We start from the raw sequence: 53,620 nt of genomic DNA, 5'->3' as shown, positions 1-53,620 counted from the left end.
AACACCACTTCCTGCAGGCCATGGACGGCCCGCTGGCGCGCCGCAACACCGAGCTGGCCACCGCGCTGTGCCTGGCCGACCCGCGCTGGCGGCTGTCGGTGCAGACGCACAAGGTGCTCGGGATTCGATGACCCCCCCTGCGCCGCTTCGCGGCTTCCCCCCTGAGGGGGGACGCACCCTGTGGCCTGGCAAAGCCAGTTCCACGGGTGCCCTGGGCGGAGCCCGCGCTCCGGCTGCGGCATGTGAATTGAGTTGAGAGATGGATTGAGATGAGATACGAACTGAGTCAGAGCTTTTATTTCGAGGCCGCCCACACCTTGCGCCGCAAGATCGATGTGGAGCCCAGCCTGCGCATCCACGGCCACACCTACATCGCCGAGGTCACGCTGGCGGGGCAGCCCGATCCGGACAGCGGCATGCTGGTCGATCTGGCCCACCTGCGTGGCCACATCGAAACCCTGCGCCTGGCGCTGGACCACCGTTTCCTCGACGAGGTGGCCGAGATCGGCCCGGCCACGCTGGAGAACCTCTGCGCCTTCATCTGGCGCGCGATGGAGGCGCACTACGCGCAGCTGCTGGACTGCGTGGAGGTGCGCCGCCAGGCCAGCGGCGACGCCTGCCGGCTGCGCCGATAGGCGCTGTCCCTCCCCGGCGGAGGCGCCGGGTGCCAGCGAGCCGGCGTCGGGGCCGGCTTGATGTGCCTCAAGCCGGTTTTTGAGTGTTTTCGGGCCTTCGGGGTGTGCGATTTCTTGTCGCACATCAAACTACCTATAGCGTGTCGTGGGTATCGTGCACACCATAGGTAGTGTTTCAACCCCGAATGAGGAGAACCCGATGGAGAACGCCATGGTGGTCAGCTTGCCGCGCGAGGTGGTCAAGCGAGGTGGTCAGCGCGAGCCGTTCAACGCAGACAAGATTGGCGCGGCACTGGCCCGCGCCGGGGCCGCGAGCGGCGAGTTCGACGACCTGGAGGCCGCGCTGCTGTGCGCGCAGGTCGTCAAGGTGCTGATCCACCGGTTCCGCGGTGAGGCGCCGCACATCGAGCAGGTGCAGGACGTGGTCGAGCAGACGCTGATCGCGGCCAACCATTTCAAGACGGCGCGCGCCTACATCGTCTACCGCGAACAGCACGCCCGCCTGCGCACCGACCGCCAGACCCTGGTGGACGTGGAATCCTCGATCAACGAGTACCTCACGCGCGCCGACTGGCGCGTGAACGCCAACGCCAACCAGGGCTATTCGCTGGGCGGGTTGATCCTGAACGTGGCCGGCAAGGTCACGGCCAACTACTGGCTCTCGCACGTGTACACGCCCGAGATCGGACAGGCGCACCGCGAGGGCGACATCCACATCCACGACCTCGACATGCTCAGCGGCTACTGCGCGGGCTGGTCGCTGCGGACCCTGCTCAACGAAGGCCTCAACGGCGTGCCGGGCAAGGTGGAGTCGGGGCCGCCGAAACACATGTCCTCGGCGGTGGGGCAGATCGTGAACTTCCTGGGCACGCTGCAGAACGAGTGGGCCGGCGCGCAGGCCTTTTCGTCGTTCGACACCTATATGGCGCCCTACGTGCGCCAGGACGGCATGGACTATGCCGCCGTGCGCCAGTGCATCCAGGAGCTGATCTACAACCTCAACGTGCCTTCGCGCTGGGGCACGCAGACGCCCTTCACCAACCTCACCTTCGACTGGGTCTGCCCCGAAGACCTGCGCGAGCAGGTGCCGGTGATCGCCGGCGTGGAAATGCCGTTCTGCTACGGCGATCTGCAGGCCGAGATGGACCTGATCAACCGCGCCTACATCGAGGTGATGACCGAGGGCGACGCCAAGGGGCGCGTGTTCACCTTCCCCATTCCCACCTACAACATCACGCCCGACTTCCCCTGGGAGAGCGAGAACGCGCGGCGCCTGTTCGACATGACGGCCAAGTACGGTCTGCCGTACTTCCAGAACTTCGTGAACTCGGAGCTGCAGCCGAACATGGTGCGCTCCATGTGCTGCCGCCTGCAGCTCGATCTGCGCGAGCTGCTCAAGCGCGGCAACGGCCTGTTCGGCAGTGCCGAGCAGACCGGCAGCCTGGGCGTGGTCACCGTCAACTGCGCGCGCCTGGGGCATCTGCACGCGGGCGACGAAGCCGGCCTGCTGGCCGCGCTGGACCGCCTGCTGGAGCTGGGAAAACAGAGCCTGGAGACCAAGCGCAAGCTGATCCAGCGGCTGATGGACCAGGGCCTGTTCCCCTACACCAAACGCTACCTGGGCACGCTGCGCAACCACTTCAGCACCCTGGGCGTGAACGGCATCAACGAGATGGTGCGCAACTTCACCCGCGACGCGCACGACATCGGCACCGACGAAGGCCACGCCTTCGCGCTGCGCTTCCTCGACCACGTGCGCGAGCGCATCGTCGCGTTCCAGGAGGAGACCGGGCACCTGTACAACCTGGAGGCCACGCCCGCGGAGGGCACCACCTACCGCTTCGCCCGCGAAGACCGCAAACGCTGGCCCGCGATCCTGCAGGCCGGCACGCCCGAGCAGCCCTACTACACCAACTCGTCGCAGCTGCCGGTGGGCTTCACCGACGACCCGTTCGAGGCGCTGGAGCGCCAGGCCCCGCTGCAGCGCAAGTACACCGGCGGCACCGTGCTGCACCTGTACATGGGCGAGCGCCTGACCAGCGGCGAGGCCTGCCGCGCGCTGGTGCAGCGCGCGCTGACCAACTTCCGCCTGCCCTACATCACCGTTACCCCCACCTTCTCCATCTGCCCCACCCACGGCTATCTGGCCGGCGAACACCCGTTCTGCCCCGTCTGTGATGCCGAGAAGCTGGCCGCCAAACGCCAGTTGCAGGCCGCTTGAGGTGATGCACCCCCTGCGCCGCTGCCCTGTAGGAGGGACGGCACCTCGGGCCTCCGAGAGGCATTCGATTTTTCAACCAGGAGTCTTACCGCCATGAACCACACCACCGATGCCCGCAACGCTGCCACACCCGAACCCACCCTGCGTGACGACGAACGCCAGCCCTGCGAGGTCTGGACCCGCGTCATGGGCTACCACCGGCCCGTGAGCAGCTTCAACCGAGGGAAACAAGGGGAACACGCCGAGCGGCGCTTTTTTGTTGAACAGAAAAGATGAGACACCCCCTGCGCCGCTTCGCGTCTTCCCCCTCTCCTGCGGGAGGGGGACGCACCCTGTGGCCCGGCGAAGCCGGTTCCGCGGGTGCCCTGGGTGGCGCGGCTTCTCTCGTGACGGCGTGTTGAGATGCGCGCAACGCGACCGGCCGTGACGGCCGAGGGGCTGCGCATCGGCGGCCTGACGCGGCTCACCGGCATCGACTTTCCCGGCCGGCTGGCGGCCGTGGTGTTCTGCCAGGGCTGCTCCTGGCGCTGCGGCTATTGCCACAACCCGGCCCTGCTGGACGCGGCGGCCCCCGGCGTGCTGGCGTGGTCGGACGTGCGGGCGTTCCTGCGGCAGCGCCAGGGGCTGCTCGACGGCGTGGTGTTCTCGGGCGGCGAGCCCACGCTGCAGGCGGCGCTGGCCCCGGCCCTGGCCGAGGTGCGGGCGCTGGGCTTTGTCACCGGCCTGCATACCGGGGGCATGGTTCCGGAACGCCTGGCGCAGGCCCTGCCCTGGCTGGACTGGGTGGGCCTGGACATCAAGGCGCCGGCGCACCGTTACGACGCCATTACCCGCACGCCGGGCAGTGGCGCGCGGGCCGCGCAGAGTCTGCGCCTGCTGCTGGACCGGGGCGGCCTGGCCCTGGAATGCCGCACCACCTGGCACGCCGGGCTGTTCAGCCGGGACGATTTGTTCCGGTTGGCGGACGCGCTGGCGGCGCAACTGGTGCCGCACTGGGTGCTGCAGACCTGCAGCGAGCCGGGCGCGCCGCAGGACGGCCTGTCGGCCAGCGATCTGGCGGACCTGGGAGCGCGGTTTCAGCGCTTTGAATGTCGGTAGAGCTTCGCCCAGTCATGGCCGAAGCTTGATCTGCGTCAAGCAAATAAGAGTGATTCGTGTTTAGTATCCGGTTCGGACGGTGCAGCCTGCCCGTCCCCGAGACACCAAGGATCACTCATGAAATTCACCCCGTTCTTCGCCACGCTCGCGGCCGGTGCCGCCTTGTCCATGTCCTTCGCCGCGCACGCCAAGGAATTCCCGATCGGTACCCCGCACAAGCTCGCCAGCATGGAGATCGCCGCCGTGTACTTGGCGCCGGTCAAGATGGAGCCCGAGGGCATGATGCGCAAGGCCGAAGAGTCGGACATCCACTTGGAAGCCGACATCCACGCGCTCAAGGACCACCCGAACGGCTTCGAGGAAGGGGCCTGGATGCCGCACCTCAGCATCGACTTCGAGTTGGTCAAGCTGGGCACGACCGACAAGGTCAGCGGCCACTTCATGCCGATGGTGGCCTCCGACGGCCCGCACTACGGTGACAACGTCAAGCTGATGGGCCCCGGCAAATACAAGCTGACCCTGCGCATCAGCCCGCCCGGCGGCCACGCGGCGCATTTTGGTCGTCACACCGACAAGGAAACCGGCGTCGCCCCGTGGTTCAAACCCTTCGACGTGAGCTACGAGTTCACCTATGCGGGCACGGGCAAGAAAGGCGGGTACTGATGGCTCACCCCTGCCGCGCTGCGCGCGACCCCCTCAAGGGGGCGACACCAGCCGTCCGGCGGAGCCGGCCCGGCGGTGTCCTGGGCTGGGCTGCATCGCGCTCCGGGAATGGCCGTGGTGCCCGGTTGCTGGCGGCGCTGCTCATGGGGTCGGCCCTGGGGCTGGCTCATGCGAATGACATGCCGACCTACCGGCTCACGGCCCGGGAGGGGCGGTTCGAGCCGGCGGAACTGGTGGTGCCTCGGGGGCAGAAGTTCCGGCTGGAGATCACCAATGCCGGGCGCGATCCGGTGGAGTTCGAGAGCCTGGAGCTGCGCAAGGAAAAGGTGCTGGCGCCGGGCGTGACCTCTTCGCTGGTGTTCCGCCCGCTGGACGCGGGCCGCTACCGCTTCTTCGACGATTTTCACCAGACCACGGGGCAAGGTGCCATCGTGGCGAAGTGATGGATCACTGAGGTAAGAACGCATGGGCGAAGTCATTTTCATCACATGGCGCGAAAGCGTGGAAGCGCTGCTGGTGGTCGGCATCCTGCGCGCCTGGCTCAGCGAGCGCCCCGACCGGGCCTGGGGCCTGCGCTGGCTCTGGGCGGGCGTGGCGTTGGGCCTGGCCGCCGCGCTCGGGCTGGCGCTGCTCATGCTGGGCGCGGCCAGCGTGCTGGACGGCGAGTCCGGCGAATGGTTCCAGGCCGTGATGGTGCTGAGCGCGGCCGCGCTGATCCTGCAGATGGTGTGGTGGATGCGCCGCCATGGCCGCGCCCTGCGGCAGGACCTCGAACAGCAGGCCGCGGGCCAGCTCGCGCGCGCCAGCGGCTGGGGCATCGCGCTGCTGGCGGCGCTGGCCATCGCGCGCGAGGGCAGCGAAACCGTGATCTTTCTCTACGGCGTGGCCGGCCGGCACACCGGTGCTGGCCAGTTGGGCTTCGCCGCCTCGGCGCTGCTGGGCCTGGGGCTGGCGCTGGCGAGCTTCTGGCTGCTGCAGTCGGGTCGGCGCTGGCTGTCGTGGCGCAGCTTCTTCCGCATCAGCGAGGCCCTGTTGCTGTTGCTCGCCGCGTCCCTGTGGGTCAACGCGGTGGACCGGCTGATTTCGCTGGACGTGCTGCCCACGCTGGTGGACCCGCTCTGGAACAGCGCCGGCTGGCTGGACGACAGCGGTGCCGTGGGCGGCCTGCTCGCGGCGCTGACCGGCTACCGGGCGCAGCCCGCGCTGACCACGGTGCTGGCCTACGCCGGGTTCTGGCTCGGCGTGGCGGGCCTGTTGCGCGCCGGCCAGCCGGCGCGTGCGGTCCCCGTGCCGGTCGGTCGGTGAGCCCGCCCGTGCCAAACCCTTGCACAGCGGATGGTGTGGTTCGCGCCGCCGCGACCCCGGCGCTCGCAGCCCCCGTGCCCCTGCACTTCGTGGCGCGCCGCCCGGCGGGTGCGCTGCCGGCCCTGGGCGACGCCATGCGCCGCCATGGCCGCCTGATCCGCGGCGTGCAGTGGGCCATCGTGCTGGTCTACGCGGTGCTGGTGGTGCTGCCGGCGTTTCTGCCGCTGCCCGACGATGCCGCGCGCATCCTGGACCACCTGGGCCTGTTCGCGCAGTTCCTGTTCTGGGGCATCTGGTGGCCCTTCGTGCTGCTGAGCATGGTCTTGCTGGGCCGCGTCTGGTGCGGGGTGTTCTGCCCCGAGGGCGCGCTGAGCGAGGCGGTGAGCCGCCACGGGCGCGGGCGCGGCATCCCGCGCTGGATGCGCTGGGGCGGCTGGCCCGCCGTGGCCTTCGTGATCACCACCATCTACGGCCAGCTCGTGAGCGTGTACCAGTACCCCCAGGCCGCCTTGCTGGTACTGGGCGGCTCCACCGTGGCGGCCGTGCTGGTGGGCGCGTGGGTTGGGCGCGGCAAGCGGGTCTGGTGCCGCCACCTGTGCCCCGTGGGCGGCGTGTTCGGTCTGCTGGCGCGGCTCGCGCCCCTGCACTTCCAGGTGGACCGGGCGCGCTGGGAAGCGCGCACCGGCGGCATCACCCGCCTGCCCAACTGCGCGCCCCTGATCGACATCCGCCGCATGGAAAGCGCCTCGGCCTGCCACATGTGCGGCCGCTGCAGCGGCCAGCGCGACGCGGTGACGCTGATCGCGCGGGTGCCCGGTTCGGAGATCGTGCGCCACGGCGCGAACACGGCCAGCGGCTGGGACACGGCCCTGCTGCTGTTCGGGCTCATCGGCGTGGCGATGGGGGCCTTTCACTGGGGCGCCAGCCCGGGCTTTGTGGCACTGCGCGTGGCGCTGGCCGACTGGGCGGTGGAGCGGGGCTGGTGGTGGCTGCTGGCGGACAACGCGCCCTGGTGGCTGCTCACGCACTACCCGCAGAACCAGGACGTGTTCGTCTGGCTCGACGGCGTGCTGATCGTGGCCTACATCCTGGCCACCGGGCTGGCGGTGGGGGCCGCGCTGTACGGGCTGTGCCTGGCCGCCGCGCGCGCGCTGGGTCGCCCCGGTGCGCAGCACCACCTGGCCCTGGCCTACGTGCCGCTGGGGGGCTGCGGGGCGTTCCTGGGGCTGTCCATGACCACCGTGACCATGCTGCGCCACGAAGGGCTCGCCGTGCCCTGGGTGGACGGCACCCGCGCCCTGCTGCTCGCGGGCGCGGCCCTGTGGGGCCTGTGGCTGGCCTGGCACTCCAGCGCGGTCCACAGCCAGAGTCGGACGCGCCGCGCACTCGCGACCGGCCTCATCGCCATCGGTTCCGGCCTGGTGGTGGCCGGCTGGTCGGCGCTGTTCTTCTGGTGGTGAGCGCTCCGTGCATGAGCGCTTCCACCAAGCCGGAGCACGACCCGATACGCATGAAGAAGCCCAGCCCAGGGCACCGCCGGGCCGGCTTTGCCGGACGGCCAGTGCCGCCCCCCTGGGGGGGGGGTAGCGCGAAGCGCTGCGGGGGGGCTCCTACCTCACCAGTGTCGTCCAGGCCTGGGTGAGGCGGTGGGCCAGGTCTTCGGGGCGGTGCACCAGGGCGTAACCCTGGCGGCCGAACAGCATCGGCAGGTAGTCGTGGCCCGCGCTGTCGATGGTGACGCAGAACGGGGTCAGCCCGGCCGCGCGGGCTTCGTGGATCGCGTGGCGCGTGTCTTCCAGGCCGTAGCGGCCTTCGTACTGGTCGAGGTCGTTGGGCTTGCCGTCGGTCAGCAGCATCAGCAGCCGGCAGCGCTGCGGGCACTGGCGCAGGTGTTCGGTGGCGTGGCGGATCGCCGCGCCCATGCGGGTGTAGTAGCCCGGCCGGATCGCGCCCACGCGGGCGCGCGCGGCGTCGTTCCAGGCTTCGTTCAGCCCCTTGATGCACTGCATGCGCACGTGTTGCCGGCGCACCGAGCTGAAGCCCCACACGGCGAACGGATCGCCCACCGCGTGCAGGGCCTCGCCGAACACGTAGAGGGCGTCGCGGATCACGTCGATGACGCGCGCGTGGTCGTTCGCGTGCGCGTCGGTGGACTGCGAGAGATCGGCCAGCAGCCAGGTGGCCAGGCTGCGTTCGCCGCGGGTCTGCCGGGTGTAGACCGCGGGCGTGTCGCTGCGCCGGGCGCTGGCCCCGAGGCTGTCGGCCTGCAGGCGGATCCAGGCGTCCAGGTCGATGTCGTCGCCCTGCTCCTGGCCGCGCTGCAGGCGCGGCGCGTGGCGCAGCACCTCCATGCGCCGGCGCACCTGGCGCGCCGTGGCGCGCAGGCCGGCGCCGGGCACGAAGGGCGCGCCCTGGCGGGCCCGCAGGTCCTGCACCAGGCAGTGGTCGGGCACCAGCACGCCGCGCCGGTGGTCCCACTCGGGGAACTTGCGGCCCGGGCCGAGCGGGGTGTCGTCGGCGCTGCTGCTGGGCAGGTCCAGGTCGAACTTCACGCGCGCGGCCAGTGTCTGGCCCTGCTGCGCCACCGACAGGACCTCCATGTCGTTGGCGGCCTTGATCGCATTGCCGTCGTCTTCGTCGTCGCTGCTGCGGTTCACGCGCACCAGCTCGCTCCACGACATCAGCGCCTCGGCGCGGAACGGCAACACCATGGCGTGGCGTTCCTGCGTGTGGGGTGTGGCCTGGGCGCGCCGGCGCTGGGCATCGGCGGCGGCCGGTGCGCGGTTCGTGGGCGGCGGCGGGGCCGCCGGATCGGCGCCGGGCCAGGCGGCCGCGTGGGTCGCGCCGCTGGCCCAGAGCCAGACCGGGGCCACGTCGGCGGCCTGCCAGCCACCGTCGGCGGGCGCACCGCCGCGCAGCGCGTCGGCCACGGCCTGCTCGGCCAGGGCCGCGCGCCCGCGCAGGCCCGGCACGGGCGGGCGCTGCGCCAGGTGCAGATCGCGCAGGCGCTCGTAGCGCGGGTGAAAACCGGGGAAGGCGTCCAGCGCGCGCCGGGTGGCGCGTCGGTTGTCGGTCAGCCACTGGCCGCTGGGCACCCAGTGGGCCGTGAGCAGGGCCAGCCAGAGGTAGAGGTCGCGGTTGAGCGCGGGGTCGGCGAACACCGCCACGCTTGGCGGCAGGGCCAGCACCTCGGGCTCCATCACGGCGAGCGCCGCGCGTTCACCGCTGCCCGCGAGCCGGTGCAGCCAGTGGCGCGGGGCGGCGGTGCGCTGCAGGCCCGCCTCGGCCAGCCGCACGTGGGCCTGCCCGCCCGCGGCGCGAAACAGCAGGCCGATGGCCGTTTTCACGTCGGACAGCTGCACCGCGGCGGCCGCGTGTTCGGGCCGGGTCAGGCGCGTCAGGGCCACGTGCCACCAGCGTCCCACCATCTCTTCCATCAGGGCTGCTCCGGTGGGTAGGCGCGGCGTTGGCGCAGGGTCTCGCGCAGGGCGTCGGCGCCGATGCGCCACTGCAGCGTGGGGCTGCGGCCCTGGGCGGTCTGCGTGGTGTCGCAGGCGTCCAGGCATTGCCCGCACTGCACGCAGGAAAACATGCGCCGCTTGATGTTGCGCGGCTGCAGCCGCATGGGGCACACGCTGTCGCAGGCGTTGCCCAGCGGCGCATCAGGCGCGGCCAGGGCGGCGTGCGCCGATCCGCTGCGCTGTTCGCTCTGGCAGGTCCGGCAGTCGCGCGCGCGTTCGCGCTCGAACGAGACCACCAGCCCGCGCGGGTTGGCCATCCAGGCCAGGCTCTGGAACAGGCCCACCGCGCAGCCGAAGCGGCAGAACAGGTGCCGCGCGAACGCGAATTCGGCGCTGAAGAGGGCCGTGCCCACCAGCAGGAAACGCAGCTGGTTGGCGGTGAGCGTGCCGCTGAACAGGCCGTCCCAGATCAGTTGCGGCGGCAGCAGGTAGGTCAGCAGGGTGATGGCCCAGGCGAAGCCCGCGAGCAGGCAGCTCAGCGCGAACAGCGGCCACCAGCGCCGCTGCGGCGTGACGCCGGCCCGGTGCACCGGCGTGCGGTCCCACAGGCTGAGCTTGCCGCAGGCGCGGTGCAGCAGGCTGTTGAGCGACTCCACCAGCGAAAAATGCGGGCACAGCCAGCCGCAGTAGAGGCGGCCGTAGCGGTAGGCCAGCGCGAGAAAGCCGCCCACCAGCAGCACGGCGGGCAGCAGCGCGCGCCACAGCAGGTTCAGGCCGGCCTGGGTGGCGCTGATCTCGCCGGTGAGCAGGCCGTCGATGCCGAGCGACCAGCGCATGCCCAGCACCCAGAGCTGGGTCTCATAGAGGTCGAAGCGCAACAGGTTGAGGCTGGGCGCGAGCAGGAACAGGACGAAGAAGCCGATCTGGGTGCGCCGCCGCCAGACCTGCAGGGCCTGGGCGCGGCCCGCCGCGGCGCCGGGTGTGGCGCCCGCAGAGGTGGCGGTGGGGGCCAGCAGGTCCATGGGGCGGGGCGCTGCGGGGGGCGGCGTGTTCAGCCCGCGTCACCCAGCACCGCGCGCACCACCTCGAACAGGGCCTCGGCGGTGCCGGGGTCGTCGGTCAGGGCGTTGACGATGGCCACGCGGCAGGCCTGGGGCGGCGGCAGGCCACCGGCCATCAGGCGGGCCGCGCAGACCAGCAGCCGGGTGCTGGCGGTCTCTTCCAGGTCGTGTTCGGTCAGGCGGCGCAGCGCCTGCGCCAGCCGCACCAGCTGCGCGGCCTGGTCGGCGCCGATGCGGCCCTCGTTCATCACGATCTGGCGCTCGGTGTCGGCCGGCGGGTAGGCGAGGTCCAGCGCCACGAAGCGCTGGCGGGTGCTGGGCTTGAGGCCCTTGAGCAGGTTCTGGTAGCCGGGGTTGTAGGACATGACCAGCATGAAGCCGGGCGGCGCGATCAGCTGCTCGCCGGTGCGCTCGATCGGCAGGCAGCGCCGGTCGTCGGCCAGCGGGTGCAGCACCACGGTGGTGTCCTTGCGGGCCTCGACCACCTCGTCCAGGTAACAGATGGCGCCGGTGCGCACGGCGCGCGCCAGCGGTCCGTCGGACCACACGGTCTCGCCCTGACCGATCAGGAAGCGGCCCACCAGGTCGGCCGCGCCCAGGTCGTCGTGGCACGACACCGTGATCAGCGGGCGGCCCAGGCGGGCCGCCATGTGCTCGACGAAACGGGTCTTGCCGCAGCCGGTAGGGCCTTTGATCAGCAGGGGCAGCTGGGCGCGCCAGGCCTGGTCGAACACCTCGCACTCGCCGGCCTGTTCGGCGTAGTACGGCAGCGGGTTCGCCCGGGCGTGCAGTTCGGTGACGGTCATGGCGCGGCCCCGGTGCTCAGACGCTGCGCATGCGCAGGGCCGCGGCGCCCTCGGGCACCTCGCGGGGCACGCCGCCGACGAAGAAGCTGCTCAGGTAGGTCATCAGGCCGAGCAGGAAGCCCACGCCGCCGCCCACGCGGATCCAGTAGAAGAAGCGCAGCTGGTCCTGGGTGTCCATGAAGGACATCGCGCCCGAGGTCGGCATGCGTTGCAGCCAGATCTGCAGGATGCCCGCGCCGGTGAGCGCTAGCACCATCACGGCCATGCCGATGGTCATCATCCAGAAGCTCCACATCTCCACGTTCTGCGCCTTCTGGCTGTTGGCCACGCGGCCACGCAGGATGGGCATGGCGTAGCTGATGATGGCCAGCACCACCATCACGTAGGCGCCGTAGAAGGCCAGGTGGCCGTGAGCGGCCGTGACCTGGCTGCCGTGCGTGTAGTAGTTGACCGGGCTCAGCGTGTGGATGAAGCCCCACACACCGGCGCCCAGGAAGGCCACCACCGAGCAGCCCACGGCCCACAGCAGCGCAGCCTGGTTGGGGTGTTCGCGGCGGCGGCGCTGCACCATGTTGAAGGCGAACACCGTCATCATGAAGAAGGGGATCGGCTCCATGGCGGAGAAGATCGAGCCCACCCACAGCCAGTAGCCGGGCATGCCGATGTAGAAGAAGTGGTGGCCCGTGCCCAGGATGCCGGTGATCAGCGCCATGGCGATGATCACGTAGAGCCATTTGTCGATCACTTCGCGGTCCACGCCGGTGGTCTTGATCAGCACGAAGGCCAGCAGCGCGCCCATGATCAGCTCCCAGGTGCCTTCCACCCACAGGTGCACCACGAACCACCAGTACATCTTGTCGCGCACCAGGTTGTGCGGGTTCACGAAGCTGAAGAGGAACAGCAGGGCCAGGCCCCACAGGCCGATCATCAGCACCAGGCTGATGCTGGTCTTGCGGCCCTTGAGCACGGTCATGCTGATGTTGAACAGGAAGCCCAGCATCACCGCCACGATGCCCAGCTTGGTGGGCAGGGGCTGCTCCAGGAACTCGCGGCCCATGGTCTGCAGCAGGTCGTTGCCCGTGAGTTCGGCCAGCTTGGCGTAGGGCACCGCGAGGTAGCCCACGATGGTCAGCGCGCCGGCCACGAGGAAGATCCAGAACAGGGCGATCGCCAGCTTCAGGCTGTAGAGCTCGGTCTCGGACTCTTCGGGCACCATGTAGTAGGCCGCGCCCTGGAAGCCGAACAGCAACCACACGATCAGCAGGTTGGTGTGGACCATGCGGGCCTGGTTGAACGGGATGTAGGGGAACAGGAAGTCCCCCAGCAGGTATTGCAGCCCGAGCGCCAGACCAAAGACGATCTGGGCCGTGAACAGCGCGAGGGCGGCGATGAAGTAGTACTTGGCTACCGACTGCGAGGCGTACGGAAGTCTGGTCGAGGGCATGGTGTTGTTCCTTGGGATGTCAGGTGTTCGCATGGCTCTCAGCCTTCGATGTTCGGTGGCCATTTTTCGGCGTCGATACCGCCGGTCCAGCGCAGGAACTCGACCAGGTCGTCGAGCTGCTGTTCGGTGAAGTTGAACTGCGGCATCTGGCGCCGGCCCTCGACATGGGTGGGCTGGATCTTGATCCAGGTCTTGATGAAATCGGGCCCGCGGCGCGCGTACACATTGCCCAGCTCGGGGGCGAAATAGGCGCCCTCGCCGAGCAGGGTGTGGCAGCCGATGCAGTTGCGCGTTTCCCAGAGCTTCTTGCCGTTGATCACGGCCGGCGTGATGGCCTGCGCGTTCGAGCGCACGGGAATGCGGCGTTCGCTGTCCCAGATCAGGCCGGCGAACACGAGGATGAAGAACACCGATCCTCCATAGAACATGTTGCGGGCCATCTGCTTGGTGAATCCGCTGGAATGGGACTGGCTCATTGGGGTACGCTCCTGTGGCTGTAATGCTGGAGCCGAGTTTGGGAGCGGGCGCGTTTTCTTTCCTTGAACCGGTTCAAGTTTCACGTCGAAAATGCCGGAAATCGGCCGGGGATATCCGGGCCGATTCCAGCCTCCCCCACCTACAATCCGCACGGCCCGCGGTCCCCGTGCAGGCAAAGGAACCGATGGACACCAGCGATTTCAACATCCCGCGCTTCCTGGCCACCCAGGCGCTCTTCACCGACCTGTCCATCGAAGAGCTGGAGCGCGTGGCCCAGGGCTGCCAGGTGCGCCGCCTGGCGCGCGGCGACACCGTGTTCCGCTACGGCGAGCCCTGCCGCGAATTCCACGTGCTGGTCATGGGCCAGGTCAAGCTGTTTGCGCTCTCGCCCGCCGGGCAGGAAAAGGTGATCGAACTGGTGCAGCCCGGCCACAGCTTTGCCGAGGCGCTGATGTTCACCGACAAGCCCTACATATTGAATGCGCAGGCGCTCACCAGCAGCCTGCTGCTGAGCGTGGGCAAGCAGGTCATCCTCAACGAGATCCAGCGCGACCCGCGCTTTTCGCTGCGCATGCTGGCCGGCATCTCGCGGCGCCTGCACGGCCTGGTGCACGACATCGAGACCGGCGCGCTGCACACGGGCATGCAGCGGGTGATCGGTTATCTGCTGCGCGAGCACCAGGTGGAAGACTGCTCCACGGGCGAGGTCTACATCGTCTCGCTGCCGGTGAGCAAGGCCACCGTGGCCTCCCGGCTGTCGCTCACGCCGGAATATTTCTCCAAGGTGCTGCACGAGCTGGAGGCGGCGCAGCTGATCCGCATCGACAAGCGCGACATCCACATCGTCGACGTCCCCAGGCTCGCGAACTACGGAGTACAGGCTTGAACTGAACACCCCCGCCGCGCTTCGCGCGACCCCCTCAAGGGGGCGGCACTGGCCGTCCGGCAAAGCCGGCCCGGCGGTGCCCTGGGTTTTGTCGCCTCATGCGTATGTGTGGCGCTCCGGTGCCGTGGGAAGCTGATCGTTTACGCCATCAGCGCCGCGAACAGCGGCTCCATGCGGGCTGTCACCGCCGGGTCCATGGCCATCACCCGGCCCCATTCGCGCTGCGTTTCACCGGGCCACTTGTTCGTCGCGTCCAGCCCCATCTTGCTGCCCAGGCCGCTCACGGGCGAGGCGAAGTCGAGGTAGTCGATGGGGGTGTGCTCGATCATCATCGTGTCGCGCACCGGGTCCATGCGCGTGCTCATGGCCCAGACCACCTCGGACCAGTTGCGCACGTCGACGTCTTCGTCCACGACCACGATGAACTTGGTGTACATGAACTGGCGCAGGTGGCTCCACACGCCCATCATCACGCGCCGCGCGTGGCCGGCGTAGGCCTTGCGGATCTGCACCACCGCCATGCGGTAGCTGCAGGCCTCGGACGGCAGGTGAAAGTCGGTGATCTCGGGGAACTGGCGCTGCAGCAGCGGGATGAACAGCTCGTTCATCGCCAGCGCGAGCATGGCGGGTTCGTCCGGCGGCTTGCCGGTGTAGGTGGAGTGGTAGATGGCGTCGCGCCGCATTGTGATGCGCTCGACCGTGAACACCGGGAACTCGGCGCGTTCGTTGTAGTAGCCGGTGTGGTCGCCGTAGGGGCCTTCGAGCGCGTGCTGCCAGCCGCTGGGGTGCGCGGCGTCGGGCTGGATGTGGCCTTCGAGCACGATCTCGGCCGAGGCCGGCACCTGCAGCGGCACGCCCAGCGCCCGCACGACCTCGGTGCGCGCGCCGCGCAGCAGGCCGGCGAACTGGTATTCGGAAAGGCTGTCGGGCACGGGCGTGACCGCACCCAGGATGGTGGCCGGGTCGGCGCCCAGGGCCACGGCCACCGGGTAGGGCTGGCCCGGGTGCTGCCGGCAGTGGTCGCGGAAGTCGAGCGCGCCGCCGCGGTGCGCGAGCCAGCGCACGATGAGCTGGTTGCGCGAGAGCACCTGCTGGCGGTAGATGCCCAGGTTCTGCCGCGTCTTGTGCGGCCCGCGCGTGATCACCAGGCCCCAGGTGATGAGCGGGGCCACGTCGTCGGGCCAGCAGTGCTGGATGGGCAGGCGCGCCAGGTCCACGTCGGCGCCTTCCCACACCTGCTCCTGGCAGGGCGCTGAGTTGCGCTCCTTGGGGCTCATGTGCCACAGCGTCTTGACCAGACCGCTCAGGGCCACCATGTCCTTGAGTCCGCCCGGCGCCTGCGGCTCCTTGAGCGCGGCCAGCACCTCGCCGAACTGGCGCAGCTCGCCCAGGCTGCCCACACCCATGGCGCGCGCCACGCGGCCCGTGGTGCCAAACAGGTTGCCCAGCACCGGCATGCTGTGGCCGGTGGGTCGTTCGAACAGCAGGGCCGGTCCGCCGGCGCGCAGCACACGGTCGCACAGCGCGGTCATCTCCAGGTGGGGCGAGACCGGTTCGTTGATGCGCCGCAGCTCGCCGGCTTGTTCCAGCTGGGCCATGAAGTCGCGCAGATCGCGGTAGGTCATTCCAGCCCTTCCCAGCGCTGGCTCAGCGTGTGCGGCACGTCGAGCAGATCGAGCACGCGCGCCACGCTGGCGTCCACCAGGTCATCGAGCGTCTTGGGCCGCAGGTAGAAGGCGGGCATGGGCGGGCAGACGATGGCGCCCATCTCGGTCACGGCGGTCATGTTGCGCAGGTGGCCCAGGTGCAGCGGGGTTTCGCGCGTCATGAGTACCAGTCGGCGGCGTTCCTTGAGCATCACGTCGGCCGCGCGCGTGACCAGGTTGTCCGACAGGCCGTGCGCGATGGCCGCGAGCGTGCGCATGGAGCAGGGCGCGATCACCATGCCGCTGCAGCGGAACGAACCACTGGCCGGGCCGGCGCCGAGATGGGCCGCGTCGTGCAGCGTGTGCACCAGCGCGCGCAGCGCGTCGGCGTCCACGTCGAGTTCGTGGCGCAGCGTGAGCCAGCCCGCGTCGGACACCACCGCATGTGCCTGTACGTCGGGGATCGCGCTCAGCACCTGCAGCAGGCGCAGGCCGTAGACCGCGCCGCTGGCACCGGTGATGGCCACCAGCAGGCGGCGTGGTTCAGTCGGTGGGGGGTGGTTCATCAGGCGGCTTGGCGGCGTCTTGCAAGAGGCGCTGCAGGTCGTTGCGCACGCGGAACAGCACGGCCTCGGCCTGGTCCGGGTCGAAATCCTCGTGCAGGCGCTTGCGCACGCCGTAGATGTTCAACTGGTGGTGCTGCGTGGGTTCGATGCCGTGGCGGCCCAGGCAGTGGCGCGCGCATTCCAGGGGACAGCCGTCCAGGACCACGATGGGTCGCCCCGAGCGGGCCGTCTTCAGCAGGCTGGGCACGTCACCGCCGATGCCCGCGATGCAGGACATTTCGGCCGTGCCCATGCGGTCCAGCCGCACCGCCACGTGGTTGGCCAGCTGCGCGGCGCTGGAGCAGCCAGAGCACGAATAGACGATGGGCAGCTTGGGTTCAGCGCGGGCCATGGCGGGGCTCCGGCGCCCACGACGGGCGCAACTGCCGCAGGCGGGACAGCACGGCCGAGGGCGCCCACTGCGCGAAGTCGAACACCGGCAGCTCCAGCGCGTCGAGCGCGTTCTTGACCACCAGACCCAGCTCGGTGTCGCCCTCCATGGAAAGGCGGCGGTTGAAGAACAGGGTGTCGGGGTCGTCCAGCCGCTGCGCCAGGCGCAGGAAGTCGTGGGCGTTGGCGCTCAGGGTGAGCTCGGTGGTGGGCTGTGGCGCGCTGGCGCGGAACATCGTGCCCCGCCAGGCAAAGTCGAACTTCAGGCCGGCGTCCCGCACATGGATGCGGATGCGCTGGCCCTGCAGGCGCTCGGCCACATCGGCCGGCAACTGTCGCGCCAGCACCAGGTTGAGCCCGGTGACCAGCAGCAACGAGCCGGGGTACGGTGGCAGGCGCGAGAGCATGGCGGCGAGCGGCGGCGGGACGGTGTGGCGCTGGGCGTGGGCAAGGGTGTGGGTCATGGGGAGGTGGTGGCGTTCAGGCCACGTACAGCAACAGGGTGAAGAAGTGGCAGAGGCTGCCGCCGAGCACGAACAGGTGCCAGATGCCGTGGCCATGGCGCAGCTTGTGGTCGGTGGCGTAAAAGGCGATGCCCAGGGTGTAGAGGGCGCCGCCGGTGGCCAGCCAGGCGAAACCGGCCGGGCCGAGCGCCTGCCACAGCGGCGCCACCGCCACCAGCGCCAGCCAGCCCATGAGCACATAAATCACCAGCGAGAGCACCCGCGCACCGCGCGCCAGCCAGATTTCCTGCGCGATGCCGGCCACGGCCAGCGACCAGACCACGCCCAGCAGCGACCAGCCCCAGGGACCTTTGAGCGAGACCAGCGCAAAGGGCGTGTACGTGCCCGCGATCAGCAGGTAGATGCTGCAGTGGTCCAGCTTCTTGAACACGGCCTTGGCCCGACCGCCCAGCGCGTGGTACAGCGTGGACGCCACATAGAGCGCCACCAGCATGGCGCCGTAGACACTGAAGCCCACGATGCGCCAGGGGTCGCCCTTGAGCGACGCGCTGGTGATGAGCACCACCGAACCGGCCACGGCCAGCACCGCCCCCACGAGGTGGCTGATGCTGTTGAAGCGCTCGCCGGTGGCCATGGTGTCAGGCGGTGGCCGGCGCTGTGGCCGCGACGCGGTCCTGCCCGGGCTGGCCGTGCCAGTAGCCGTTGCAGTCGGCCGGGCCCTGGCCCGCGTCCGGCAGCAGCGGCAGCAGGGCCGCGCGGGCCTCGGTGCCCGAGCGGCTGCCGCGGCGCACCGCGTCGTACAGGCCGATCACGTCCGCCGTGTGCAAGGACTGCGGGCTGATGCGCGCCACGTCGACACCGAGCGCCGTCAGATCGTCCCAGGCGTCGATCAGGCTGTGCACCCGCGCCGACTGGGTCTGGATGCCGTTGAGCACCAGGAACTCGGCGCTCTCGCGCGTCTTGAGCATCAGGCCGTCGGGGTGGTCGATGCAGCTGAAGCGGCAGTCGTCCTTGGGCAGGTTGCGGTGGCGGGCGGTGAAGCAGCGGGCCGAAAACGCCAGCGGCAGGCGGCCGTGCACGAACACCTCGGTCTGCAGGCCCGCCGGGCGCTGCTGCTGCTGCAGGGCCAGGTCTTTGCGTGGCATCTCCAGCGGCGCCACCCAGCGCGAGGCGCCCAGCGACGCCATCCATTGCAGCGTGGGGCCGTTGTAGACGTTAAGGTGCGGGCCGGCGACGAAACCGCGCTCACCGGCCAGCGCATTCACCGCGCCCATGTCGTTGGCCTCGATGCCGAAGTCGGTGTTCGCCGCGATCTTCTGCATCGCGCTCACGTCCGAGCCCGACTCCAGCAGCACCTGGGTGGACAGCACGGCGGTCTTGCCCGAAGCGCGCATCAGCTCGGCCACGTCCAGCCAGTCCGACAGGCGCAGCTCGTGGCGGCGCGAGCAGGTCACCTCGCCGAGGTAGACGATGTCCACCGCCGTCGCGGCCATGGCCTCGTAGAAGTCGAACACGGTCTGGCGTGGCCAGTAGTACTGCAGGGGTCCGAGAGAAAGTTTCACTTCAGTGGTTCCAGTGTGTGCGGCCGCCCCTCACCCCAACCCTCTCCCCAGAGGGGCGAGGGAGCAAAGACCAAGCCGCCGGAGCGCGTGCCCCATCCAGGGCACCCGTGGAACTGGCTTCGCCAGGCCACTGGGTGCGTCCCCCTGGGGGGAAGCCGCGAAGCGGCGCAGGGGGGAGCCATGACTTGGGGGATGTCATTTCCACGGCCGGTGGTAGGCGCCCAAGGTGTGTTGCTGACCTTCCGCGACCTGGTCGAGCGAGGCCATCCAGGCGCTTTTGGGCGTGTAGTGCTGGGGCTGGGCAACGCAGCTGTCGATGGCTTCGCGCCAGACCTTCGTGACCTGGGCTACGTAGGCCGGGCTGCGCTGGCGGCCTTCGATCTTGATCGCACGCACGCCCATTTGCAACAGCTGCGGCAACAGCGAGAGCGTGTTGAGGCTGGTGGGCTCTTCGATCGCGTAGTAGCTGGTGTCGTTCTCGACGTCGAAGCGGCCCTTGCACAGCGTGGGGTAGCCCGCGCTTTCGCCGGTGGCGTAGCGGTCGATCAGCACACCGTTCAGGCGCGACTCCAGGCCCCTCGGCGTTTCCTGCCAGCGCACCGCCTTGGCCGGCGAACACACGCCGTGCGTGTTGGGCGACTCGCCGGTGACGTAGGACGAGAGCGCGCAGCGCCCCTCGACCATCACGCACAGGCTGCCGAAGCCGAACACCTCGATCTCCACCGGCGTCTTCTGCACCACCTGGCGCACCTGGTCGAGCGAGAGCACGCGCGGCAGCACGGCGCGCGAAATGCCGAACTCGCGGTGGTAGAGGTTGATCGCCTCGGGGTTGGTGGCCGAGCCCTGCACCGAGAGGTGCAGCCGTAGCCGCGGGTGGCGCTGCGTGGCGTAGCGCATGAGGCCCGGGTCGGCCAGGATCACCGCGTCCACACCCAGGTTCACCGCCTTGTCCATCGCCTCGCGCCAGCGCTCCGGCTGCGCGGCCTGGGGGTAGGTGTTGAGCGCCATGAACACCTGGCAGCCGCGCGCATGCGCGTAGGCCACGCCGGTCGCGATGGCCGCGTCGTCGAAGTTCAGGCCGGCGAAGTTGCGCGCGTTGGTGGCGTCGCGCAGGCCCAGGTAGACGCAGTTGGCGCCGTGGTCCACCGCGGCCTTGAGCGCGGGCAGGCTACCGGCCGGGCAGACCAGGTCCAGGGTGTGGGGGTTCTCTTGCGTTCGGTCGGTGGCCATAGATGAGTGGGTCGTGAGCGGGGCGCGGCGGACAGGCCGAAACCAGGCCGGCGCGACCTTATCAACCGCCCGCCGTGCGGGCGTTGACCTGGGTCAATGGGTTCATGGCTTGATCTGGCGCAAGTGCCCTATCCGAGCCAGCACCTGCCCCACCGGGGACACCGCCGGGCCGGCTTTGCCGGACGGCTGGTGTCGCCCCCTGGAGGGGGTGGCGCGAAGCGACGCAGGGGTGGGTCATATCAAGCGCAACCGCAGCCCGAGCCGCAGCCGGTGGAGGGTTGTTCCTCTGCCTCGAACTGCGGGAACAGCAGGTTGTTTTCCGTGTGGATGTGGTTGATCAGGTCGTCCGAGAACTGCGCGATCCCCGTGTACAGGGCGCGCCAGGTGTTGCAGGCGCCCATCGGCGGCGTGGCGTCGTTCGTCAGCTCCATCAGCCGGTCCAGCTGCAGGCCGTGGCTGGTGTGTTCACCCCGCATCACGTTGATCGGCCCGGCGGCCAGCGAGCTCCCGCCGCTCCTGAGCAGGGGGAACAGCATCTGTTCTTCCTTCTCCATGTGGTCCAGCAACTCGGCTTCCATGATCTCCAGGTGCTCGGCCAGGCCGGCGGGCACGTCGGGGTTGTTGCTGTGCACCGCTTCCACGCGGCGCGCCATGCGGATCAGCTCGGGCAACTGCTCGCGGTGCACCGCGTGGTAGCGCACCAGAAGGTGGTCCACCATCGCCTCGGGCGACTCGGTGACGGGCAGGGTGTTCGGGCGCTCCAGTTGCGAGAGCTCGTCGAGCACCGCGTCCAGCGGCAGGCCCTTGCTGGCGCAGGCCTGTTGCAGCGGAATCTGGCCGCCGCAGCAGAAGTCGAGCTTGAGGCGGCGAAAGACCGCGGTGGAGCCCGGCAGGTCAACGGCGATCTGGCCGATGGCCTGCTGCGCACGATCGGCGGCGGCGGCGGCGGCGGCGTGGGTGGGGCGGGCTTCGGTGGCGGTGTGGTTCATGGGGGTTTCCTGAAATATGCATTGTGATTGCATGTATTAGAAGATAAAATTCATATGAAGTGAATATTTCCACAGAACAACACGGGGTATCCGAAAGAACGATGACCCACCGGCCCCGGGAGATCACCGCATGCGACTGACCCACTGGACCGACTACAGCCTGCGCGTGCTGATGTATTGCGCGGCCTGCACGCAGCGCGAAAAGCCCGCCACCATCAGCGAGATCGCCGGGGCGCACGGCATTTCGCGCAGCCACCTCACCAAGATCGTGATGACGCTCTCAGGCCTGGGCCTGCTGGAGACCACGCGCGGGCGGGGCGGCGGCCTGCGCCTGCTCAAGCCGGCGCACCTGATCGTGCTGGGCGAAGTGATCCGCCAGACCGAGACCGACTTCACCCTGGTCGAATGCTTCAGCGACGAGCACAACAGCTGCCGGCTCGACGGCTATTGCCGGCTCAAGGGCACGCTGCAAAAGGCGATGGACCGCTACCTCGCGGAACTCGACGGCGTGACGCTGGCCGATCTGCTCGAACCCATGCCCCCGGGCGCCGGCGTGCGCAAGGTGGTGCACCTGAAGCACATACCGGGGATGCCTGATTTGTAGGGGCGCCTTGGCGGACCTATGCAAAGGGGCATCAGGGCGCGGTTTCGCAACCAGAAGCGCCCTCGAACGGGCTCAGACCTGTTGCATCTGCCGGCTATAGTGCTGATGGCCGGTACGTTCGCGCCTTCGGTCCAACCAGAAATGGGACGGCAGAGGTTCCGGAATACCACCACAAAGCAAACACATTTTCGGGAGATGTCTCGCCATGTTGGTTCGCGCCCATTGTGGATATCCGGTGAGATGCGAACTGCGTCAAGGCTGGGCATCAGGGGGGAGTCGCTGAGTGTTCAGCAAGTTGCTGAAGCGCGAGCCAGCGCGACTGTTCCTCGGCGCGGTGAGCGTCGCGACAGGCCGCAACCTCGCCCACCATCTGGAGCGTCTGTCCGGCGGTACGTCCCCAGCGCTGGATCGAGCACTACTCGCCGAGCTCGCCGAATGGCTTCCTTTTCCAACGGCGGCCACGGTCGAGGCGCCGCAGGCGACAGACATGGTCTTCGATGTCGTTCTACAAGGCCATCGGTTTGGGAGCGCGACAGATCTGTCGCTGGGCACGGGCGGTCTTCCCATGTACTGGCGGCCGAAAATCCGGCTCGCGGCGAGGCTCTACCATCTTCAATCCAACAAGACGAAGACGATCTTCCATGTCACTCAGAAAATGCCATGGTCTGTGTATCTGAACAGAGCGCTGTCCTGGCGCGTTCTGGTGGGCCTGGAGCGACCAGCTCGACGAAGCGACATGGAGGCCCTCTTGCGTCAGGCCAGCGAGCAGCTGGTCACCCGACTTCGGGATGCCGCATGACACCATCCCCTTTGCTCGCGTGTCGCTCAGTTCCAACGTGAGGCCCCATTTGAATCTCCCCACCCTTGCAGTCGCAGCCTTGCTGGCCCCGATCCTTGCCTGCGGTGCCGAGAGTCAGTGCTACGGCTCCGTGAGCAACGGGCGGATCGAAAGCAGCGTCAAGCTCCCTCTCAGCGGCGCCAACTTCTCCGCGTACAGCACGCTTGCCGCCACCGCTGGCCGGACGCACGTTCACTCCAAAGTCGCAGCCATTCTCGCGGCCAGCTACAAGGCGTTGGCCGCAGCGGACCCGGATGTGCATTACGTCTACGGCGAAACCGGTTGGCCCTCGGGCGGAAGGCTGCGGCCGCACCGCACTCACCAGAATGGGCTGTCCGTTGACTTCTTTGTCCCCGTGAGGGACGGCAAGGGTAGGTCCGTGCCTCTGCCCACCAACCTCTCGGACAGGTGGGGTTACGACGTCGAGTTCAACCAGGAAGCCAAGTACGGCGATTACTCGATCGACTTTGAAGCGCTGGCTCACCACCTCTATCAGCTCGACGTCGCCGCCAAAGCGGCAGGTTCCGGCCTGGCGCTGGTCATCTTCGACAGCCAATACCTGCCCCGTCTGTTCGCCACCAGCCGAGGCGCCTACTTGAAAGCGAACCTGCCATTCATGAAGGGGAAACCTTGGGTTCGCCACGACGAGCACTACCACGTGGACTTTGTCGTGCCCTGCCAAGCGCTGCCCCATCCGTCGATAGGGCTTGCCCCGGCAGGCCGGGTCGAGCCTCTCATGTCAAACGGTTAGGCCTCTTCCGTGTCTCTCGCATCAACACTCACCGGCCCGCGAATCCAGTTGCGCCAACTGCAGGCCTCTGACGCCGCCGCGCTCGTGGCTGCGGCCTCCGACGGAGCCCTCTGGAATCTACCTTTCACGGTCGTGCCGTCGGTCGAAACCGTCGATGCCTACATTCAAGTTGCCTTGGATGGCCACGCATCCGGAACGGTCCTGCCCTTTGTTACCGTGGTTCGTGAGACCGGTCAAATCATCGGCTCCACCCGCTTCTGGAAGATCGATCACAAGAATCGAAAGCTTGAAATCGGCAGCACATGGCTTGCCGCCTCCTGGCAGAGGACGTTCGTCAACACCGAATCCAAGTACCTGATGCTGCGGGCGGCCTTCGAAGACATGGCCTGCGTCCGTGTTCAATTCACGACCGACGAGATCAATTCCAGATCCTGCGCCGCCATCCTCCGGCTCGGAGCCACAGAAGAGGGCATCATTCGCCACGAGCGCATCATGCCAAGCGGTCGAAAGCGGAACTCTGTGCGCTTCAGCATCATCGACGACGAGTGGCCCAGCGTAAGAATGCATTTGGAAGCGAAACTGTGATCTGATCCGCCTGCAAGCACATTTTCGGGAGATGCCATGAAGCACTACAACGATAGAGTTCCTGCATGCGGTGTGTTTTGTGGTGGTTGCCCCACCTACACCAGAGAGAAGAAGCCTTGTCCTGGTGCAGGCATCAATGTGGCGCGCTGTGAAAGTTGTGCAACTTTCCATTTGTGTTGCAGGGAAAAGGGAGTGACACATTGCTACCAGTGCCCCCAGTTTCCGTGCAAGAAATTCAAGGACTTCTCAAAGCGATGGCAGAAATACGGTCAAAACTTTCTAGAGAATCAAGAATTGCTGAAGACGGTTGGCCCGGTGAAGTTCTTGAAGATATGGAACGCAAAAGTCGAATGAATGCATCCGGCGACTTGGGCCTTGCATGACCAGCGCGCCGGGTCTTCGCCGCGTCTCCAACGAGCTGCGAACCGACCGACTGCTTCTGCGCTGTCCGCGAGCCGGTGACGGTGGGCTTGTTCATGAAGCGGTTGTGGAGACGCTCGAACAGCTTCGAGCATGGCCAGCCTCTCTGCCGTGGGCAATGCTTGAGCCCTCTGTGGCGGCCTCCGAAACGTATTGCCGAGAGAGCGCCGCAGCATTTGTCAAACGCACCGCTCTCGTATACCTCGCATTCGATGCCTCTGGTTCTCTGGTCGCCAGCACGAGCTTGCATGCGATCAACTGGGCAGTTCCAAAGTTTGAAGTCGGCTTCTGGTGCCGGGCAAGCCATCAGTGCCAAGGCTTGGCAACTGAGGCCGTGACCGAGCTGGTGCGCTATGCGTTCGAAGACCTTGGTGCCAGCCGCATCGAGGCATTTACCGACGAGGAAAATGCGGCAAGCCGCGCAGTCTGCCAGTCGGTCGGCATGCAGTTGGAAGGCGTCATGCGCAGTGAGCGCATCACACCAACGGGTGTCCTTCGCAACACATGCATCTACGCGGCGGTGCGCGGTGGCGCCTAGCAGGCTGCTGCGGAAATACTGGCTTTGCTGACGCCGCCCCGGCGCCAAACCCACCGCATCAATACCGCGGCACGATGAACGTGCTCTTCACCTCCACCGGCTCATGCGCGCCCCCGGTATCGGGCCCGATCTGGAACACCACCGCCAGCGTCTGGCCGCTGTGGGCCTGGGCGGAGGCGGCGGGCAGCACCAGGCGCACGGCGGTGTCGCCGGTGCTGGTGGCGGCCACGGTCAGGCTGGCGTCGGTGTCCATCCGCAGGCCCTCCACCCCTGACACGCTCGCGGTGTAGCGCTGGGGCTGCTCGGTGCTGTTGGTGATCTGCAGGCGGTAGGTGTTTTCGATGTTGCCGTTGCCCACCATGCGCGCGAGCGCGCCGCGGTCGCGGCTGACGGCCACCACGAAGTCGTTGCGGTTCGACAGGCTCCATACGAAGGCCCCGCCCAGCACCAGCAGCAGGGCGCCATAGATGAGCACACGTGGGCGCCAGACGCGGCGCAGCATGTGGGCGCGGCTCCAGCCTTTTTCGATGCCGTTGCCCGAGGAGTAACGGATCAGCCCCGGTGCGTAGCCCATCTTGCCCATGACGTCGTCGCACACGTCGATGCAGGCGGCGCAGGCGATGCACTCGTTCTGCAGGCCGTTGCGGATGTCGATGCCCGTCGGGCAGACCTGCACGCACAGGGTGCAGTCCACGCAGTCGCCCAGGCCCAGTGCTTTCGGGTCGGCCTTGCGCGGGCGGGCGCCGCGGTTTTCGCCCCGGCCGGCGTCGTAGGCGATCACCATGGAGTCCATGTCGATCAGCGCGCTCTGGAAGCGTGCGTAGGGGCACATCTGTTTGCAGACCTGCTCGCGCAGGAAACCGGCGTTGCCGTAGGTGGCGAAGCCGTAGAAGAACACCCAGAACGTGGCCCAGGGCGAGAGCTCTAACGCCAGGGCCTGCGCGGTGAGGCCGTGGATGGGCATGAAGTAGCCCACGAAGGTGAAGCCGGTGAACAACGCGATGGCCAGCCAGGCCAGTTGCTTGCCGCCTTTGCGCAGCAGTTTGGTGGCGCCCCAGGGCTGGGCGTCCAGGCGCATGCGCGCGCTGCGGTCACCCTCCAGGTGGCGCTCGACCCAGAGAAAGATCTCGGTGTAGACCGTCTGCGGGCAGGCGTAGCCGCACCAGAGCCGGCCGGCCAGGGCGGTGAAGAAGAACAGCGCCAGCGCCGAGAGCACCAGCAGCGCGGCCAGGTAGATGAAGTCCTGGGGTTGCATGACCAGGCCAAAGATGTAGAAATGGCGCTGCTCCAGGTCGAACAGCACGGCCTGGCGCCCGTTCCAGGTCAGCCAGGGCATGCCGTAGAACACCAGTTGGGTGAGCCACACCATCACCCAGCGCCAGCGCGCGAAGCGGCCCGTGACCGAGCGCGGGTAGATCTTGCGGGTGTCCTCCACCATGGAGAACAGCACCGGCTTGGCGGCGATCGGGTTGGCAGGTGGCATGGTAGGGGCTGGAAATGATTTAACATGCATTTTAAATGAATCTTAAATGTCCCCAGACGATCGGCGGGTATCCGCACCCGGTCCGGGCGCGGGCCCGTCCGCCGCGCGGGCACGATGCGCCGGGCGTCGAAAGCCGCTAACCTATGCCCATGAAATCCACCGCTTCCCTGTCGACCAAGCTGGTGCGCATCGGCGCGGGCCTACTCATCGTGGCGCTGACCTCGATCGGCTTGACCCTGTGGGTGACCTGGCAGCTCGAAGGCGGGGCCGCGGCGGTCAACGAGGCCGGGCGCATGCGCATGCAGACCTGGCGGCTGACCAGCGCGGTGCAGGCCGGGCTGCCGGCGCCCGAGGTGGCGGCGCTGGTGGCGCAGTTCGACCAGAGCCTGGGCCTGCTGCGCGCCGGCGACCCGAGCCGCCCGCTGTTCGTGCCCTGGGACGACGAGGTCGAGCGCGAGTTCGCCAACGTGGAGTCGCTCTGGCAGGTGCAGCGTGGCCTGTGGCTGCGGGACGGCCCGCTGGACGCCCAGCAGTCGATGCGCGCGGCCGAGGCCTTTGTCGCCGGCATCGACCGCTTCGTGCAGTCGATCGAAAACCACCTCTCGGGTTTCACCGCCATCCTCAACCTGTTCCAGTTCCTCATGATGGCGCTGGCCATCGCCGCAGCCGTGGTGATGCTCTACACCGGTTACCTGTACGTGATCAACCCGCTGGGGCACCTGCGCGCGGGGTTGCGCCAGCTGGAAACAGGCGACTTCGCGGTGCGGGTCAACGTGGATACCCACGACGAATTCGGCCAGGTGGCCGCCGGCTTCAATCGCATGGCCGCCACGCTGCAGTCGCTCTACGAAGGGCTGGAGAGCAAGGTGCAGGCCAAGACGCAGCGCATCGAAGCGCAGCGCGCGCGGCTGGAGGCGCTGTACGAGGTGAGCGCCTTCCTGGCCGGCGCCAACACCATCGAGGAGCTTTCGCGCGGTTTCTCGCAGCGGGTGCGCCAGGTGGTGAAGGCCGACGCGGTGGCGGTGCGCTGGTCCGACGAGGCCAACCAGCGCTACCTGATGCTGGCGTCCGACTGCTTTCCGCAGGACATGGTGGACGAAGAGCGCAGCCTGCTGGCCGGGGCCTGCGCCTGCGGCGCGCTCAAGTCCGACGCACGCACCCGGGTCATTCCCATCCACACCCACGACGACGCTCCCATGCGCCACTGCGCGCGCGCGGGCTACCAGAGCCTGGTCAGCGTGCCGGTGCGGCTGCAGCACCGGCTGATCGGCGAGATCGATCTGTTTTTCCGCAGCGAGGTCAGCCTCAACGTGGACGAGATCGGGCTGCTCGACGCGCTGGCCAGCCACCTGGCCAGCTCGCTCGAAGGCCTGCGCGCGGCCGCGCTGGAGCGCGAGGCTGCGGTGGGCGAGGAGCGCGCCCTGATCGCGCGCGAGCTGCACGACTCCATCGCCCAGTCGCTGGCGTTCCTGAAGATCCAGGTCCAGCTGCTGCGCACGGCGGTGCAGAAGCAGCAGCCGCAGCAGGTGGACGCCACGCTCGACGAGCTCGACGTGGGCCTGCGCGAGAGCATCAACGACGTGCGCGAACTGCTGGTGCATTTCCGCACCCGCACCAACACCGACGACATCGAAGCCGCGCTGCAGGAGACGTTGCAGAAGTTCCAGCACCAGACCGGCCTGCCCACGCGCCTGCAAGTGGAGGGCGACGGCCTGCCGCTGCCGGCCGACGTGCAGGTGCAGGTGCTGCACGTGCTGCAGGAGGCGCTGTCCAACGTGCGCAAGCACGCGGGCGCCAGCCATGTGAGCCTGGACGTGGTCAAGGGCGCGCAGTGGCGCTTCACGGTGCGCGACAACGGCAGCGGCTTCGACCCCCACCACACCCACGGCGCCTCGCACGTGGGTATGAAAATCATGCGCGAGCGGGCCCAGCGCATCGGCGCGGAGGTGGACGTGGTGTCCAGCGCCGGCCAGGGCACGGCGGTCACCCTGACCCTGCCGCCCTACCCGGTGACCGCCAGCCCGGTGGCCACGCTCGGCCTCAACCTCAACGAAACCGCCACCACCCCATGACCCAGACCCTCCCGCCCCGCATCCAGCTGATGCTGGTGGACGACCACTCCCTGTTTCGCCGTGGCCTCAAGGCCCTGCTGCAGCAGGACGAGCGTTTCGAGGTGGTCTGCGAGGCCGCCGATGTGGGCGAGGCGCTGCGCTGCGTGGCGCAGCAGCGGCCCGACCTGATCCTGCTCGACAACCACCTGCCCGGGGTGCGCGGGGTGGACGGCGTGGCCGCGCTGAAAGACGCGGCGCCGGGCACCCGCATCCTGATGCTCACCGTGAGCGAAAACGAAAACGACCTGGCCGCCGCGCTGCAGGCCGGGGCCGACGGCTACCTGCTCAAGACGGTGGAGTCCGACCAGCTGTGCGACGCCATCGTCAAGGTGCTCGACGGTGAGTCGGTGGTCAGCCCGGCGATGATGGGCAAGCTCTTCAGCATGTTCCGCAGCCAGCCAGCGGCGGACACCAGCCCAATGGCTGTGTCAGCCCTGGTCCCGGTGTCCGAGCCCAAGGCCGACCCTGGCATCGACAAGCTCTCGGCGCGCGAGCGCGAGATCCTGGTATTGATCGCGCGCGGCGGCAGCAACAAGCAGATCGCGCGCGACCTCGACATCGCCGAGACCACGGTCAAGATCCACGTGCAGCACATCCTGCGCAAGCTCAACCTGAGTTCGCGTGTGCAGGCAGCGGTATACGCCGCCGGGCACGGCTTGGGGTAAGGGAGCACCTCGCGCCGCGGCCAGGCGCTATCGGTCCCGGTACAGACGCAGGATCTTGCGCACGTAGTCTTGCGTTTCGCGGTACGGTGGGATGCGATTGCCATGGCGTTTGACCGCGCCTTCGCCCGCGTTGTAGGCGGCCAGCACGAGCTCCACCTGCCCATCGAACAGCCGATGCAGGTCGCGCAGGTAGCGCGTGCCCACATCGATGTTGGTGGCCGGGTCCAGCAGGTCCTGCGGCTTTTCCACCCCATAACGAGCCCCCGTGGCCGGCATGATCTGCATCAGCCCCAGGGCACCTTTGGGAGAACGCGCATGCGGCTGGTAGGCCGATTCCACATGCATGAGTGCCCCCACCAGGCGGGGGTCCAGACCCTGGCGCAAACTGGCCGCCGCCACCATGGGCCACCAAGGCGGGCGGGGAAAGTCCACCGGGGCGGGCACGGTCAGAGGGGGTGTCAGGGCCATGACGCGCGGCACGGCGCGCGCTGGCGGAGGCCGCACCGCGTCCTCCACGCCCGGCAGGATGCCGTCGGCACGCAGCACCACGGGGACGACCTCGGGCTCCGATGTTTCAAAGGCGATGCAATGGCGCACCGCACCGCCAAAGCGAACCGACAGGTCCAGCATGGTCACGCGCACGCTGCCATCGGGCATCTCGCAGCGGTAGCGCGTGGCGGCCTCACTGGGAAATGCGAGCAGGGCCGCCACGCCGGCGGCCCACACCCATGGGCGATGCTGCGCCACGGGAGGCGGTCAGTTGGTGGTGCCGCGCAGCTGCGCCAGTTCCTGTTCCGCGGCGTCGAGCAGAGCCGTCACCTCGCGTGAGGTGCCCTGGCTGTTGGACAGCAGCGTGGAGAACTCGTTGATGGCGTGTTGCAGGTCCAGCTCTTCGCCAGCGGGGGCGGCATCGGCCTGTGCGGTCGGCGTGGCGGGGGTGGCTTGGGCACCGCCGTACAGCAGCGCGTGTGCACGGTGCAGCTTCAGGGCCACGTCGCCCACCGCGCGCACGTCCTTCTCGTCCGGGTGAGCGCTGGCGACGACTTTGATGTCGGCCATCAGCTGCTGGAACCGCTCAATCTGCACCTGGACAGTGGCCTGTACCGATTGCAGCGACGTGAAGAGATCTGCGTAACCGGCGATGGTGGGGGCTGCTTGCATGGAAATGCTCCTGTGAGTGGTGACCGCGTGGCGGCCGATCAAAGACCCTGTGCACAAACCGCGGGTTTGTTCGCGTCTTCGTGCATGGCAGGCATGTTGGCAAAAGGCGCCCCCCATCGCAGGGGCGATAGCGAAGCCAGGTGCCGGCATGCGAAGCGTTGTGCGAACACCGTTTCGCCCGGCCGGAAAGCTTCGCGGTGGCGCACGCGGCTTCGCTTGCTCAGGTCGGGTCCACGCAGGGGCTTCCTACCCTTGCGAGGTCATCAACTCCTGGAGGATCTGACCATGTCCTTGTCCATCAACGGCACCAGCCCTGTGAGCTACGCGCCGTCCCCTCAACCGCAGACCGGCAGCGGCGACACGTTCTCGCAATTGCTCAACCAGTTGGCCAGCAGCTATGGCATGTCGCCGCAACAGCTGTTTGACCTCATCACGTCCGCTGCGAACCCGTCCGGCGGTGGCGGCATGTCCGGCTCGCCGGGCCTGCCCACGTCTGGCACGTCCGGTACGTCCGGCGCATCAGGCGCATCAGGCGCAAGCGGCTCAGCGGGCGGGGCCGGCAGCGATGAGCTGAAGACCGTGCTGGGGCAGTTCGCGTCCAACACCCTCAACGCCGGGAACGGCATGATGAAAGAGGCCATGGAAAAGTTCTTCCAGGAAGAAGAGCCTGACGAGGACGATCCGGATGCGGAGCCACTGTGATGAAAGCGGCTTTCGCTGGCCGCCGTCGGGCCCTGGCCGCGGCCTGTCTGGCGCTGGCCGCCTGTTGCGAGGCCGCCGAACCGGCCCGAGCGCCACGCCTGCCCCAGGCACTCGACCATGTGGCCGCGCCCATCTTCGGCGCGCGCGGCTTTGGCGCCAAACGGTTCGTCTACCGGGCTGAGAGCAAACGCCTGGCCGACGTGCTGCAAGACTTTGCCGCCAGCCAGGGACTGCCTGCCGTGATCGGCGATGGCGTGGAAGGCGTGGTCAGCGCAAGTTTTGACACCACGCCCGAGGGCTTCCTCAACGCCATCTCCAAAGCCTATGGCGTCCTCTGGTACCACGATGGCACGGCCCTGTACTTCTACCCGCCCAGCGCCATCCAGAGCCGCCTGTTCCGCCTCAAGGGCTACAGCCGCGAGGAGGTCATGGGGCTGCTGGAGTCGCTGAACCTGGGCGACAAGCGGTTCGCGCTGCGGTTTGACGACGCGCAGCACACCTTGCTCGTCTACGGGCCGCCGCGCCATGTGGAGCTGGTGACGCAGGCCCTGGAATCGCTGGATCAGGGCGCCACCGAAAGCAACGAGCGCGTGGTGCGTGTGTTTCCACTGCGCTTTGCTTCCGCGGGTGACCGTGTCCTGGGCGATGTGACGCTTCCGGGCATCTCGTCGATCCTGCGCGGCCTGTATTCGCGCACCGGCACCGAGCCAGGGGCCGGAGAAGCCCAGGGCTCGCGCCCGGTGAGCCAGAAGATCAGGGCCATGCAGTCGGTGTACGGCAGCGGCAAGATGATGCCGGATCTGCCTGCGGTGTCTCAGGAAGGCCTGCCAGCGCCGGACAAGTCGGGCACGCCGCCCAGCATGCGCACCCTGCGCAGCCCGGTCAACTTCGAGGAAGACCAGCCCGCCTTCGAAGCCGATGAAGGCACCAACTCGGTCATCGTCCAGGGCCGTTCGCACCGCATGCGTGAGTACGAAGCGCTGATTCGTCGGCTCGACCAGAAGCCGGTGCTGGTGGAGTTCGAGGTGATGATCATCGACGTGAGTGAAGACAACGTGCGCTCACTCGGGGTCGATTGGTCGTATCGAGCGGCGGGGGGGAACCGGTATTCCGTGACCTCGCCCGGTGGTCGGGACGCTCAGACCACTGAGGGGCAGGCGCTCCCGGGGGGGGGGCCTTCACCATTGGCACGGTGATGGCCGATGCGGGCCGCCAGTTGCTCATGCGCATCAATGCACTCCAGGGTGAAGGCAAGGCGCGGGTGTTGTCCAAGCCTTCGTTGCTGGGTGTGGCCAACCGGCCCGCGATGATGAAGGAAAAGCGGGTGGCCACCGTTCGCGTGGCGGGCAATCTCGACGCGCGCCTGTTCCAGATCGAAGCGGGCACGCTGATGCAGGTGACGCCGCAGGTCATCGCAGACGAAAGCGGCAACCAGATCAAGCTGTCGCTCTACATCGAGGACGGCAATTTCGAGGCCGGCCTGGTGGACCAGGTGCCCGTGGTCAAGAAGACCGAGATTCGCACCGAGGCCCATGTGCGCGAGGGCGAGAGCCTGCTGATTGGTGGCCTCATGGTGGAGTCCACCACCGTGCAGGAGTCCGGCGTGCCGGGCCTGAGCAGCGTTCCGCTGGTGGGTGGCCTCTTTCGCTGGAACGGCAACACCACGTCGCGCACGGAGCGGCTGTTCCTCATCACCCCCAAGGTCGTGGGAGGCCGCCCTGCCCCAACCCACATCAGCACGCCTGCGACGGATCCGTCACGCCTGAAGTTGTCGCTGTCCCTGCGGTCCGGCGGCGTGCCTGCGGCCAATACCGCGACCAACATGCAGGACGAATCCACCGCTCAAAGCAATGAGCGCGGGGCGCAGGTCGTCCTGCACAACAACAGCGACTGAGGGGATTCGCGAATCATGAAGCAACTTCGTGTTCTGACCGGTCGCCATGCCGGAGTGCAAATAACCTTGACTCCATCGAAGTACCGAATAGCCGCAGACGAGCAGGCAGACATCCAACTCGTTGACTGGCTGGTACAGCCCCTGGAACTTGAACTACTGGAAGAAGGCAACGTGTTGACCATCACCTCACCGCAGGCAGACATCGCAGAAGGCACGGCGCAGTCCATTGCCGACTTCGAGCCCCGCCGCTTCGGCAACGTGGTGCTGTGCGTCGGCCCCGTGGGTGTGGCATGGCCTTCGGACATGGAGCTGCTGGAGCGTCTGATGCGCCCCGTCGCGAAAGCCGCCGACCTGGTGCAGGGTGCCGCCGCCTGGAGCTGGGCCCGTGCCGCCTCGGTGCTGGCCGCGGCGGCCGCGCTGGCCACCGGCGGGGCCTTTGGCGCGGTGGCGCTGCACCACAAGCTGACCCCGAAGGTCGATGTGGTCCCCGAACCCCTGCCGAGTCAAGTGGCCCGCGCGGTGTCCGAGGTGGGCATGGAGGACGTGTCGGTCCAGGCGGTGGGCGAGCGCGTGCGGGTCGAGGGCCTGCTCAAGGACAGCGCCGAAGTGCTGCTCCTGCGCCAGCAACTGGCACGCTTCCCCTCCGAACTCATCGAGCACAAATACGCAGCGGCCTCGGAGATTGCGCAAAGCGTTTCCGATGCGCTGGACACCCCGGGACTGGTGGTGAGCTACCGCGGTCAGGGGGTGTTCGAAGTGAGCGGGCGCGCCATGTACCTGGACAAGGTTCGCGCCGCGGCCAACCGCATCGCCACCGATCTTGCGCCGCTGGTGCGAGGCATCGAGGTGGCCGCCTCCGAATCGCCGGCCCCGGACACCGTGCCCGTGGGGGCGATGTTGTCCACCGAGGGACTGAAGTATGTGCAGACGCGTGACGGTGCCAAGCACTTGTCGCTGTCGCCTGAACCGACGTGGGCCCGGTGAAGCGCGGACCGTTTATTTCCCTTGAAAAACCAACCATCCACGGAGCAATTTCGATCATGAACGAACAACTTGAGAAAACCGTATTCAACGATCTGTCTGATCTGGAGAAGTCGCTGGCCGAAGATGCCAGCGGGGAGCGTGCCCGCGCACTGCTGAGCTACTTCACCGAGGTGGCGAAGTCCGCTGAAGACATGTTGATCAGCGCAGTGTCCACCGAGCGCCAACTGATCACGCAACTGATTGAAGGCTTCCACGCCTCGCAACGCATCGTGCGCCATGTATGGGAAACGCTGCACAGCACCACGCTGGTGGTCTGAGCCCCGCCGCACACGCCCAGGAGAACCGACATGTACAACGTTTATGCCCAACAGGCCGCCGAATTCACCCCCATGGGGGTGCCTCCCGGTGGCTACCCCGAGGTCTACCGCCGCCTGATGACGGTGGGACTCCTGGGGGCGATCTATCGCTGCATGGACGACGCCGATGTGGTCAACACAGCGGTGGAAGCGACGCTCGACGACCCCGCCTTCTACCGCATGTGCCGCGCCATCGCGGTGGGCATGGGGGGGGAAGTGGGCTACGCCCGAGAACAACTGGGCAGCTATGTGGAGCAGAACCCCCACGACGACAACGCGAAGGTCGCGATGGCCGTCTCGCTGATGTTCGCAGGCGATGCCGAATGGAAGCACTGGCTCGACAACGTGATGGCCACCAGCACCGAGCAAAGCGCACGCGAAGCGGCCAACGGCGTGCTGACCTTCCTGTCGGCCATGCAGCAAGCACATTGATTTTTTTCCGGGGTGCCCGATGGTCGGGCATTCCAAACAACCCGCCACCAATCCCGGTGGTATTCAACGCGGGAAACCGCACTTTAGGAGAGCGCCATGTCTTTGTCTAATCTCAACTCCAGCAACATCGGAACGAGTTCCGGCGTCGGCATGAGTTCTGGTCTCAACATGCTGCAAAACGGCGGAGCCCAGCTCAGCGCCGCAGGCACCCAGGCTGCCGCCAAAGACGGCACCGACATGATGGGCCAGATCCAGCAGACGGCCGCCATGCAGATGAAGTTCCAGACCGAAATGGGCCTCATCCAGATGATCGTCAAGATGAACGAAGCGCTGGCCAAGATGTTCAAGGCCATCGGCGAAGCCATCAAGGGTCTGGCCTGATCGCACTTCCCCTCGAGGCGGGCTGACAGGCATCGCCAAAAGGGGCACTCGTCGTCAACTCAATCCGTCTTTTCTTCTTCTTTTTTTTCCAAGGAACCACCATGTCCATCAATGCCGTCTCCAACAACGCACAGGCATTCAACATCTCCAACAACTCTCCGGCGATGAGCGCCATCTCGACGGGGCTGGACGTCGCGTCGCAAATGACGCAACTGATGAACGCCCTGCTGATGAATCTGCTGCGCTCGGCCCAGCAAGCCAACCAAGGCATGGGCGGCCAGGGTGCCGGCCCTTCGCAACACCCTGGCATGGGTGGCCTGGGTGGCATGGGCGGTGCGGGTGGTCTGGGCGGCGCTGGCGGCGCGGGTGGCCTGGGTGGCTTGCTGGCGAGCTTCGCCGAGCTGCTGCAATCCCTGACCCCGCTGCTGAAGGCGCTGAGCGCCGGCGGCATGGGTGCCAACGGCCCTGCTTCGTCGTTGGCCAACGGTCTGGGTGGCGGCTTGGGTGGCGGCTTGGGTGCCAACCCCCTGGGCAATGCCGGCAGCCAGATCGGCTCGGCCATCGGTGGGGCCGTTGGTGGCGTACCGGGCGCGCAAGTGGGCGGTGCCGTGGGTGGGGCCGCTGGCACGTTGCTGGGCGTCGCGACCGGCGCACCGACCACGGCCACCCCGACCACCGGCATGACCACCAACGCCGTGAACACCTCGGCCGTGCTGGGCAACATGACGCCCGAAGCCGCGCGCCAGTGGGCACTGGCCAACGGTGGCAACAACATGACCAACAAGGACGTGCAGCAGGGCATGCAGCTCTACAGCATCTTCAACACCGGCAGCAACAAAGTGTTCTGAACAACGCCTGTGGAAGGCATGCGGCGGATGCGCTGCATGCCTGTCCTCAGCGGAACATGTTCCGCTGAGGACAGGTCATTTCCCTCCCAACTGGAGACCCCACGATGGATCCGTTCTTTACCCGCAAGCCCTTCATTGCAGCGCTGATCGAAGTGATCAGCTGCGCCATCTCGCACAACCGCCTGGACGATGCCGAAGCCGTGCTGGCCGGGGTGCGTGTGCTGCGACCCCGCCTCGCCGAGCTGGACACGTTCGAGGCCTGGATCGCGATCAAACGAGGTCATTGGCAGGATGCGATTCGCACCCTGCACAAGCTCGATGCCTCCGCGCAGAACTGGAGCCTGGGCAAAGCCCTGATGGCCTTTTGCCAGTTCGCGGTGGGGGATGCCGCCTGGAGCATCAGTGCCAACGAGGTGCTGGAGGGCGAATCCACGGTGGAAGCCCGCGGCCTGGTGAAGTTGCTGATGGGCCCCGGCGCGGACGATCTGGACGCCGACGCCTCCCCGGCCACGGGGTTTGCCGACTACGACCCGCGTGCCATGCATCACTCCGCGTTCCTGCGGGCCTGATCGGCCCACCACGCACCACCCCAAGGAGTCACCATGACCGTTTCAGCCATTGGCGGGGTGTCCGCCTCGCAGGTTCTGGACCAGGCCACCACCCGGCCCGAAGCCCTGAACAACCTGGCAGACCGTTTCAGTCGCATGGTGCAACAGGAGCCTGCTCCCCAGGTCCCCAACGAAACCGAGGCGGGTTCGCGCTCGGTGGTTTCGCACTTCATCCAGGCGCAGGAGGGCGTGATGCGCCAGACCTTCGACAAAGTGCGCTCGTTCTCGCTGCAGGCCCCCGCCATGAACCCCAGCGAACTGGCCTCGCGTCAGATTGAGCTGACCTACCAGCTCGCCATGGTGCAGGTGCAATTCAACGCGGGGGTCTACATCTCGCAAAGCAGCAAAAGCGGCCTGCAAACGCTGATGAAGAACCAGTGAGGGGTCGCCCCGAGTGGCGTGGCCGGTGCCTGTGCTCCTGACATGGAAAGACGACATGAACATTCGACACCACATCCTGCGTTCGCTGCACTGGGCGCTGGCCGTGTGCATGGCCCTTGCCCTCGCCGCGTGCAAGACCGATCTGTACACCAAGCAGACCGAGGCCGATGCCAACAGCATGGTCTCGGCCCTGCTGGAAAACGGCACACCCGCCACCAAGGAGTCGCCCGATGGCGGCAAGACCTGGAGCGTCAAGGTCGAGCAGGACGACGTGGTCCGTGCCCTGGCCGTGCTGCGCTCCCAAGGTTTGCCGCAGGACAAATACGTCAACCTGGGCGACATGTTCAAGAAGGAAGGCCTGATTTCCACGCCCACCGAAGAGCGCGTGCGCTTCATCCACGGCGTGTCGCAGGAACTCTCGGCCACGTTGGCGCAGATCGATGGGGTGGTGACCGCTCGCGTGCACATCGTGCTGCCCAACAACGACCCGCTGGCGCCCGAAGCCAAGCCCTCCAGCGCGTCGGTGTTTGTGAAATACCGCCCCCAGGCCAACCTCACCGCGCTGACCCCGGCCATCAAGAACATGGTGGCCCGCAGTGTGGAGGGGCTGTCCTACGCCAATGTGTCCGTCACGCTGGTGCCCGGCGCCATGGTCGCGCAGGCCCCTCCGCCGCAAACCACCTCGGTCTGGGTGTGGGTGGGTCTGGCCGCGCTGGTGCTGCTGCTCGGTGGCGTGGGCTGGGTGGTGTGGCGTCGCCCGGCCTGGTTGCCCGCTGGCCTGGCGAGCAAAGTGCCCCGGCCCCTGGCCCCATCCGCACCGCCCACGGCCAGCACCGCAACCGCCGCGTGAGGTGGCCCGATGCACGCCCTTGATGCCGTTGTCGCAAGCCCGCCTGGTGCACGTCCAGAGCCTGTTCGCCTGGCGCAACTGGCCCTGGCCTTTCAACACCGCCTGGAGCACCTGCCCCACAGCACGGACCCCAGCTGGACGGCATGGGCCGCCGTGCATTCGGCGTTGGAACCGCTGCCACCCAGCGCGGCCCGCAGGCGCGCCATGGCGTCGCTGTTTTTGCGCCGTTGTGGCCCGCTGCCCGACCTGCCCACCCTGGCCACGCCAGGTGGACGGCTGGCGTTGCTGGACCGGCATGCCCTGCTGTCGCGCCTGTGCGCCCTGGCCCTGTTGAGTCGGCCCGGCGTGATGCGCTGCTGCATTGAACGGCGCACCCGCCAGGCCATCGAGTCGGCACTGGGCCCGGCCCTGGGGGCCTTGCGCGCCGTGGCCCACGAAGGCCCGGTGGTGCCCGCGCCGGTGGCCGCGTGGATGCCCATTCAGTGGGCCTGCGTGGGCTATGCCGACCTGTGGCACGCGGGCGTGTGGTCGCACCGCAGCCTGCGCCGCATGGTTCGCCTGGCCTTGCCCGCGCGCTGGCCCGTGCCCCTGAGCGCTGTGCCCAGCCCCCATGTGTCCACACAAGACGCCCTCCGGCGCTTGAATGAACTGTATGAAGGAGAGGCCCCATGGTGATCTGGCTGCACGGACGCACGGGCGACGTGGGGGTGGAAGACGGCATCGTGCCCGCCGCCCACGTGGGCGCACTGGCCGAGTTCGACCAGTTGCGCCAGGCGCTGGAAGAACGCCATGACCACATCGTGCAGGTCGCGCACGACGAAGCCCGGGCCCTGTTGGCACAGGCCCGCCAGGAGGCGGCCCAGCTGCGCGACCACGCCCTGGCCGATGCCGAGCGGGTGCGCCAGGAGGCGTACGAAGACGGTCTTCGCAAAGCCGCGCTCGAATGGCACGAACAGCAAACGGGGCGTGTGATCGACAAGGCGCAAATGGTGCGCGGCATGCATGAGAAGCTGGCCACCATCGTCACGGCCGCGGTGGAGCGCATCGTGCACACCGAGCAGCGCCAGGGGCTCTACCAGCGCGCCTTGCGCAGTGTGCAGGGCCTGGCGCAGGGCGCCTCGGCCCTGGCACTTCGGGTGAATGCGGCCGATTACGAACACGCGCAAGCCGCCATCGGGTCGCTCGACGCCCTGCAGGTGCATGGACTGCACATCGAGGTGAAGGTGGACCCCGCCCTCAAACCCGGCGGGTGCGTGTTCGAGTCCGAAGTGGGCATCCTGGACGCCAGCCTGCACACGCAGCTGGACGGCCTGCGCGCCGCCATGGACCGTGCCGTGCGCAAAGCCCTCACCGAAGGCGAGGGCGACAGCCTGGGCCTGGGCGTGCACGAAGACGCTCACGCCACGGCTTGAACACCACCCCCAACCCACCGACACACGCCATGAGCGACATGCACCAATTCACCCAACTCATGGAAGCCGAGCTGGCCTCGGCGTCCATGGTGGGCCGCATCGGAAAGGTCACCGAAGTCATCGGCACGCTCATGCGTGTGAGCGGCCTCGACGCCCGGTTGGGCGAGCTGTGCGAGGTGATCGACGAAGACGGCACCGTGCTGCAGACCGCCGAAGTGGTGGGTTTTTCGGGGGGGCGCAGCATCCTGTCGCCGTTCGGTTCCATCCTCGGGGTGCGTGGCGGCACGCGTGTGATGGGGCTGGGCCAGGTGCTGTCCGTGCCGGTGGGCGATGCCTTGCTGGGCCGCGTCATCGACAGCCTGGGCCGCCCCATCGACGGCAAGGGACCGGTCAACACCACCGAGTCCCGCCCCGTGTTTGCACTGCCGCCCACGCCCATGGAGCGTGAAATGATCGAGCGCCCCTTGCCCACCGGGGTGAAGATCATCGACGGTCTCATCACCCTGGGCGAAGGCCAGCGCATGGGCATCTTCGCGCCAGCAGGCGTGGGCAAATCCACACTGATGGGCATGCTGGCCCGGGGCACGCAGTGCGACATCAGCGTCATCGCGCTGATCGGCGAACGCGGGCGCGAGGTGCGCGAGTTCATCGAAATCATCATGGGCGAGGAGGGCATGGCGCGCTCGGTGGTGGTGTGTGCCACGTCCGACCGCTCGTCCAGCGAACGCGCCAAGGCCGCCCACGTGGCCACCGCCGTGGCCGAGTACTACCGCGACCAGGGCCTGAAGGTGCTGCTGATGATGGACTCGCTCACGCGCTTTGCGCGCGCCCAGCGCGAGATTGGCCTGGCCGCCGGGGAACCCCCGGCACGGCGCGGTTTCCCGCCGTCGGTGTTTGCCGAAATCCCGCGCCTGCTGGAGCGGGCGGGCATGGGGGCCAAGGGCTCCATCACCGCGCTCTACACGGTGCTGTACGAGGACGAAAGCGGCAACGACCCCATTTCCGAAGAGGTGCGAGGCATCCTGGACGGGCACATGATCCTCTCGCGCAAGATCGCCGCCCGCAACCAGTACCCGGCCATCGACGTGCTGGGCAGCCTGTCGCGGGTGATGTCGCAAATCGTGCCCAAGCCCCACCAGGCTGCGGCGGGCAAGCTGCGAAAGCTCATGGCCAAGTTCGACGAGATCGAACCGCTGATGCAGATGGGCGAATACAAACCCGGCAACGACGCGCTGGCCGACGAGGCCGTGCAGAAGCAAGAGCTGATCCGCGACTTCCTCTGCCAGTCCACCGACGACCTGTGGGACTTCGAGCGCTCGGTGGGCACGCTGGTGCAGGTGGCCGAGGCCTGACGGCGACGAGTACGGCATGGACAAGGCCCCGAACTGAGCTGCCGCGATGGGTGTTTGCGCCTCCAAGCCTTCCGTCACCGAGAGCCCGGCGGCGCCGGCCTTCACTTTCCCGGCGGCGCCCGCGCCCACTTTCCCCGCGCCGTCGCCTGCCGCGAGCCCCGCGAGCCAGCTCCCCACGCCGCCGCCGCTGCCGCCCTTGCCCTCTGACGCGTCACGCACGGCCACCTCGCTGGCGCCGCGCCAACGGCTCTCGCATCGCCACGAAGCGGGCACCCCGGCGGCCGAAGCCGCCGCAGCCCTCGCACAGAGCCGGCGCGAACGGCTGGCGCCGGCCGAGGTGTCCGTCGCGGCCTATCTGCTGGCACGCACTGCGGCCGGCCGCACGGTGGACGACCGCGCAACGGTGCGGTCGCTCGTCGACGGCCAGCAGGCGATCGACGCGGGGGTGGGCGCGCTCCATCTCGGGCGCGGCAATGTCCGCGCAGACCTGCAGGCAAGCCAGAGCGAGGCCTACGTGGCGGTGCAGCTGCAGCGCGATGCCACGACCTTCCTCCTGCGCTCCATGGATTTCACGCCGCCAACCGAAGCCGCCGCCGCCATCCGACGCACGAACATCAACATGGCCTTGCTCCAGAGGTGCTGGCCGGCGGATCTCGGCCAGAAGCTGCGGGAGCACTTTCCTTCAGAGGCGGCGGCAGAACAGGCGAAGGATTTCCTGGCCAAGGTGGTGGCCGCGCGCTACTACGGCGCGGGCAACTGCGGCGAGCATGCCCGGGTGGTGGCCGATGCCCGTGCCGTCGTGGCGGAGCCGCCGGCGATGACGCGGATCGCCAAGTCGAGCTTCATGGACCATGCCTGGGCCGAGGCTATCGGCAGCGACGCCCGTCTGCGCAACGACGACGTGATCATGGACGGCTGGATGCGCACCGTCGCCCATCTGCGCGAAGACTCGCACTGCGGCTCCGTGGCCAACGACACGCGGTGGCAGTTCGACGCGGTGCAGGCACGCTGGCTGGCCGAGGTGGCCGACCATGCGCTGAAGGGCTTGTCCCGTTACGACGCCCTCTTGTCATTGACCCGCGGCGCTGAGGACATCGTGCGCAAAAGGTTGGAGAGCGAAGACGTGAGCCAGGTGGCCTACAGCAGCGTGCCGCCCAACCTGCGTGGCGACTTCCTCGACGAAGCGCGGCGCCGCACCGCCGGCTGGCCCGAACAGTCGCTGTTCGTCGAGCTGGCCGGCGTGGTCCGCTCGATGGGAAAACCGGTCGCGGCGGCGACGGGCCTCCAGGCCGCGGGCCAGGTGCTGCAGGCCTTCGATCAACTGCTCAACCAACCCAACTACGGCACCTTGGCGCCCGACGTGCCCCGGGCCGTCGACCCGGGCACGACCGAAGACTGTTGAGCGGCGCCTCAACGGCATCACCGGCGGCCCGACGCCAAGGTGTGATCACTTGGCCATCGGGCGCTGGGACTCCTTGTCGAGCGCCGTCAAGCCCCGCGCTGCGGTCAGTAGCGCTGCTTGCAGGGCAGCGGCGCTGTGCGGCGTGCGCAGCAGCACCTCGCCGGCCCCCACTTGTTGGCGCACCTTGGCGGCAATCGCCTCAGGCGTGGTCGGCTTACCACCCGTGGTGGCCTGGACGGACGCCAACATCGCCAGCGCCGCCCGGGGCGGGATCGCGCCCTCGTGGTCGCGCGGGAGCCTGTGGGGCAAATCGCCCTGCAGCGCGTCGCCCGCACCCGGGGTGGGCGCCAGGCTCTTCGCCGTCGCGGCATCGCCCGCGGTGGACGCTGGCTGGAACGTTGCGATGCTCGACGGGAACCTCATGCCATTGATCGACATTCCAATCTCCTCATGCTCTCAAGAAGGTGTACGAGTCGTCGGGTGTCCCGATCTTGTTTCCCTGCGCAACAACTGCCTTGCGCTGCTCTTCGAGCAGCAGGTATTTCAGCGGGCTCTCTCCGGGCTCGGGTGAGCTCTCGACGTGCTCGCAGGTCGAGATCAGCAGCGCGATCGCGTCCGCACGACAGCTCTCGTGGTCCTGATCGGGATCCCGCATCAGCTCGCCAGTCACTTCCTCGATCAGCGAGTGAAAGCGACGCACCAGCTCCGGGTTCAGTCCCTTTGCCTCCGATGTCGTGGATGCGGACGCCGGGCTGCGGTGCGAATCCCCGTGGCCTACGTCGCCGCCCGACGCGCCGCTCACAGGCGTGAAGATGTCGGTTCGACTGAATGCAAGACTGTCCTTGAACACGTTTCCTTCCCTGGAAATTTTTGTGAAGGCCAGGATCCCGGCCGTGCGGGGCAGCGCCGTTGCCTCATTCCTGCGCCGCTGAGGCCAGGCGCCCCGAGTTGTAGTTCCACCGAAGCTCGTCGCGGTCATCGTGGCGCACCTTCTCCAGCACCGAGAAGAAGTGGGTGCCGCCGGCATGGGCGAGCCTGAAGCGCTGCATCGTGGCGTCCACGCCGCCGGCATCCGTCAGCGCCGGGCCATCCGCCGGACTGCCGGGCTGCGAGGCTGCCGCGCGTGCCAGCAGCTGCGCGTGCCAGCAGCTGCGGCTCCACGAGCGCCTCGATCAATTCCTTGGTGCGCAGGATGTGCTTCAGGTGGGCATCGCGCCTCTCGGTTTCGGTCGGCAAGGCCTGTGCCTCGGACATAGGGCTGATCCAGCAGCGACAGCAGCACCTGCTGCTCGTTCGGGTGGACGGGGGCAAAAACCGTGGACAGGCATTCTTCGCTGTTCATCATGCGGGGAATGGGTTGGTAGGGGCTCCCATGCTCGGGCGGCCGACCCAGGCGGCGGGCGCGTCACCCGAAGCGGTGCGGGCGCAAGCGAAGCGCATCCGCATTCATCGCTGCCGAGACCCCGCCATGTTTCTCACGCTGGACTTCCCCTCCAGCCGACGCTGGCAGGCGCGCCGCCGGCGGCGCCTGCGCATCGAGGTGGCCGCGCACGTGGTCACCGCGGTGGCCGAGTACTACCGCGACCAGGGCTTGAAGCTGCTGCTGATGATGGACTCGCTTACCCGCTTCCCGCGTGCGCAGCGCGAGATCGGCATGGGCGCCAAGGGCTCCATCACAGCGCTCTACACGGTGCTGTACGAGGACGAAAGCGGCAACGACCCCATTTCCGAAGAGGTGCGAGGCATCCTGGACGGGCACATGATCCTCTCGCGCAAGATCGCCGCCCGCAACCAGTACCCGGCCATCGACGTGCTGGCCGACGAAGCCGTGCAGAAGCAAGAGCTGATCCGCGACTTCCTTTGCCAGTCCACCGACGACCTGTGGGATTTCGACCGCTCGGTGGACACCTTGTGCCAGGTGGCGGCCCGACGCGCTGCTATTTTTTCTTCGGGTCGTTGGCGGCGGGTGGGCGTGCCTCGGCATCGCGCCGGAGGTTTTCGAACTGCCAGCCCAGGGAGTCGATCACGCTGTCCATGCCGTGCAGCTGCACCGCGTTCTTGAGGATGCCCACGCGCCCCATCTCACCCTTCCAGGCCAAGCCGTCGGGCGTGGACTCTGGCGGTACCACGGCCGGCAGCTCATACCGCCCGCCCCGGACCGAAGGGACGATGCCCGGGGTCTTGTCCTGCAGCCGGTTCAACACCTCGCCGCCCACGTTGTAGGCCCGGACCAGGCCGTTGGCATGGCGGTTGTGCGCGTCGTGCCGGGCCAGGGTCTTGTGGTGCACCGCGGCGGCGTTGAACACCACGGCCTTGCTGTGGGTGGCCAGCGCCTGCGCCTGCGCCAGCCCGCCGCCCTTGGAGTGGCCCACGAATTCAACCTGCCCAGGGGCGGCCGCGGTGATCTTGAGGGCAGTGCGGATCGCCAGGTCGTATTGCCTGGCCCGCTGGCCCGCGCCCTGCTGGAGGTTGGTCTTCCAGTCCTTGGTGGCCATGTCGCCGCTGGTGGTGCCGCGGTTGGCCAACACATACCGGTCGTCGGGCGTTCTGTATACGGCGGCAAAGTAGCCTGTGCTGGGGTCCGCCAGGTCCTTTTCGCGCAGGTTGAGCGCGGCCAGTTCGCTGCCGGACAAACGTGTGTACCCCTCGGGCAACAGGGCTGAGGATGGCTGGTCGGCGTACACGTCGCGGGCCAGCAGCGCATGGTGGAAGACGGGGGCGAGTTCTTCCATCTGCTGCGCCAGGGCAGGGTGTTGCTGCCGCCACTGCGGCAGCTGCGCCAACAGGTCCTCCACCTGGGCCTTGATGGCCAGGGGTTTGGTGGCATCGCCCTCGGCAGGCGCTGCTGCTGCGGTGGCTGTGGCTGCGGCTGCGGCTGTGGCTGTGGCTGTGGCTGCGGTGGCCGCAGGTTCGGCGGGCGTCCCGGGTAGCCGCGCCACCGGCAGACCCGCAACGGGGACGGCCTGTGCACCCAGCGCCGAAGGTGGTGGCAAACGCACGCGCACCGGGGCCAGCTCTGCGGTCGCGTTCAGCGGGCGCAGCGGGGCCCGGCCCAGGGCCAACGGCGCGGCCGGGTCCGGATGAGCGCGGGGCAGCGTCGGCGTTTCCGCGCGGGCGCTGTCCAAGGGCCGCGCGGACGGCAGCACACCCGGTGTGCTGCCGTGGCTTCGCGCAGAGGGTAACGATGAGATGGACACGGTGGGACGAGCATGCCCAGGCCTCTTGGGCACCACGGCCCTGGGGGCGAAGCATCCCACCCGAAAACGAAGGGCTGCGGACCGGTGGCCGCCAACGGCGCGTGCGGCGTAGGGCCGCCCGCCGACGGGTTTCGCCGCATCGGCGTCGGCTTCGTGTGTTGCCTGCGGCACGTGGGGGGCGTGCGTAGATTGAGGTTCAGCTCATCACCCCACAGGTTTCACCACCATGCTGAACATCTCTTCCGACGTCGCCCCCATCCCCGGGGCGGACCTGCCCGCCGACGCCGCGTTGAACGTGCGTCAGGCCACGCTCTTTGATGTTTCCATCGTGACCCGCATCTACAACGACTCGCTCCCCCCGGGGGCGCCCGCCCATGCGGATGCCGCCACCCGCATTGGGGGACGTTTGCTGGCCAGCAGTCGGCTCCAACGTCTCACGCCCGAATTCATGATGGGCTGGTTCACCGCCCATCGGCAGACTGGCCGCCCCCTGTGGGTGGCCCACACCGAGGGGCAGACCGTGGGGTGGCTGAGTCTGCTGGGCTTTTCGGACCGGCCCGCGTGCAGCTGTGCGGCGGAGGTGTCGATCTACATCGCACGCGGCTGGCAACGCCAGGGCGTGGGCCGGACCTTGCTGGAGCACGCCTTGCAGGAAGCGCCGCAGTGGGGCATTGACCGGCTCATGGCCTTCATCTGGCACGACAACATGGGCAGTCGTCGGCTGTTTGCCCAGTGCGGCTTCGACCCTTGGGGCGCGCTGCCCGGCGTGGTCTGGGCCGAGGGCACAGGGCGCGACATGCTCATCGTGGGGCGGCAGGTTTGAGGGGGTACGACCATGTCCGGTGAAAAGACCGAACAGCCCACCAAGAAGAAGCTCGACGACGCGCGCAAGAAAGGGCAGAGCCCCAAAAGCCAGGACGTGAACGCCGCGGTGAGCGTGGTGGGCCTGATGGTGGTGCTGATCGTGATGGCGGAGACCGTGTTCGACCGCCTCTCGCAAATCATGGAGCAGGCCTTGCAGCAAGGGCTGTTGGTCCGCAGCAATGACGCCCTGCTGGCGTTGATGGTCGACACCCTCAAAAGCGCCGTGGGCACGGTGCTGCCCGTGGTGCTGGCCTCGGTGGCGCTGGGGGCCTTGGCCGCGTTTGCGCAGGTGGGGGTCAACATCTCGTTCGACCCGGTGAGCCCCAAGTTCGACAAGCTCAACCCGGCCGAAGGCTTGAAGAAGCTGTTCTCGGTGCGCTCGTTCATCGACTTCCTGAAGATGGTGGTCAAGGCCGTGGCGCTGGCGGCGGTGCTGTGGGTGCTGATCAAGGGCATGGTGCCCCTGCTCGTGGGGGCCACCTACTTCGATCCCAGGGGCGTGGGCGTGATGGCCTGGACGACGATGATCAAGCTGCTGGCCGCGGGCAGCGTGGTGTTCATCGTCGTGGGGCCGGTGGATTTCGGCTTGCAGCTGTGGTTGTTCAAGCGCGATCAGAAGATGTCCAAGGACGACGTCAAGCGCGAGCACAAGGAAAGCGAAGGCGATCCGCAGCTCAAGGGCCAGCGCAAGCAGTTGGCCCATGAAATCGCCAGCAGCCCGCCCGAAAAGCGCGTGCCCGGGGCCTCCGTGGTGGTGACCAACCCCACGCACTACGCGGTGGCGCTGCGTTACGAGCCGGGCGAGACGGCGCTGCCCATCATCGTGGCCAAGGGCATGGACGCGCAGGCCATGCGCATCCGCGCCATTGCCGAACAGGCGGGCGTGCCCATCGTGGGCAACCCGCCCCTGGCCCGTGCGCTGCACAAGCTCAACCTGGACGACCCGGTGCCCGAAGAACTCTTCGAGTCGGTGGCCGCGGTGCTGCGCTGGGTGGGCTACCTGAAAACACTGTCCACCGACCCAAACGCTTCACCATGACCTCCCTCACCGCCATCCCTTCCAGCTCGGCCCATCCATCAGCCCGCGGCATGGCCCCCCATGCAGCCCCCGCGGAGGGGGCGGGCCGCGAGACCAACGATCCGGCGCGTCAAACGCCCCCAGCAGGCGATCCGGCCCTGGCCTCGCGCGGCGCTGCGTCGGCGGATGGGGGTTTGCCGCCCCGTGCGGCGCTGGGTGAGTTGCGCCAGCGGCGCCCCAGTGCGCCCGCCAGCGAGGGCGTGGGGGCACCCCCACCGCCACCAGAAGCAGCCACCGATTTCATGGGCCGCCTGGCCTCGGGCGCCGTGGTGGCCGGCGGGTATGCGGCCCATGCCTTGGCGGCCATGGCCAAGCTGTGGGTGGGGGCCATGGCGGTGTCTGCGGGCTACCGAGCCCTGCGCAACCCCACCGACTACCTTTTCCACCCAGTGGCCACCACCATCGGGGCGGCCACGTTTGGCGCCCGAACCACCCAGCACAACCTGGACCAAGGCCGCGCGCAGGTGCAAGCGGCCTATGGCGACCACTTTCCCGCCCATGCCGCCTGCAACCAGGTGACGCCGGAAATCAGCTGGAACCTGGCCCACATTGCGGGGAACTACGGGGAGGTGGGGCGCAACCACCGGATGCAGCCCGAGCAAATGCACATCGCGGCCTACACCTCGCTGGCCGATCCACAGCATGTGGTCAACCACGAGTTCATCCACTGCCACACCCACCCGAACTTCCTGCGGGCCATTGAGAAGAGCCCGGACGCCGTCAAGATCGACGAGGGCATCACCGAGCACCTGGCCGATCAGCTGCCCGGGCACTGGGCCACCAAGCTGGGCGTGTACGACCTGTCCCGCCTGCCGGATGGCAAGACCTGGACCCAAGCCGCCGCCGAGCTGGAGCAGGCGGTGGGGCGCGAAGTGCTGCATGCCGCCGTCTTTTCGGGGGCCCCTGATGCGGTGTACCAGGTGAGCCAGGCGATGCTGCAGATCTGGTCCAAGGTGCCCGACCCGGATGTGTGGATGTCGGCCATGTCCGCTCCGAGCAAGGCCCGACAGCCGCTGGCGGAGGCGGTGATCGGGGCCTCGCTGCTGTACCAGGACCGTTTGCCGGAGCCCATGCTGGGGTATCCCCCCAGGCCGGTGTTGCCCATTGCGCGGGTGGACGACATCGGCCCCGCCGACGCAGCGCGGCTGCGCGAGCAGGCCCAACAGGCGCGTGAACGCATCGGCCCCCGGTTCGACCTGGCGTTTTGCCAGGCCGGCAAAGCCCAGCAACGGCGGGCGCTGATGGACATCCAGGATGACCTGGCCCGCCACTGGAAGCCGGTGCTGACCGGCAAGGCCTGAGGCAAGAGGTTGTTTCGCCGCCGAGCCTGCTCGGCGTACCCGTCGTTCTCGCGCAAGGCGGGATGGAACACCTGTGTCAGGTCTTCGATCTGCCGGGCTGCCGAGCCCCGTGGAGCGGGGTCACCGAAGCCCCGCCGGTTCCTTGCCTTTGTGCGATGGTCCTGCCGAGGACTCTGGTGCCTTTGCTGCAGACGTTTCCGGAATGCTGATGGCAATCTCCTTGACGCCAGACGCGGAGGTGTCGCCGGGGCGCGGGGGTGCCGACAGCGGCACTTGGGCCTGGGTCTGCAGAGGCCCCAACTCGGCCCGCACATCCTTGGCGAACTTCAGCGTCTGGCCGATGGCCTCCTGCGCCAGCAGATCGTTCGCCTCGCGGCTGGCCTGTGTGCCCTTCCGATCCGAAAGGAACTCGGCGCCGCCGCCCTTGACGCCTCGCCACACCTGCGACGTCAGGCCCGGGTCCGTCGCGGCCTCGCGCCGGTTGTTCTTCACCGTGATGGCCGTGTGCTGGTTCGTGGCGCCGATGTAGGCCATGGCGCCGGACGCGGCGGGAACGGTGACGGCCTGATGGAGCGGCGCGTTTTTGGTGCCACCCACGATGGCCGACGATAACTTGCCGATGACCGACGACGCACCGCTGCCCAAGACGCCCATGTGGAACATCTGCCCAACGCGCTGCGCGGTCTGTGCCGAAAACTCCCGCATCGTGTACTTGGCCTTCACGTCGGCCCACAGCTGCGGCGACACCGCAGACTTGTCGGAGGCGACCAGCAGAGATTCCGCCAGCCCGCCCGGGGTGAGCTCGGTCAGTTTGCCGCTCTTGAGCTTGGCCGCGTCGTCCTTCAGCGTCTGCAATGCGCTGCGGTCTTTGTCGACGTCGGCGGCCGGGCGTGCGGGAGCGCTGGTGTCGTTCAGCACCTTCTCCAAGCCATCGATCTGCCGCTTCGTCTCCGCCGACACGTGCTTCACGAGCGACTGTTCCGGGAAATTGACGAAATTGCGCAGCTTCTTCGCGTCGATGTCAGAGGCTTCGAGCGGCTGACCGCTCTTGAGCTTTTGATTGCCTTGGGCCGTGAAGAAGTCGCCGTACAGCACGTTGAGCTTGTTGTTGTATTCCTGCTTGTTCCGTTCGTCGAAGCCGGAGGCCACGTGCTGGGTCGCGGTCAGCACCACGGAGACGGCCGTCTGCGCCGAAGGCGACACGAACTGGCCCAGGTTGGCCTTGCTCAGCAGGCCCGTGTAGCCGGCCGCGGGAGAGCGCAGGGTGCGGGGAATGGCCTGGTAGGTGTTGCCCTTCCACTGACGCTCGTGCGCCCCCTGCGTCATCATGAAGTCGCGCTGCGTGTCGAATAGCTTCGCTTCCTTCTGGACCAGGTGCTCCACCTGCTCGCGCAGCGTCTGCAACTGCGCCGGCTCCAGGCTCTGCAGTTTCGACGGCAGGTGGGTGTCTGCGGCGAAGCCGAGTTCACGCATCTTGTTCTGCAGCGCATCGTGTGCGCCGCTGAACTCGTTCACGGCAGTTTCCAGGGTCTTCGACAGCTCGGGAAGGTAGTGCTTGTCGTTGATGTTCTTCTTGTCGGGAACGATGACCGGGCCGCCGTGCTCGCGAATCGACTCGCACAGCGTGACGACGGCCGACTGCTGGAAGGCGTTCATCGGTGCGCCCAACGCCGCCGCCGCGAAGCCCAGTCCGGCGCCGGCCCAGGTGCCTTTGTCGGCACCGGTGAAAGGCGACGCGATGTACTGGATCGCATTGTTCAGAAAGGAACCGGTGGGGTTTGGCATGCCCGAACGGAAGGCCGCGCTGCGCAAGGCTTCCACGTTCGCGTCTGTCAGCCCCTGCGCCGCGTACCAGGCTTTCACCTTCTCGTCCGTGACGCCCTTCATCAGGTCGGCATTGGTCGCTGCGCGGTCGGCTCCCGCACCCGGTCCCATGCGCCGGAGGGCATTGACCAGGCTGGCGGCCGCGTCGGTGTCCACCGGGCGGTTCAGGGCGGCTTCGATCGCCTTCTCCAGCCGGTCCATCACGGCGGCGGCAGGGCGTTCGGCAGCCGACGCACCCTGCGCGGATGTCGTGGCCCCGGCCGCGGCGGCGTCGGTGGCGGCACCGGTGCCGTGGACGACCTGAGCCTCGATGTCTCCAGCGCCGGGGGGCATGGCGCGCTGGGATCTCCCCAGCAATTCCGCGAGTGTCGTCTTGGTTGTGGACATGGCCGAGATCGCCGTGTCGGCGAAACGCCGCGACAAGCCCGCATCCTCTGGAGCGCGCTGGCCGCGGCCCGACAAGCCAAGGTGGCTGCTGGAGGGGTTCTCGGCAGCACGGGCGAGCGAAGAGTCGCTGCGCTCCACGTTGCTCGGAAGCGGGGTGCTCCGGCCGGGAGTCATGGGGCTGGAAGCTTTGTCGATGTTCATGGCTTGTGGTCTCCTTGCGCGGTTGAGGTGGCACCAAAATGGTGTCTGCACCGTGACAAAGCCTTGTCGCCAACCCGAAGCGCTGAGGCTTGGTGCGAAACCTTGCAGCACAACGGTGCGGCTTCGCACTCCCGGGCCCCCCTTCGCATGCGTGTCATGCGCTCGGTCTTTCCCGCAATAGATTGGCTCACCCGACGAAGCGGCCTGCGTGGCGTGCCTCGCGAGCATTGCCCACCTGGAGACTGCGTCATGACATTCCGCCTCAGCCCCACCCTGGGCAACGATCTTTCAATGGCGGGCCTCGTCGTGGCGATCGTCGCCTTGATGATCCTGCCGCTGCCCACGGTGCTGATCGACACGCTGCTGGCCATCAACATCGCCGCCAGCGTGTTGTTGATGATGACCACGCTGTTCATCCCCAACGCGGTGTCGCTGTCCACCTTTCCGTCGTTGCTGCTGTTCACCACGCTGTTTCGGCTGTCGCTGAACATCGCCTCCACCAAGGCCATCCTGCTGCATGCCGACGCCGGCCACGTGATCGAGAGCTTTGGCAACCTGGTGGTGGGGGGCAATCTGGTGGTGGGCATCGTGGTGTTCATCATCATTTCGGTGGTGCAGTTCATCGTGATCTCCAAGGGTTCGGAGCGCGTGGCCGAGGTCGGGGCGCGTTTCACGCTCGATGCCATGCCCGGCAAGCAGATGAGCATCGACGCCGACTTGCGCGCGGGCCTCATGACCGGCGACGAAGCCAAGCGCAAGCGCGCCCTGCTGGCCATGGAGAGCCAGATGCACGGGGGCATGGACGGGGCCATGAAGTTCGTGAAAGGCGATGCCATCGCCGGCCTCATCATCACGCTGGTCAACCTCCTGGCCGGCATCGTGGTGGGGGTGCTGTACCACGGCATGACGGCGGGCGAGGCGGCCAACCGCTTCGCCGTGCTGTCCATCGGCGACGCCATGGTGTCGCAGCTCCCCTCGCTGTTCATCTGCGTGGCCGCGGGCGTGTTGATCACGCGGGTGGCCGACGAACACGAGAAGAAGCCCCGTTCCCTGGGGCAGGAAATCAGCGCCCAGCTCACGCGCACCCCGCGGGCCATGTACCTGGCTGCCGCATTGACCTTGGCCTTTGCCTTGGTGCCGGGGTTCCCGGCATTGCAGTTCATTGTCTTGGCCGTCGCCTTGGCCGCCACCGCGCACATGCTGGGCCGGGCCCGTCGCAAGGAAGAGGCCAACGTCATTTCCAAGCCCATCAGCGCCTTGCAGCGGGAAGGCGGGAAGGGCGATGCCCCGGCCATCCTGCTGCAGCCGCCGCACTTTGCCAAGCCGCTGGCCATCCGCATGTCGCGCCCGCTGGGCGATTTGCTGGAGGCCGACCGCCTGGACGTGGCCCTGGAGTCCGAGCGCAGCAAGCTGCAAGCGCATCTGGGCCTGCCCTTTCCCGGTGCGGCCATGTGGGTGTCGGGCGACTTGGGGGGGCACAGCTTTGACGTGCTGCTCAACGACGTGCCCACCAGCCGCCACGAAGTGCCCGGGCGCATGCTGCTGGTGACGGACCCCGCCTCGCCGTTGGCCAGCGGCGCCGAACGCCATGGGCCCATTCTGGGCATGGCCGAGTCCCTGTGGCTGCCACCGACAGCGGTGCCCGACGCCCAGCGGGGTCAGGCCTGCCTGGACCTGGAGCACGTGATCGCCGCCCAGGTGTTTGACGTGTTGCGACGCCACGCACACATGTTCATGGGGGTGCAGGAGGTGCAGTGGGTGATCGACCGCGTGGTGGCCGAGTACCCGGGGCTGGTGGCCGAGGTGCAGAAAATCCTGCCGTTGCAGCGCATTGCCGAGGTGATGCGCCGACTGCTGGAGGAGCAGGTGCCCATCCGCAACGTGCGCAGCATCTTCGAGAGCCTCATTGCCTGGGGCCCCAAGGAAAAGGACATGCTGCTGCTCACCGAATACGTGCGCGGCGACCTGGGGCGCTATCTGGCGTTTGAGGCCTCGGCGGGCAGCGGCCAGCTCGGGGCCATCCTGCTGGACCCGGGCATCGAGCAAGCCATTCGCCAATGCATCAAACCCACCCCCGCAGGCAACTATCTGGCCATGCCGCCAGAAAACGCCATGGCGCTGACCGATCGCATCGCCGCCATCGCGGGCAACCCGTCGCAAGGGGTGGCACTGGTCACGTCCATGGACATTCGGCGCTACGTGCGCAAGATGATTGAGGCCCGCCTGGACTGGCTGCGCGTGTACTCATTCCAGGAGCTGGGCAATTTGATCGAACTCCGGCCCATCGGGCGTGTCACCGGCTGATCCGGCGGGCATTGGCCACCATGAGTCGCACCGAAGGCCGCCGCCCGCTGCGCGTACTGAGCGCAGCGGAAATTGCGCAATTGCAGCAAGCGCAAACCCCTCGCGGCGCGGCGCAAGTGGCGGTCCTTCAATCGGCCGATCGGTTTCGCCGCACCTTGTCTGGCTCGCCTCGGCGCGGCGATGCGCCTCCGTCCTCGCCATCCTCGCCATCCGCGTCCGCCCCTGTGCAGCGCCGCGAGGGGCCGGGGGCTGCCTCTGCGCGCACCACAGGCGTTCGACCCGAGCGGGCGAGGGGCGCAGAGGCATTGCCCGAGTTGCCGACCTTGCCCGGGATTCCGCACGGTGACGATGCCCTTGGGGTGGACCGGGTGGCGGCGCTGGAGCTTTCCGCGTCCGCCTGCGCAGAGCAGGCCGGGGCCGAGGCCCCTCCCGATGCTGCACGGGTGAACGGTGGGGCCGCGACCGTGGACGTGGCGCAAGATCCCTGGCCCGAGCAGATGGCCCAGACCATTGCGGCCCTGTGTGCCCGTGCCGCCCCATCGTTCGTGAACTGGACCGTCACCTTGCCCATGGACCCGCAGGTGCTGCCCGAAACCGACTTGCGCTTGAGCCTTTCGCAGCATTGGCTGTCGCTTCGCTTCATCACCCAGTCGGTGCATTCGCACCACTTAGTCTCCACCCATCGGCACAAGTTGCTTGAACAGCTGGAGCGTTTGCCGCAGCTGCCCCATGGAATTGACATCGAGGTGACATGAACGGTGAA

Annotated in this window: 60 protein-coding genes and 1 pseudogene (2 of these 61 cut by a window edge); 40 read left to right on the top strand and 21 right to left on the bottom strand. The window is 67.8% G+C overall.

Going from position 1 to position 53,620, the window contains the following annotated elements:
* The 9 genes from queE to HTA01S_RS21830 form a co-directional block, all read left to right on the top strand.
* Window positions 1–131 carry the 3' portion of a 7-carboxy-7-deazaguanine synthase gene (queE, locus tag HTA01S_RS21870; RefSeq protein ID WP_068175273.1) on the top strand. Its footprint begins 502 nt before the window's first position, so the window shows 131 of its 633 coding nt (coding positions 503–633); the start codon falls outside the window, past its left edge; it ends in the stop codon at window positions 129–131.
* Window positions 132–269: 138 nt separating this feature from the next.
* Complete coding sequence (locus HTA01S_RS21865; protein WP_068175238.1) at window positions 270–635, top strand: 6-pyruvoyl trahydropterin synthase family protein; 366 nt, start codon at window positions 270–272, stop codon at window positions 633–635.
* Between the two features lie 199 nt (window positions 636–834).
* Window positions 835–2,856 (top strand): ribonucleoside triphosphate reductase, encoded by a 2,022-nt coding sequence (locus tag HTA01S_RS21860; protein WP_068175236.1) that lies wholly within the window; start codon window positions 835–837, stop codon window positions 2,854–2,856.
* A 93-nt stretch (window positions 2,857–2,949) separates the two neighbouring features.
* Window positions 2,950–3,132, top strand: coding sequence for an anaerobic ribonucleoside-triphosphate reductase (gene nrdD, locus HTA01S_RS21855; protein WP_068175234.1), 183 nt, complete (start codon window positions 2,950–2,952; stop codon window positions 3,130–3,132).
* A gap of 126 nt (window positions 3,133–3,258) precedes the next feature.
* Window positions 3,259–3,954: an anaerobic ribonucleoside-triphosphate reductase activating protein gene (locus tag HTA01S_RS21850; RefSeq protein WP_068175232.1), complete on the top strand. Its 696-nt coding sequence runs from the start codon at window positions 3,259–3,261 to the stop codon at window positions 3,952–3,954.
* A 117-nt stretch (window positions 3,955–4,071) separates the two neighbouring features.
* Window positions 4,072–4,617: an iron transporter gene (locus HTA01S_RS21845; protein WP_068175230.1), complete on the top strand. Its 546-nt coding sequence runs from the start codon at window positions 4,072–4,074 to the stop codon at window positions 4,615–4,617.
* A gap of 143 nt (window positions 4,618–4,760) precedes the next feature.
* Window positions 4,761–5,060: a cupredoxin domain-containing protein gene (locus HTA01S_RS21840; protein WP_068175271.1), complete on the top strand. Its 300-nt coding sequence runs from the start codon at window positions 4,761–4,763 to the stop codon at window positions 5,058–5,060.
* Between the two features lie 22 nt (window positions 5,061–5,082).
* The gene (locus HTA01S_RS21835) at window positions 5,083–5,922 is read left to right on the top strand and encodes an FTR1 family iron permease (RefSeq protein WP_068175228.1); all 840 of its coding nucleotides are present in this window, start codon (window positions 5,083–5,085) and stop codon (window positions 5,920–5,922) included.
* A 134-nt stretch (window positions 5,923–6,056) separates the two neighbouring features.
* The gene (locus HTA01S_RS21830; RefSeq protein WP_068175269.1) at window positions 6,057–7,382 is read left to right on the top strand and encodes a 4Fe-4S binding protein; all 1,326 of its coding nucleotides are present in this window, start codon (window positions 6,057–6,059) and stop codon (window positions 7,380–7,382) included.
* A gap of 150 nt (window positions 7,383–7,532) precedes the next feature.
* On the opposite strand, the gene HTA01S_RS26195 is transcribed toward HTA01S_RS21830, so the two are convergent.
* From HTA01S_RS26195 to HTA01S_RS21805, 5 genes are read right to left on the bottom strand one after another with little or no spacing between them, the layout of a single operon-like run.
* Window positions 7,533–9,359, bottom strand: a complete 1,827-nt coding sequence (locus tag HTA01S_RS26195) for a nitric oxide reductase activation protein NorD (RefSeq protein WP_068175226.1) — start codon at window positions 9,357–9,359, stop codon at window positions 7,533–7,535.
* A complete protein-coding gene (locus HTA01S_RS21820; RefSeq protein WP_157572230.1) occupies window positions 9,359–10,405 on the bottom strand; it encodes a 4Fe-4S binding protein in 1,047 nt (348 codons plus the stop codon). Before HTA01S_RS21820 ends, HTA01S_RS26195 begins: the two co-directional genes overlap by 1 nt.
* 29 nt (window positions 10,406–10,434) lie before the next feature.
* Window positions 10,435–11,250: a CbbQ/NirQ/NorQ/GpvN family protein gene (locus HTA01S_RS21815; RefSeq protein WP_068175223.1), complete on the bottom strand. Its 816-nt coding sequence runs from the start codon at window positions 11,248–11,250 to the stop codon at window positions 10,435–10,437.
* Window positions 11,251–11,266: 16 nt separating this feature from the next.
* Window positions 11,267–12,694 carry a cbb3-type cytochrome c oxidase subunit I gene (locus HTA01S_RS21810; RefSeq protein WP_068175221.1) on the bottom strand — a complete coding sequence of 476 codons (1,428 nt, stop codon included), beginning with the start codon at window positions 12,692–12,694 and terminating at the stop codon, window positions 11,267–11,269.
* Between the two features lie 38 nt (window positions 12,695–12,732).
* Window positions 12,733–13,170, bottom strand: a complete 438-nt coding sequence (locus HTA01S_RS21805; RefSeq protein WP_068175219.1) for a c-type cytochrome — start codon at window positions 13,168–13,170, stop codon at window positions 12,733–12,735.
* 185 nt (window positions 13,171–13,355) lie between these two features.
* Between HTA01S_RS21805 and HTA01S_RS21800 the strand changes: the two genes are divergently transcribed.
* Window positions 13,356–14,057 (top strand): Crp/Fnr family transcriptional regulator, encoded by a 702-nt coding sequence (locus tag HTA01S_RS21800; protein ID WP_068175217.1) that lies wholly within the window; start codon window positions 13,356–13,358, stop codon window positions 14,055–14,057.
* A 140-nt stretch (window positions 14,058–14,197) separates the two neighbouring features.
* On the opposite strand, the gene ubiD is transcribed toward HTA01S_RS21800, so the two are convergent.
* The 8 genes from ubiD to ytfE all read right to left on the bottom strand — a co-directional run bounded on the left by ubiD (window position 14,198) and on the right by ytfE (window position 20,943).
* Window positions 14,198–15,682 carry a 4-hydroxy-3-polyprenylbenzoate decarboxylase gene (ubiD, locus tag HTA01S_RS21795; RefSeq protein WP_068175215.1) on the bottom strand — a complete coding sequence of 495 codons (1,485 nt, stop codon included), beginning with the start codon at window positions 15,680–15,682 and terminating at the stop codon, window positions 14,198–14,200.
* The gene (locus tag HTA01S_RS21790; protein ID WP_068175213.1) at window positions 15,679–16,269 is read right to left on the bottom strand and encodes a UbiX family flavin prenyltransferase; all 591 of its coding nucleotides are present in this window, start codon (window positions 16,267–16,269) and stop codon (window positions 15,679–15,681) included. The genes ubiD and HTA01S_RS21790 overlap by 4 nt, the downstream gene beginning before the upstream one ends.
* Complete coding sequence (locus HTA01S_RS21785) at window positions 16,247–16,660, bottom strand: putative zinc-binding protein (RefSeq protein WP_068175211.1); 414 nt, start codon at window positions 16,658–16,660, stop codon at window positions 16,247–16,249. The genes HTA01S_RS21790 and HTA01S_RS21785 overlap by 23 nt, the downstream gene beginning before the upstream one ends.
* A complete protein-coding gene (gene ubiT, locus HTA01S_RS21780; RefSeq protein ID WP_068175209.1) occupies window positions 16,647–17,162 on the bottom strand; it encodes a ubiquinone anaerobic biosynthesis accessory factor UbiT in 516 nt (171 codons plus the stop codon). Before ubiT ends, HTA01S_RS21785 begins: the two co-directional genes overlap by 14 nt.
* A gap of 16 nt (window positions 17,163–17,178) precedes the next feature.
* Entirely contained in the window at window positions 17,179–17,796 is a 618-nt protein-coding gene (trhA, locus tag HTA01S_RS21775; RefSeq protein ID WP_068175207.1) for a PAQR family membrane homeostasis protein TrhA, read from the bottom strand.
* 4 nt (window positions 17,797–17,800) lie between these two features.
* Window positions 17,801–18,724, bottom strand: a complete 924-nt coding sequence (locus HTA01S_RS21770; RefSeq protein WP_068175204.1) for a U32 family peptidase — start codon at window positions 18,722–18,724, stop codon at window positions 17,801–17,803.
* Between the two features lie 195 nt (window positions 18,725–18,919).
* Window positions 18,920–19,954, bottom strand: coding sequence for a ubiquinone anaerobic biosynthesis protein UbiU (gene ubiU, locus HTA01S_RS21765; protein ID WP_068175202.1), 1,035 nt, complete (start codon window positions 19,952–19,954; stop codon window positions 18,920–18,922).
* Window positions 19,955–20,193: 239 nt separating this feature from the next.
* Window positions 20,194–20,943, bottom strand: coding sequence for an iron-sulfur cluster repair protein YtfE (gene ytfE, locus HTA01S_RS21760; protein WP_068175200.1), 750 nt, complete (start codon window positions 20,941–20,943; stop codon window positions 20,194–20,196).
* Between the two features lie 130 nt (window positions 20,944–21,073).
* Here ytfE and HTA01S_RS21755 point away from each other — a divergent pair, with 130 nt between their 5' ends.
* The 6 genes from HTA01S_RS21755 to HTA01S_RS24910 all read left to right on the top strand — a co-directional run bounded on the left by HTA01S_RS21755 (window position 21,074) and on the right by HTA01S_RS24910 (window position 24,679).
* Window positions 21,074–21,547 (top strand): Rrf2 family transcriptional regulator, encoded by a 474-nt coding sequence (locus HTA01S_RS21755; RefSeq protein ID WP_068175199.1) that lies wholly within the window; start codon window positions 21,074–21,076, stop codon window positions 21,545–21,547.
* Window positions 21,548–21,830: 283 nt separating this feature from the next.
* A complete protein-coding gene (locus HTA01S_RS21750) occupies window positions 21,831–22,346 on the top strand; it encodes a hypothetical protein (RefSeq protein ID WP_068175197.1) in 516 nt (171 codons plus the stop codon).
* Complete coding sequence (locus HTA01S_RS21745) at window positions 22,336–23,136, top strand: penicillin-insensitive murein endopeptidase (protein ID WP_157572229.1); 801 nt, start codon at window positions 22,336–22,338, stop codon at window positions 23,134–23,136. The genes HTA01S_RS21750 and HTA01S_RS21745 overlap by 11 nt, the downstream gene beginning before the upstream one ends.
* 9 nt (window positions 23,137–23,145) lie before the next feature.
* Window positions 23,146–23,721, top strand: coding sequence for a GNAT family N-acetyltransferase (locus HTA01S_RS21740; protein WP_068175195.1), 576 nt, complete (start codon window positions 23,146–23,148; stop codon window positions 23,719–23,721).
* Window positions 23,722–23,757: 36 nt separating this feature from the next.
* Entirely contained in the window at window positions 23,758–24,075 is a 318-nt protein-coding gene (locus tag HTA01S_RS24915) for a DUF3795 domain-containing protein (RefSeq protein ID WP_084236448.1), read from the top strand.
* A 25-nt stretch (window positions 24,076–24,100) separates the two neighbouring features.
* Window positions 24,101–24,679, top strand: coding sequence for a GNAT family N-acetyltransferase (locus HTA01S_RS24910; RefSeq protein ID WP_084236446.1), 579 nt, complete (start codon window positions 24,101–24,103; stop codon window positions 24,677–24,679).
* A gap of 58 nt (window positions 24,680–24,737) precedes the next feature.
* Here HTA01S_RS24910 and ccoG read toward each other — a convergent pair whose 3' ends face one another.
* A complete protein-coding gene (gene ccoG / locus HTA01S_RS21730; RefSeq protein WP_084236444.1) occupies window positions 24,738–26,162 on the bottom strand; it encodes a cytochrome c oxidase accessory protein CcoG in 1,425 nt (474 codons plus the stop codon).
* Between the two features lie 149 nt (window positions 26,163–26,311).
* Here ccoG and HTA01S_RS21725 point away from each other — a divergent pair, with 149 nt between their 5' ends.
* Together HTA01S_RS21725 and HTA01S_RS21720 are read left to right on the top strand one after the other, a co-directional pair.
* The gene (locus tag HTA01S_RS21725; protein ID WP_068175265.1) at window positions 26,312–28,234 is read left to right on the top strand and encodes a type IV pili methyl-accepting chemotaxis transducer N-terminal domain-containing protein; all 1,923 of its coding nucleotides are present in this window, start codon (window positions 26,312–26,314) and stop codon (window positions 28,232–28,234) included.
* Complete coding sequence (locus tag HTA01S_RS21720; RefSeq protein WP_068175190.1) at window positions 28,231–28,938, top strand: response regulator; 708 nt, start codon at window positions 28,231–28,233, stop codon at window positions 28,936–28,938. Before HTA01S_RS21725 ends, HTA01S_RS21720 begins: the two co-directional genes overlap by 4 nt.
* A 27-nt stretch (window positions 28,939–28,965) precedes the next feature.
* Here the strand turns inward: HTA01S_RS21720 and HTA01S_RS26095 are convergent, their stop codons facing one another.
* Both HTA01S_RS26095 and HTA01S_RS21710 read right to left on the bottom strand, forming a co-directional pair.
* The gene (locus tag HTA01S_RS26095) at window positions 28,966–29,685 is read right to left on the bottom strand and encodes a lytic transglycosylase domain-containing protein (RefSeq protein WP_245638168.1); all 720 of its coding nucleotides are present in this window, start codon (window positions 29,683–29,685) and stop codon (window positions 28,966–28,968) included.
* Window positions 29,686–29,694: 9 nt separating this feature from the next.
* On the bottom strand, window positions 29,695–30,099 hold the full coding sequence (locus HTA01S_RS21710; RefSeq protein WP_068175186.1) for a hypothetical protein: 405 nt from the start codon (window positions 30,097–30,099) through the stop codon (window positions 29,695–29,697).
* Between the two features lie 285 nt (window positions 30,100–30,384).
* Here HTA01S_RS21710 and HTA01S_RS21705 point away from each other — a divergent pair, with 285 nt between their 5' ends.
* From HTA01S_RS21705 to HTA01S_RS21635, 15 genes are all read left to right on the top strand, one after another.
* Window positions 30,385–30,801 carry a hypothetical protein gene (locus tag HTA01S_RS21705; RefSeq protein ID WP_068175183.1) on the top strand — a complete coding sequence of 139 codons (417 nt, stop codon included), beginning with the start codon at window positions 30,385–30,387 and terminating at the stop codon, window positions 30,799–30,801.
* Entirely contained in the window at window positions 30,801–31,997 is a 1,197-nt protein-coding gene (locus tag HTA01S_RS21700) for a secretin N-terminal domain-containing protein (RefSeq protein WP_068175181.1), read from the top strand. The genes HTA01S_RS21705 and HTA01S_RS21700 overlap by 1 nt, the downstream gene beginning before the upstream one ends.
* Window positions 31,997–32,695, top strand: a complete 699-nt coding sequence (locus tag HTA01S_RS21695; protein ID WP_068175179.1) for a hypothetical protein — start codon at window positions 31,997–31,999, stop codon at window positions 32,693–32,695. Before HTA01S_RS21700 ends, HTA01S_RS21695 begins: the two co-directional genes overlap by 1 nt.
* A 15-nt stretch (window positions 32,696–32,710) precedes the next feature.
* Window positions 32,711–33,679, top strand: a complete 969-nt coding sequence (hrpD5, locus tag HTA01S_RS21690) for an HrpD5 family protein (protein WP_068175177.1) — start codon at window positions 32,711–32,713, stop codon at window positions 33,677–33,679.
* A gap of 56 nt (window positions 33,680–33,735) precedes the next feature.
* Window positions 33,736–33,996 carry a hypothetical protein gene (locus HTA01S_RS21685; protein ID WP_068175175.1) on the top strand — a complete coding sequence of 87 codons (261 nt, stop codon included), beginning with the start codon at window positions 33,736–33,738 and terminating at the stop codon, window positions 33,994–33,996.
* A 30-nt stretch (window positions 33,997–34,026) separates the two neighbouring features.
* The gene (locus HTA01S_RS21680) at window positions 34,027–34,467 is read left to right on the top strand and encodes a hypothetical protein (RefSeq protein WP_068175172.1); all 441 of its coding nucleotides are present in this window, start codon (window positions 34,027–34,029) and stop codon (window positions 34,465–34,467) included.
* Between the two features lie 96 nt (window positions 34,468–34,563).
* Window positions 34,564–34,848 carry a hypothetical protein gene (locus HTA01S_RS21675; RefSeq protein WP_157572227.1) on the top strand — a complete coding sequence of 95 codons (285 nt, stop codon included), beginning with the start codon at window positions 34,564–34,566 and terminating at the stop codon, window positions 34,846–34,848.
* 101 nt (window positions 34,849–34,949) lie between these two features.
* Window positions 34,950–35,696 (top strand): hypothetical protein, encoded by a 747-nt coding sequence (locus HTA01S_RS26190; RefSeq protein WP_068175168.1) that lies wholly within the window; start codon window positions 34,950–34,952, stop codon window positions 35,694–35,696.
* A 104-nt stretch (window positions 35,697–35,800) separates the two neighbouring features.
* Window positions 35,801–36,265 carry an HrpB1 family type III secretion system apparatus protein gene (locus HTA01S_RS21665; protein WP_068175166.1) on the top strand — a complete coding sequence of 155 codons (465 nt, stop codon included), beginning with the start codon at window positions 35,801–35,803 and terminating at the stop codon, window positions 36,263–36,265.
* 33 nt (window positions 36,266–36,298) lie between these two features.
* Entirely contained in the window at window positions 36,299–36,685 is a 387-nt protein-coding gene (locus HTA01S_RS21660) for a hypothetical protein (protein WP_068175164.1), read from the top strand.
* Window positions 36,686–36,740: 55 nt separating this feature from the next.
* Window positions 36,741–37,535 (top strand): type III secretion system inner membrane ring lipoprotein SctJ, encoded by a 795-nt coding sequence (gene sctJ / locus HTA01S_RS21655; RefSeq protein ID WP_068175162.1) that lies wholly within the window; start codon window positions 36,741–36,743, stop codon window positions 37,533–37,535.
* Window positions 37,536–37,544: 9 nt separating this feature from the next.
* Window positions 37,545–38,210, top strand: coding sequence for a type III secretion protein HrpB4 (locus HTA01S_RS21650; RefSeq protein ID WP_084236440.1), 666 nt, complete (start codon window positions 37,545–37,547; stop codon window positions 38,208–38,210).
* A complete protein-coding gene (gene sctL, locus HTA01S_RS21645) occupies window positions 38,204–38,947 on the top strand; it encodes a type III secretion system stator protein SctL (protein WP_068175158.1) in 744 nt (247 codons plus the stop codon). Before HTA01S_RS21650 ends, sctL begins: the two co-directional genes overlap by 7 nt.
* Window positions 38,948–38,976: 29 nt before the next feature.
* Window positions 38,977–40,299, top strand: a complete 1,323-nt coding sequence (sctN, locus tag HTA01S_RS21640) for a type III secretion system ATPase SctN (RefSeq protein WP_068175157.1) — start codon at window positions 38,977–38,979, stop codon at window positions 40,297–40,299.
* Between the two features lie 196 nt (window positions 40,300–40,495).
* Window positions 40,496–41,701, top strand: a complete 1,206-nt coding sequence (locus HTA01S_RS21635; RefSeq protein ID WP_157572226.1) for a hypothetical protein — start codon at window positions 40,496–40,498, stop codon at window positions 41,699–41,701.
* A 45-nt stretch (window positions 41,702–41,746) separates the two neighbouring features.
* Here HTA01S_RS21635 and HTA01S_RS21630 read toward each other — a convergent pair whose 3' ends face one another.
* The 3 genes from HTA01S_RS21630 to HTA01S_RS25440 form a co-directional block, all read right to left on the bottom strand.
* The gene (locus HTA01S_RS21630; RefSeq protein WP_157572225.1) at window positions 41,747–42,124 is read right to left on the bottom strand and encodes a hypothetical protein; all 378 of its coding nucleotides are present in this window, start codon (window positions 42,122–42,124) and stop codon (window positions 41,747–41,749) included.
* A 25-nt stretch (window positions 42,125–42,149) separates the two neighbouring features.
* Window positions 42,150–42,551, bottom strand: a complete 402-nt coding sequence (locus HTA01S_RS21625) for a hypothetical protein (protein ID WP_068175151.1) — start codon at window positions 42,549–42,551, stop codon at window positions 42,150–42,152.
* A 64-nt stretch (window positions 42,552–42,615) separates the two neighbouring features.
* The gene (locus HTA01S_RS25440) at window positions 42,616–42,762 is read right to left on the bottom strand and encodes a hypothetical protein (protein ID WP_157572224.1); all 147 of its coding nucleotides are present in this window, start codon (window positions 42,760–42,762) and stop codon (window positions 42,616–42,618) included.
* Window positions 42,763–43,244: 482 nt separating this feature from the next.
* Between HTA01S_RS25440 and HTA01S_RS26085 the strand changes: the two are divergent.
* Window positions 43,245–43,625, top strand: a pseudogene (locus HTA01S_RS26085) (EscN/YscN/HrcN family type III secretion system ATPase); the annotation flags it as partial.
* Between the two features lie 13 nt (window positions 43,626–43,638).
* On the opposite strand, the gene HTA01S_RS26080 reads toward HTA01S_RS26085, so the two are convergent.
* Window positions 43,639–44,826 (bottom strand): Mbeg1-like protein, encoded by a 1,188-nt coding sequence (locus tag HTA01S_RS26080; protein ID WP_068175146.1) that lies wholly within the window; start codon window positions 44,824–44,826, stop codon window positions 43,639–43,641.
* A gap of 298 nt (window positions 44,827–45,124) precedes the next feature.
* On the opposite strand from HTA01S_RS26080, the gene HTA01S_RS21610 reads away from it, so the two are divergent.
* From HTA01S_RS21610 to HTA01S_RS21600, 3 genes are read left to right on the top strand one after another with little or no spacing between them, the layout of a single operon-like run.
* The gene (locus HTA01S_RS21610; RefSeq protein ID WP_068175144.1) at window positions 45,125–45,721 is read left to right on the top strand and encodes a GNAT family N-acetyltransferase; all 597 of its coding nucleotides are present in this window, start codon (window positions 45,125–45,127) and stop codon (window positions 45,719–45,721) included.
* A gap of 12 nt (window positions 45,722–45,733) precedes the next feature.
* On the top strand, window positions 45,734–46,801 hold the full coding sequence (gene sctU / locus HTA01S_RS21605; RefSeq protein WP_068175141.1) for a type III secretion system export apparatus subunit SctU: 1,068 nt from the start codon (window positions 45,734–45,736) through the stop codon (window positions 46,799–46,801).
* Window positions 46,798–48,141, top strand: a complete 1,344-nt coding sequence (locus tag HTA01S_RS21600) for a hypothetical protein (RefSeq protein ID WP_157572223.1) — start codon at window positions 46,798–46,800, stop codon at window positions 48,139–48,141. The genes sctU and HTA01S_RS21600 overlap by 4 nt, the downstream gene beginning before the upstream one ends.
* Before the next feature lie 120 nt (window positions 48,142–48,261).
* Here HTA01S_RS21600 and HTA01S_RS21595 read toward each other — a convergent pair whose 3' ends face one another.
* Window positions 48,262–50,553, bottom strand: a complete 2,292-nt coding sequence (locus HTA01S_RS21595; RefSeq protein ID WP_068175136.1) for a hypothetical protein — start codon at window positions 50,551–50,553, stop codon at window positions 48,262–48,264.
* Between the two features lie 249 nt (window positions 50,554–50,802).
* Here HTA01S_RS21595 and sctV point away from each other — a divergent pair, with 249 nt between their 5' ends.
* The 3 genes in view from sctV to sctQ are tightly spaced (at most 20 nt apart) and all read left to right on the top strand, a layout consistent with a single transcriptional unit that may run on beyond the window.
* Window positions 50,803–52,857 carry a type III secretion system export apparatus subunit SctV gene (gene sctV, locus HTA01S_RS21590; protein ID WP_068175134.1) on the top strand — a complete coding sequence of 685 codons (2,055 nt, stop codon included), beginning with the start codon at window positions 50,803–50,805 and terminating at the stop codon, window positions 52,855–52,857.
* A 20-nt stretch (window positions 52,858–52,877) separates the two neighbouring features.
* The gene (locus HTA01S_RS24900) at window positions 52,878–53,612 is read left to right on the top strand and encodes a type III secretion HpaP family protein (RefSeq protein ID WP_084236438.1); all 735 of its coding nucleotides are present in this window, start codon (window positions 52,878–52,880) and stop codon (window positions 53,610–53,612) included.
* Window positions 53,609–53,620, top strand: the beginning of a protein-coding gene (sctQ, locus tag HTA01S_RS21580) for a type III secretion system cytoplasmic ring protein SctQ (protein WP_084236436.1). It continues 1,026 nt past the right edge of the window; the window shows 12 of its 1,038 coding nt (coding positions 1–12); it begins with the start codon at window positions 53,609–53,611; its stop codon lies beyond the right edge, outside the window. Before HTA01S_RS24900 ends, sctQ begins: the two co-directional genes overlap by 4 nt.

This window comes from Hydrogenophaga taeniospiralis CCUG 15921 (assembly GCF_001592305.1).
In the GTDB taxonomy this organism is placed as follows: Bacteria; Pseudomonadota; Gammaproteobacteria; order Burkholderiales; family Burkholderiaceae_C; genus Hydrogenophaga; species Hydrogenophaga taeniospiralis.
The sequence above is the reverse complement of the archived record's forward strand: the minus strand, read 5'-3'. Positions and strand labels throughout refer to the sequence as shown.

Coding starts and splice junctions, on each gene's coding strand:
- HTA01S_RS21865 (WP_068175238.1), top strand. CDS start 270: ATGAGATACGAACTGAGTCAGAGCTTTTATTTCGAGGCCGCCCACACC.
- HTA01S_RS21860 (WP_068175236.1), top strand. CDS start 835: ATGGAGAACGCCATGGTGGTCAGCTTGCCGCGCGAGGTGGTCAAGCGA.
- nrdD (WP_068175234.1), top strand. CDS start 2,950: ATGAACCACACCACCGATGCCCGCAACGCTGCCACACCCGAACCCACC.
- HTA01S_RS21850 (WP_068175232.1), top strand. CDS start 3,259: ATGCGCGCAACGCGACCGGCCGTGACGGCCGAGGGGCTGCGCATCGGC.
- HTA01S_RS21845 (WP_068175230.1), top strand. CDS start 4,072: ATGAAATTCACCCCGTTCTTCGCCACGCTCGCGGCCGGTGCCGCCTTG.
- HTA01S_RS21840 (WP_068175271.1), top strand. CDS start 4,761: ATGGGGTCGGCCCTGGGGCTGGCTCATGCGAATGACATGCCGACCTAC.
- HTA01S_RS21835 (WP_068175228.1), top strand. CDS start 5,083: ATGGGCGAAGTCATTTTCATCACATGGCGCGAAAGCGTGGAAGCGCTG.
- HTA01S_RS21830 (WP_068175269.1), top strand. CDS start 6,057: ATGCGCCGCCATGGCCGCCTGATCCGCGGCGTGCAGTGGGCCATCGTG.
- HTA01S_RS26195 (WP_068175226.1), bottom strand. CDS start 9,359: ATGGAAGAGATGGTGGGACGCTGGTGGCACGTGGCCCTGACGCGCCTG.
- HTA01S_RS21820 (WP_157572230.1), bottom strand. CDS start 10,405: ATGGACCTGCTGGCCCCCACCGCCACCTCTGCGGGCGCCACACCCGGC.
- HTA01S_RS21815 (WP_068175223.1), bottom strand. CDS start 11,250: ATGACCGTCACCGAACTGCACGCCCGGGCGAACCCGCTGCCGTACTAC.
- HTA01S_RS21810 (WP_068175221.1), bottom strand. CDS start 12,694: ATGCCCTCGACCAGACTTCCGTACGCCTCGCAGTCGGTAGCCAAGTAC.
- HTA01S_RS21805 (WP_068175219.1), bottom strand. CDS start 13,170: ATGAGCCAGTCCCATTCCAGCGGATTCACCAAGCAGATGGCCCGCAAC.
- HTA01S_RS21800 (WP_068175217.1), top strand. CDS start 13,356: ATGGACACCAGCGATTTCAACATCCCGCGCTTCCTGGCCACCCAGGCG.
- ubiD (WP_068175215.1), bottom strand. CDS start 15,682: ATGACCTACCGCGATCTGCGCGACTTCATGGCCCAGCTGGAACAAGCC.
- HTA01S_RS21790 (WP_068175213.1), bottom strand. CDS start 16,269: ATGAACCACCCCCCACCGACTGAACCACGCCGCCTGCTGGTGGCCATC.
- HTA01S_RS21785 (WP_068175211.1), bottom strand. CDS start 16,660: ATGGCCCGCGCTGAACCCAAGCTGCCCATCGTCTATTCGTGCTCTGGC.
- ubiT (WP_068175209.1), bottom strand. CDS start 17,162: ATGACCCACACCCTTGCCCACGCCCAGCGCCACACCGTCCCGCCGCCG.
- trhA (WP_068175207.1), bottom strand. CDS start 17,796: ATGGCCACCGGCGAGCGCTTCAACAGCATCAGCCACCTCGTGGGGGCG.
- ubiU (WP_068175202.1), bottom strand. CDS start 19,954: ATGGCCACCGACCGAACGCAAGAGAACCCCCACACCCTGGACCTGGTC.
- ytfE (WP_068175200.1), bottom strand. CDS start 20,943: ATGAACCACACCGCCACCGAAGCCCGCCCCACCCACGCCGCCGCCGCC.
- HTA01S_RS21755 (WP_068175199.1), top strand. CDS start 21,074: ATGCGACTGACCCACTGGACCGACTACAGCCTGCGCGTGCTGATGTAT.
- HTA01S_RS21745 (WP_157572229.1), top strand. CDS start 22,336: ATGCCGCATGACACCATCCCCTTTGCTCGCGTGTCGCTCAGTTCCAAC.
- HTA01S_RS24915 (WP_084236448.1), top strand. CDS start 23,758: ATGAAGCACTACAACGATAGAGTTCCTGCATGCGGTGTGTTTTGTGGT.
- HTA01S_RS24910 (WP_084236446.1), top strand. CDS start 24,101: ATGACCAGCGCGCCGGGTCTTCGCCGCGTCTCCAACGAGCTGCGAACC.
- ccoG (WP_084236444.1), bottom strand. CDS start 26,162: ATGCCACCTGCCAACCCGATCGCCGCCAAGCCGGTGCTGTTCTCCATG.
- HTA01S_RS21725 (WP_068175265.1), top strand. CDS start 26,312: ATGAAATCCACCGCTTCCCTGTCGACCAAGCTGGTGCGCATCGGCGCG.
- HTA01S_RS21720 (WP_068175190.1), top strand. CDS start 28,231: ATGACCCAGACCCTCCCGCCCCGCATCCAGCTGATGCTGGTGGACGAC.
- HTA01S_RS21710 (WP_068175186.1), bottom strand. CDS start 30,099: ATGCAAGCAGCCCCCACCATCGCCGGTTACGCAGATCTCTTCACGTCG.
- HTA01S_RS21705 (WP_068175183.1), top strand. CDS start 30,385: ATGTCCTTGTCCATCAACGGCACCAGCCCTGTGAGCTACGCGCCGTCC.
- HTA01S_RS21700 (WP_068175181.1), top strand. CDS start 30,801: ATGAAAGCGGCTTTCGCTGGCCGCCGTCGGGCCCTGGCCGCGGCCTGT.
- HTA01S_RS21695 (WP_068175179.1), top strand. CDS start 31,997: ATGGCCGATGCGGGCCGCCAGTTGCTCATGCGCATCAATGCACTCCAG.
- hrpD5 (WP_068175177.1), top strand. CDS start 32,711: ATGAAGCAACTTCGTGTTCTGACCGGTCGCCATGCCGGAGTGCAAATA.
- HTA01S_RS21685 (WP_068175175.1), top strand. CDS start 33,736: ATGAACGAACAACTTGAGAAAACCGTATTCAACGATCTGTCTGATCTG.
- HTA01S_RS21680 (WP_068175172.1), top strand. CDS start 34,027: ATGTACAACGTTTATGCCCAACAGGCCGCCGAATTCACCCCCATGGGG.
- HTA01S_RS21675 (WP_157572227.1), top strand. CDS start 34,564: ATGTCTTTGTCTAATCTCAACTCCAGCAACATCGGAACGAGTTCCGGC.
- HTA01S_RS26190 (WP_068175168.1), top strand. CDS start 34,950: ATGTCCATCAATGCCGTCTCCAACAACGCACAGGCATTCAACATCTCC.
- HTA01S_RS21665 (WP_068175166.1), top strand. CDS start 35,801: ATGGATCCGTTCTTTACCCGCAAGCCCTTCATTGCAGCGCTGATCGAA.
- HTA01S_RS21660 (WP_068175164.1), top strand. CDS start 36,299: ATGACCGTTTCAGCCATTGGCGGGGTGTCCGCCTCGCAGGTTCTGGAC.
- sctJ (WP_068175162.1), top strand. CDS start 36,741: ATGAACATTCGACACCACATCCTGCGTTCGCTGCACTGGGCGCTGGCC.
- HTA01S_RS21650 (WP_084236440.1), top strand. CDS start 37,545: ATGCACGCCCTTGATGCCGTTGTCGCAAGCCCGCCTGGTGCACGTCCA.
- sctL (WP_068175158.1), top strand. CDS start 38,204: ATGGTGATCTGGCTGCACGGACGCACGGGCGACGTGGGGGTGGAAGAC.
- sctN (WP_068175157.1), top strand. CDS start 38,977: ATGAGCGACATGCACCAATTCACCCAACTCATGGAAGCCGAGCTGGCC.
- HTA01S_RS21630 (WP_157572225.1), bottom strand. CDS start 42,124: ATGAGGTTCCCGTCGAGCATCGCAACGTTCCAGCCAGCGTCCACCGCG.
- HTA01S_RS21610 (WP_068175144.1), top strand. CDS start 45,125: ATGCTGAACATCTCTTCCGACGTCGCCCCCATCCCCGGGGCGGACCTG.
- sctU (WP_068175141.1), top strand. CDS start 45,734: ATGTCCGGTGAAAAGACCGAACAGCCCACCAAGAAGAAGCTCGACGAC.
- HTA01S_RS21600 (WP_157572223.1), top strand. CDS start 46,798: ATGACCTCCCTCACCGCCATCCCTTCCAGCTCGGCCCATCCATCAGCC.
- HTA01S_RS21595 (WP_068175136.1), bottom strand. CDS start 50,553: ATGAACATCGACAAAGCTTCCAGCCCCATGACTCCCGGCCGGAGCACC.
- sctV (WP_068175134.1), top strand. CDS start 50,803: ATGACATTCCGCCTCAGCCCCACCCTGGGCAACGATCTTTCAATGGCG.
- HTA01S_RS24900 (WP_084236438.1), top strand. CDS start 52,878: ATGAGTCGCACCGAAGGCCGCCGCCCGCTGCGCGTACTGAGCGCAGCG.